This is a genomic window from Aeromonas dhakensis (genome assembly GCF_002285935.1).
Lineage (GTDB): Bacteria > Pseudomonadota > Gammaproteobacteria > Enterobacterales > Aeromonadaceae > Aeromonas > Aeromonas dhakensis.
Genome location: NZ_CP023141.1, coordinates 830,001 through 886,455, shown reverse-complemented (window position 1 = coordinate 886,455; position 56,455 = coordinate 830,001). Strand labels below are relative to the sequence as shown.

At 61.4% G+C, this 56,455-nt stretch carries 51 protein-coding genes, 1 tRNA gene and 2 rRNA genes (2 of these 54 only partly in view); 23 read left to right on the top strand and 31 right to left on the bottom strand.

Translation table 11 applies throughout. The annotated features are described in order from the left end of the window. Together glyQ and glyS are read left to right on the top strand one after the other, a co-directional pair. Positions 1–509: the 3' portion of a glycine--tRNA ligase subunit alpha gene (glyQ, locus tag CK627_RS04390; protein WP_005339464.1), read on the top strand. 415 nt of this gene lie to the left of the window's left edge; the window shows 509 of its 924 coding nt (coding positions 416–924); its start codon lies beyond the left edge, outside the window; the stop codon is at positions 507–509. A 9-nt stretch (positions 510–518) separates the two neighbouring features. Beyond that, entirely contained in the window at positions 519–2,588 is a 2,070-nt protein-coding gene (gene glyS / locus CK627_RS04385; RefSeq protein WP_095591763.1) for a glycine--tRNA ligase subunit beta, read from the top strand. A 163-nt stretch (positions 2,589–2,751) separates the two neighbouring features. On the opposite strand, the gene CK627_RS22475 is transcribed toward glyS, so the two are convergent. Then, positions 2,752–3,438 carry a hypothetical protein gene (locus CK627_RS22475; protein WP_021468820.1) on the bottom strand — a complete coding sequence of 229 codons (687 nt, stop codon included), beginning with the start codon at positions 3,436–3,438 and terminating at the stop codon, positions 2,752–2,754. Between the two features lie 549 nt (positions 3,439–3,987). After that, positions 3,988–4,494 (bottom strand): P-loop nucleotide/nucleoside kinase family protein, encoded by a 507-nt coding sequence (locus tag CK627_RS04375; protein WP_095591761.1) that lies wholly within the window; start codon positions 4,492–4,494, stop codon positions 3,988–3,990. Between the two features lie 571 nt (positions 4,495–5,065). Between CK627_RS04375 and CK627_RS04370 the strand changes: the two genes are divergently transcribed. The 3 genes from CK627_RS04370 (at position 5,066) to CK627_RS04360 (ending at position 6,717) form a co-directional block, all read left to right on the top strand. After that, positions 5,066–5,446: a hypothetical protein gene (locus CK627_RS04370; protein WP_095591760.1), complete on the top strand. Its 381-nt coding sequence runs from the start codon at positions 5,066–5,068 to the stop codon at positions 5,444–5,446. 272 nt (positions 5,447–5,718) lie between these two features. After that, entirely contained in the window at positions 5,719–6,126 is a 408-nt protein-coding gene (locus CK627_RS04365; protein ID WP_005307387.1) for a hypothetical protein, read from the top strand. Positions 6,127–6,237: 111 nt separating this feature from the next. Beyond that, positions 6,238–6,717 carry a DM13 domain-containing protein gene (locus tag CK627_RS04360; protein ID WP_017784671.1) on the top strand — a complete coding sequence of 160 codons (480 nt, stop codon included), beginning with the start codon at positions 6,238–6,240 and terminating at the stop codon, positions 6,715–6,717. Positions 6,718–6,812: 95 nt separating this feature from the next. Here the strand turns inward: CK627_RS04360 and CK627_RS04355 are convergent, their stop codons facing one another. Continuing rightward, positions 6,813–8,351, bottom strand: coding sequence for an AexT-like T3SS ADP-ribosyltransferase toxin (locus CK627_RS04355; protein ID WP_095591759.1), 1,539 nt, complete (start codon positions 8,349–8,351; stop codon positions 6,813–6,815). 198 nt (positions 8,352–8,549) lie between these two features. Here CK627_RS04355 and CK627_RS04350 point away from each other — a divergent pair, with 198 nt between their 5' ends. Then, positions 8,550–8,906, top strand: coding sequence for a CesT family type III secretion system chaperone (locus tag CK627_RS04350; RefSeq protein WP_095591758.1), 357 nt, complete (start codon positions 8,550–8,552; stop codon positions 8,904–8,906). A gap of 122 nt (positions 8,907–9,028) precedes the next feature. Here CK627_RS04350 and CK627_RS04345 read toward each other — a convergent pair whose 3' ends face one another. The 4 genes from CK627_RS04345 to CK627_RS04330 all read right to left on the bottom strand — a co-directional run bounded on the left by CK627_RS04345 (position 9,029) and on the right by CK627_RS04330 (position 13,185). Continuing rightward, complete coding sequence (locus CK627_RS04345) at positions 9,029–9,328, bottom strand: type II toxin-antitoxin system RelE/ParE family toxin (protein WP_005307369.1); 300 nt, start codon at positions 9,326–9,328, stop codon at positions 9,029–9,031. Between the two features lie 177 nt (positions 9,329–9,505). Beyond that, positions 9,506–10,726 (bottom strand): aromatic amino acid transporter, encoded by a 1,221-nt coding sequence (locus CK627_RS04340; RefSeq protein WP_005307366.1) that lies wholly within the window; start codon positions 10,724–10,726, stop codon positions 9,506–9,508. Positions 10,727–11,013: 287 nt separating this feature from the next. After that, positions 11,014–12,231, bottom strand: coding sequence for a 4Fe-4S binding protein (locus tag CK627_RS04335; RefSeq protein ID WP_095591757.1), 1,218 nt, complete (start codon positions 12,229–12,231; stop codon positions 11,014–11,016). 246 nt (positions 12,232–12,477) lie between these two features. Next, positions 12,478–13,185 carry a GntR family transcriptional regulator gene (locus tag CK627_RS04330; RefSeq protein ID WP_010635556.1) on the bottom strand — a complete coding sequence of 236 codons (708 nt, stop codon included), beginning with the start codon at positions 13,183–13,185 and terminating at the stop codon, positions 12,478–12,480. 284 nt (positions 13,186–13,469) lie between these two features. On the opposite strand from CK627_RS04330, the gene CK627_RS04325 reads away from it, so the two are divergent. Next, a complete protein-coding gene (locus tag CK627_RS04325; RefSeq protein ID WP_095591756.1) occupies positions 13,470–15,056 on the top strand; it encodes an alpha-glucoside-specific PTS transporter subunit IIBC in 1,587 nt (528 codons plus the stop codon). A 2-nt stretch (positions 15,057–15,058) separates the two neighbouring features. Beyond that, positions 15,059–16,378, top strand: a complete 1,320-nt coding sequence (locus tag CK627_RS04320; protein WP_024942235.1) for a 6-phospho-alpha-glucosidase — start codon at positions 15,059–15,061, stop codon at positions 16,376–16,378. Positions 16,379–16,447: 69 nt separating this feature from the next. Here CK627_RS04320 and CK627_RS04315 read toward each other — a convergent pair whose 3' ends face one another. Next, on the bottom strand, positions 16,448–17,452 hold the full coding sequence (locus CK627_RS04315) for a substrate-binding domain-containing protein (RefSeq protein WP_024942236.1): 1,005 nt from the start codon (positions 17,450–17,452) through the stop codon (positions 16,448–16,450). Positions 17,453–17,887: 435 nt separating this feature from the next. Between CK627_RS04315 and CK627_RS04310 the strand changes: the two genes are divergently transcribed. The 6 genes from CK627_RS04310 to CK627_RS04285 all read left to right on the top strand — a co-directional run bounded on the left by CK627_RS04310 (position 17,888) and on the right by CK627_RS04285 (position 23,767). Then, positions 17,888–19,009, top strand: coding sequence for a branched-chain amino acid ABC transporter substrate-binding protein (locus CK627_RS04310; RefSeq protein WP_167385268.1), 1,122 nt, complete (start codon positions 17,888–17,890; stop codon positions 19,007–19,009). A 64-nt stretch (positions 19,010–19,073) separates the two neighbouring features. Beyond that, a complete protein-coding gene (livH, locus tag CK627_RS04305) occupies positions 19,074–20,000 on the top strand; it encodes a high-affinity branched-chain amino acid ABC transporter permease LivH (RefSeq protein WP_005307331.1) in 927 nt (308 codons plus the stop codon). Next, a complete protein-coding gene (locus CK627_RS04300) occupies positions 20,000–21,268 on the top strand; it encodes a high-affinity branched-chain amino acid ABC transporter permease LivM (protein ID WP_010635560.1) in 1,269 nt (422 codons plus the stop codon). The genes livH and CK627_RS04300 overlap by 1 nt, the downstream gene beginning before the upstream one ends. 100 nt (positions 21,269–21,368) lie before the next feature. After that, positions 21,369–22,142, top strand: a complete 774-nt coding sequence (gene livG, locus CK627_RS04295; RefSeq protein WP_005307326.1) for a high-affinity branched-chain amino acid ABC transporter ATP-binding protein LivG — start codon at positions 21,369–21,371, stop codon at positions 22,140–22,142. A 10-nt stretch (positions 22,143–22,152) separates the two neighbouring features. Continuing rightward, entirely contained in the window at positions 22,153–22,854 is a 702-nt protein-coding gene (locus CK627_RS04290; RefSeq protein ID WP_005307325.1) for an ABC transporter ATP-binding protein, read from the top strand. A 79-nt stretch (positions 22,855–22,933) separates the two neighbouring features. Further along, entirely contained in the window at positions 22,934–23,767 is an 834-nt protein-coding gene (locus tag CK627_RS04285) for an AraC family transcriptional regulator (protein ID WP_095591755.1), read from the top strand. On the opposite strand, the gene CK627_RS04280 is transcribed toward CK627_RS04285, so the two are convergent. Then, entirely contained in the window at positions 23,764–24,351 is a 588-nt protein-coding gene (locus tag CK627_RS04280) for a LysE family translocator (protein WP_254425345.1), read from the bottom strand. The two genes, CK627_RS04285 and CK627_RS04280, sit on opposite strands and share 4 nt — an antisense overlap. 168 nt (positions 24,352–24,519) lie before the next feature. Here CK627_RS04280 and glpE point away from each other — a divergent pair, with 168 nt between their 5' ends. Beyond that, a complete protein-coding gene (glpE, locus tag CK627_RS04275; RefSeq protein ID WP_005307320.1) occupies positions 24,520–24,843 on the top strand; it encodes a thiosulfate sulfurtransferase GlpE in 324 nt (107 codons plus the stop codon). After that, positions 24,840–25,673, top strand: a complete 834-nt coding sequence (glpG, locus tag CK627_RS04270; RefSeq protein WP_095591753.1) for a rhomboid family intramembrane serine protease GlpG — start codon at positions 24,840–24,842, stop codon at positions 25,671–25,673. Before glpE ends, glpG begins: the two co-directional genes overlap by 4 nt. Before the next feature lie 117 nt (positions 25,674–25,790). Here glpG and CK627_RS04265 read toward each other — a convergent pair whose 3' ends face one another. Further along, the gene (locus CK627_RS04265; protein ID WP_095591752.1) at positions 25,791–28,208 is read right to left on the bottom strand and encodes a VolA/Pla-1 family phospholipase; all 2,418 of its coding nucleotides are present in this window, start codon (positions 28,206–28,208) and stop codon (positions 25,791–25,793) included. Between the two features lie 301 nt (positions 28,209–28,509). Here CK627_RS04265 and ubiK point away from each other — a divergent pair, with 301 nt between their 5' ends. After that, a complete protein-coding gene (gene ubiK / locus CK627_RS04260) occupies positions 28,510–28,767 on the top strand; it encodes a ubiquinone biosynthesis accessory factor UbiK (protein WP_005307315.1) in 258 nt (85 codons plus the stop codon). A gap of 124 nt (positions 28,768–28,891) precedes the next feature. On the opposite strand, the gene fre is transcribed toward ubiK, so the two are convergent. The 5 genes from fre to trxA all read right to left on the bottom strand — a co-directional run bounded on the left by fre (position 28,892) and on the right by trxA (position 34,185). Beyond that, positions 28,892–29,590 carry an NAD(P)H-flavin reductase gene (gene fre, locus CK627_RS04255; protein WP_095591751.1) on the bottom strand — a complete coding sequence of 233 codons (699 nt, stop codon included), beginning with the start codon at positions 29,588–29,590 and terminating at the stop codon, positions 28,892–28,894. 168 nt (positions 29,591–29,758) lie between these two features. Further along, entirely contained in the window at positions 29,759–31,228 is a 1,470-nt protein-coding gene (gene ubiD / locus CK627_RS04250; RefSeq protein ID WP_017788481.1) for a 4-hydroxy-3-polyprenylbenzoate decarboxylase, read from the bottom strand. 30 nt (positions 31,229–31,258) lie between these two features. After that, complete coding sequence (locus CK627_RS04245) at positions 31,259–32,278, bottom strand: hypothetical protein (protein WP_095591750.1); 1,020 nt, start codon at positions 32,276–32,278, stop codon at positions 31,259–31,261. A 107-nt stretch (positions 32,279–32,385) separates the two neighbouring features. Then, positions 32,386–33,651: a transcription termination factor Rho gene (gene rho, locus CK627_RS04240; protein ID WP_005307308.1), complete on the bottom strand. Its 1,266-nt coding sequence runs from the start codon at positions 33,649–33,651 to the stop codon at positions 32,386–32,388. A gap of 207 nt (positions 33,652–33,858) precedes the next feature. Beyond that, entirely contained in the window at positions 33,859–34,185 is a 327-nt protein-coding gene (gene trxA, locus CK627_RS04235; RefSeq protein ID WP_005307306.1) for a thioredoxin TrxA, read from the bottom strand. A gap of 113 nt (positions 34,186–34,298) precedes the next feature. On the opposite strand from trxA, the gene rhlB reads away from it, so the two are divergent. From rhlB to CK627_RS04215, 4 genes are all read left to right on the top strand, one after another. Further along, positions 34,299–35,588: an ATP-dependent RNA helicase RhlB gene (gene rhlB / locus CK627_RS04230; protein ID WP_005307299.1), complete on the top strand. Its 1,290-nt coding sequence runs from the start codon at positions 34,299–34,301 to the stop codon at positions 35,586–35,588. Positions 35,589–35,601: 13 nt separating this feature from the next. Continuing rightward, positions 35,602–37,092 (top strand): guanosine-5'-triphosphate,3'-diphosphate diphosphatase, encoded by a 1,491-nt coding sequence (gppA, locus tag CK627_RS04225; protein WP_095591749.1) that lies wholly within the window; start codon positions 35,602–35,604, stop codon positions 37,090–37,092. A 195-nt stretch (positions 37,093–37,287) separates the two neighbouring features. Beyond that, positions 37,288–38,277: a DUF4382 domain-containing protein gene (locus tag CK627_RS04220; RefSeq protein ID WP_167385267.1), complete on the top strand. Its 990-nt coding sequence runs from the start codon at positions 37,288–37,290 to the stop codon at positions 38,275–38,277. A 23-nt stretch (positions 38,278–38,300) separates the two neighbouring features. Then, the gene (locus tag CK627_RS04215; protein ID WP_095591747.1) at positions 38,301–38,564 is read left to right on the top strand and encodes a Rho-binding antiterminator; all 264 of its coding nucleotides are present in this window, start codon (positions 38,301–38,303) and stop codon (positions 38,562–38,564) included. Positions 38,565–38,633: 69 nt separating this feature from the next. Here the strand turns inward: CK627_RS04215 and CK627_RS04210 are convergent, their stop codons facing one another. Beyond that, entirely contained in the window at positions 38,634–39,380 is a 747-nt protein-coding gene (locus tag CK627_RS04210) for a class I SAM-dependent methyltransferase (protein WP_095593455.1), read from the bottom strand. A 76-nt stretch (positions 39,381–39,456) separates the two neighbouring features. Here CK627_RS04210 and CK627_RS04205 point away from each other — a divergent pair, with 76 nt between their 5' ends. Then, positions 39,457–40,197, top strand: coding sequence for a substrate-binding periplasmic protein (locus CK627_RS04205; RefSeq protein ID WP_017784653.1), 741 nt, complete (start codon positions 39,457–39,459; stop codon positions 40,195–40,197). A gap of 3 nt (positions 40,198–40,200) precedes the next feature. On the opposite strand, the gene CK627_RS04200 is transcribed toward CK627_RS04205, so the two are convergent. The 12 genes from CK627_RS04200 to CK627_RS04145 form a co-directional block, all read right to left on the bottom strand. Continuing rightward, positions 40,201–42,744, bottom strand: a complete 2,544-nt coding sequence (locus CK627_RS04200; protein WP_095591746.1) for a putative bifunctional diguanylate cyclase/phosphodiesterase — start codon at positions 42,742–42,744, stop codon at positions 40,201–40,203. A gap of 204 nt (positions 42,745–42,948) precedes the next feature. Continuing rightward, the gene (gene prlC / locus CK627_RS04195) at positions 42,949–44,991 is read right to left on the bottom strand and encodes an oligopeptidase A (protein ID WP_095591745.1); all 2,043 of its coding nucleotides are present in this window, start codon (positions 44,989–44,991) and stop codon (positions 42,949–42,951) included. A gap of 227 nt (positions 44,992–45,218) precedes the next feature. Continuing rightward, entirely contained in the window at positions 45,219–46,238 is a 1,020-nt protein-coding gene (gene hemB, locus CK627_RS04190) for a porphobilinogen synthase (protein WP_017766322.1), read from the bottom strand. A gap of 3 nt (positions 46,239–46,241) precedes the next feature. Then, entirely contained in the window at positions 46,242–47,027 is a 786-nt protein-coding gene (locus CK627_RS04185; RefSeq protein WP_095591744.1) for a TatD family hydrolase, read from the bottom strand. Between the two features lie 111 nt (positions 47,028–47,138). Next, positions 47,139–47,894, bottom strand: coding sequence for a twin-arginine translocase subunit TatC (gene tatC, locus CK627_RS04180; protein ID WP_005307280.1), 756 nt, complete (start codon positions 47,892–47,894; stop codon positions 47,139–47,141). After that, a complete protein-coding gene (tatB, locus tag CK627_RS04175; RefSeq protein ID WP_017783283.1) occupies positions 47,891–48,340 on the bottom strand; it encodes a Sec-independent protein translocase protein TatB in 450 nt (149 codons plus the stop codon). The genes tatC and tatB overlap by 4 nt, the downstream gene beginning before the upstream one ends. Before the next feature lie 3 nt (positions 48,341–48,343). Continuing rightward, on the bottom strand, positions 48,344–48,595 hold the full coding sequence (gene tatA, locus CK627_RS04170; protein ID WP_005307275.1) for a Sec-independent protein translocase subunit TatA: 252 nt from the start codon (positions 48,593–48,595) through the stop codon (positions 48,344–48,346). A gap of 41 nt (positions 48,596–48,636) precedes the next feature. Next, entirely contained in the window at positions 48,637–50,277 is a 1,641-nt protein-coding gene (gene ubiB, locus CK627_RS04165) for a ubiquinone biosynthesis regulatory protein kinase UbiB (protein ID WP_005307274.1), read from the bottom strand. Next, positions 50,277–50,885: a ubiquinone biosynthesis accessory factor UbiJ gene (locus CK627_RS04160; RefSeq protein WP_095591743.1), complete on the bottom strand. Its 609-nt coding sequence runs from the start codon at positions 50,883–50,885 to the stop codon at positions 50,277–50,279. Before CK627_RS04160 ends, ubiB begins: the two co-directional genes overlap by 1 nt. Before the next feature lie 8 nt (positions 50,886–50,893). Next, positions 50,894–51,646: a bifunctional demethylmenaquinone methyltransferase/2-methoxy-6-polyprenyl-1,4-benzoquinol methylase UbiE gene (ubiE, locus tag CK627_RS04155; RefSeq protein WP_010635575.1), complete on the bottom strand. Its 753-nt coding sequence runs from the start codon at positions 51,644–51,646 to the stop codon at positions 50,894–50,896. 65 nt (positions 51,647–51,711) lie between these two features. After that, positions 51,712–52,089, bottom strand: coding sequence for a fluoride efflux transporter CrcB (gene crcB / locus CK627_RS04150; RefSeq protein WP_005307266.1), 378 nt, complete (start codon positions 52,087–52,089; stop codon positions 51,712–51,714). An 85-nt stretch (positions 52,090–52,174) separates the two neighbouring features. Beyond that, positions 52,175–53,440 (bottom strand): cytosine deaminase, encoded by a 1,266-nt coding sequence (locus CK627_RS04145; RefSeq protein ID WP_095591742.1) that lies wholly within the window; start codon positions 53,438–53,440, stop codon positions 52,175–52,177. Positions 53,441–53,532: 92 nt separating this feature from the next. Here CK627_RS04145 and CK627_RS04140 point away from each other — a divergent pair, with 92 nt between their 5' ends. Continuing rightward, positions 53,533–53,787 carry a hypothetical protein gene (locus CK627_RS04140; RefSeq protein WP_010635577.1) on the top strand — a complete coding sequence of 85 codons (255 nt, stop codon included), beginning with the start codon at positions 53,533–53,535 and terminating at the stop codon, positions 53,785–53,787. Between the two features lie 48 nt (positions 53,788–53,835). Here the strand turns inward: CK627_RS04140 and CK627_RS04135 are convergent. From CK627_RS04135 to CK627_RS04125, 3 genes are all read right to left on the bottom strand, one after another. Then, positions 53,836–53,911 (bottom strand) — tRNA-Thr (locus CK627_RS04135). Between the two features lie 47 nt (positions 53,912–53,958). Continuing rightward, positions 53,959–54,073, bottom strand: a 5S ribosomal RNA gene (gene rrf / locus CK627_RS04130). 83 nt (positions 54,074–54,156) lie between these two features. Then, positions 54,157–56,455, bottom strand: a 23S ribosomal RNA gene (locus CK627_RS04125); it runs 589 nt beyond the window's last position.

Sequence of the window (56,455 nt, the reverse complement as noted above, 5' to 3'; positions counted from 1 at the left end):
GCATGGAAGTGACCCAGTTCACCTACTTCCAGCAGGTTGGCGGCCTCGAGTGCAAGCCGGTGACCGGCGAGATCACCTACGGTCTCGAGCGTCTGGCCATGTACATTCAGGGCGTGGACAGCGTCTACGATCTGGTCTGGTCTGACGGCCCCCTGGGCAAGACCACCTACGGCGACGTGTTCCACCAGAACGAGGTGGAGCAATCCACCTACAACTTCGAACACGCCGATGTGGAGTTCCTGTTCCACTGCTTCGAGCAGTACGAGAAGGAAGCCCAGAATCTGCTGGCACTGGAAAAACCGCTGCCGCTGCCTGCCTACGAGCGCATCCTCAAAGCCGCTCACTCCTTCAACCTGCTGGATGCCCGCAAGGCCATCTCGGTCACCGAGCGTCAGCGCTATATCCTGCGCATTCGCACCCTGACCAAGGCCGTGGCAGAGGCATACTACGCCTCCCGCGAAGCGCTGGGCTTCCCTATGTGTCAGCGCAGTGAGAACAAGCAAGGTTAAGGAACGGACATGGCACAACATACATTTCTGGTAGAGATCGGTACTGCTGAGCTGCCGCCCAAAGCCCTGCGCTCCCTGGCCGAAGCCTTTGCCGACAACTTCAAAGCCGAGCTGACCAAGGCCGATCTGGCCTTCGGCGACGTCGAGTGGTTTGCCTCACCGCGCCGTCTGGCGCTGAAGGTACACGCGCTGGCCGGCGAGCAGCCGAGCAAGAGCGTCGAGAAGCGCGGCCCGGCCGTGGCCCAGGCGTTCGATGCCGAAGGCAAGCCGACCAAGGCTGCCGAAGGCTGGGCCCGTGGCAACGGCATCACCGTTGAACAGGCCGAGCGTCTGGTCACCGACAAGGGTGAGTGGCTGGTCCACACCGCCAAGGTCGAAGGCCGTCCGGCCGTCGATCTGCTGGGCGAACTGGTCGCCTCCGCACTGGCCAAGCTGCCGATCCCGAAGATGATGCGCTGGGGCGACAAGACCATCCAGTTCGTGCGTCCGGTCTTCACCGTGACCCTGCTGCTGGATGGGGATCTGGTGCCCGCCCACATTCTGGGTATCGACTCTGCCCGCACCCTTCGCGGTCACCGCTTCATGGGCGAGAGCGAATTCACCATCGACAACGCCAGCCAGTACCCGCAGATCCTGCAGGAGCGCGGCATGGTGATTGCCGACTTCATGGCGCGCAAGGCCAAGATCAAGGCTGACGCCGAAGCGGCCGCTGCCGCCTTCGGTGGCGTGGCCGATCTGGACGACGACCTGCTGGAAGAGGTCACCGCTCTGGTCGAGTGGCCTGTGGTGCTGACCGCGAACTTCGAAGAGAAGTTCCTGGCCGTGCCGGCCGAGGCGCTGGTGCACACCATGAAGGGTGACCAGAAGTACTTCCCGGTCTACGACAAGAACGGCAAGCTGCTGCCGAAGTTCATCTTCGTCACCAACATCGAGTCCAAAGACCCGAGCCAGATCATCAGCGGCAACGAGAAGGTGGTTCGCCCCCGTCTCTCAGACGCCGAGTTCTTCTTCAAGACCGACCTCAAGCAGACTCTGGCCTCCCGCCTGCCGCGCCTGGAAACCGTGCTGTTCCAGCAACAGCTGGGCACCGTCAAGGCCAAGGTCGAGCGCATCGAGACCGTCGCCGGCTTTATCGCCGAGCGTATCGGCGCCGACGTGGCTCAGGCCAAGCGTGCCGGTCTGCTCTCCAAGTGTGACCTGATGACCAACATGGTCGGCGAGTTCACCGACACCCAGGGTGTCATGGGGATGCACTACGCCCGTCACGATGGCGAAGACGAAGCGGTCGCCGTGGCCCTCAACGAGCAGTACATGCCGCGTTTTGCCGGCGATGCCCTGCCGTCCGGTCTGGTAGCCTGCGCCGTCGCGCTGGCCGACAAGTTCGACACCCTGGCCGGTATCTTCGGCATCGGCATGCTGCCCAAGGGTGACAAGGACCCGTTCGCCTTGCGTCGCGCCGCCATCGGTGCCCTGCGCATCATGACCGAGAAACAGCTGGATCTGGATCTGGTTGAACTGGTTGAAGAAGCGGTACGCGTCTACGGCGACAAGCTGACCAACAAAACCGTCGTCACCGACGTGGTCGACTTTATGCTGGGCCGCTTCCGTGCCGCCTATCAGGACGAAGGCATCGGCGCCGACGTGGTGCTGGCCGTGCTGGCCCGCCGTCCGACCCGTCCGCTCGACTTCGATCGTCGCGTCAAGGCCGTCAGCCACTTCCGCACCCTGGATGCCGCACTGGCACTGGCTGCCGCCAACAAGCGCGTGAGCAACATTCTGGCCAAGGTCGAAGGCGAATTGCCGACTGCCGTCAAACCGGAACTGCTGGTCGATGCGGCCGAGAAGGCGCTGGCCACCCAGGTTGCTGAACTGCAAGCCGAACTGGCCCCGCTGTTCGCCGCCGGTGACTATCAGGCTGCCCTTACCCGTCTGGCCGCCCTGCGCGAGCCGGTCGATACCTTCTTCAACGAAGTGATGGTGATGGCCGACGACGAAGCCCTCAAAGCCAACCGTCTGGCACTGCTGAACAACCTGCGCAACCTGTTCCTGCAAGTGGCGGATATCTCCCTGCTGCAGTGATTACGGTTTGTTAGCAACATCTCAAAACGGCGCCTTAAGGCGCCGTTTTTATTGAGTCCTTACCAATATATTTAACATTCACTAATAAAACAGGAAGTGCGGTGGTTAATAAACAACCAACAGCTCTACCTAATAGGTCCGCCCATACGATGTAGAGTGCCAGTTAGTTGGTCTGAGTTGGAGTTTCCATGACCACTTCCATTGACTTTTTTTGAATCACTTTCAGGGGAATGAAATTCATAAAAAATCGTTTGAGGCATCCAAGGTCAACATAATCTCTAAGGGCTTTTGTAAACTCTTGTATCTCAGAAAACTTATTTTTAAGGTGCCTATCATATTCGAGCCTTAGCCCTGTTAATTCCCACTCCTGCTCACCTTGGGAGGCTTTTCTAATCTCTATATCGAGCCTAGCTCTTTGTTCTAGCATTGACGCTAGTTGCGCATGATGTGAGTTCAATGCTGTGGTTTGCATGCGGATTAAAAAAAACTCTGTAGGTCTAAATTTTGCGGGTGTATAAAGCAACGTATTTTCGTAGTCTTGTAGCAAAGCAAGACCATTCAATGTGAATTTTCCCCGAGAAGATAATCCATCAATCTCATTATCTAGAACACCTATATTAACTTTACATCGCATGATATTAGATTCTGTTAAATCATGAATTTGCATTCTTGCCGACTTGTTATAGCTTAATTTATTCAGAAAGCCAGAGAGAAACGACACAAAGATTGTAAGTAGTACTCCGACCACTGCACCTAATAAAGCTGCAAATATCGTGAGGTATAAGTCTGATGCTTTCAATTGCCCTGATAACTCAAAAATGAATTGCCTTATAAAATCTACAATATCCATAATTGCTACTCATATCCCTGAAAAATTTAATAAAAACACATTAACACAATTAAAAACTGTGACACCCACCTATTTTTCCCTCACCCGAGCAGCTCGTAGGTTGGATTAGCCGGAAGGCGTAATCGGACGTTTGTGTAAATCAACTCTCCCGCCATCACAGCCAGCCGAATTCCCCCTCCGGCTAGCCGCCCCTATTTTACGGCCACAACCACAATCAAAACCTCTCGTTCGTCCGATTACGCTGCGCTAATCGAACCTACAGAAAGCGGTGGCTTGCGGGGCATGCCGGTCTGTGCCGAACATCGAGAAGCCCAACATTGACCTTGGGTTGGCAAAACACCCCCTCATCCCCAACCCTTCTCCCACAAGGGGAGAAGGGGGCAACCCGTAGGTTCGATTAGCCGTCAGGCGTAATCGGACGTTCGCGTAAATCTATTCCCCCGCCATAACAGCCAGCCGAATTTCTCCCTCTGGCTGGCCACCCCGGTTTCACGACAACAGTTGCAGTCAAAGCCTCTCAATCGTTCGATTACGCTGCGCTAATCGAGCCTACGATTCCTGTGCCAATGCGGCGATAATCTTTTCCACGCTCTGGGTGACCGACAGAGTGGCGCTATCCAGTACCAGACGCTCACTGTCCCAGGGTTCATAATCACGAGTGATCACCGCCTGCCAATCCGGCAATGCCAGCCCCTCGATATCCACCGTCCGGTTTTCGACCCGCTCGCGGTGCAGGCTTGGGTTGGAGCAGACCACCTCGACATCGAGACAGGGCACCCCGACCGAGCGGGCGATATCGTGGTAAGCATCCCGGGTGAGCTGGATGGGGTTAACGGAATCCGTGATGACGGTCGAGCCAAGTACCAGGTTCTCTCTGGCCAGCCCATAGGCAACGAAATAACCGGCCGGCCCCATCTCGTGATCCGCCTGTTCCTCGGCACGAATGGCCTGCTCTATGGTATCGATGCGCAGGTAGACGGCGCCCAGCCGCCGGGCCAGGGCTCGCGCTATGGTGCTTTTTCCACTGCCCGGCAAACCACTGAAGATGATCAGCATGTTCCATTCCCGTGATAAAAGAAGAACCCGAGCCATAGGGTATCGGATTGCCATCGCGCCCACAGCGTCTTGTTCAAGGTTGCACGGGATATGCCCGTCAGCGGACTCCCTTGAGCGATAGCCGTTATCGAATACGCGCGCATATAAGCCAGCCTCTCTACCGATCATCAAAATGCATATGCAGGCTGGCTGCTGCCGATGGATAGCAATAGCCACAAAAATATTTTGTGCGCCCCATTTCTCGTTATTGTACCTCATCAATCAAGCCGTGATTTCTGCCAAAACATGGCTAAATATAAATAACAAAGCATTAAAAACGGATTGTTTTATATATCCAACCATCTTTAATACCATCGTGACAATGAAAAATAGTGACACCCACATTCAAAAACAAACCATTGAAAATCAATAAGTTATCACCCAATCAAAATAAGCAACCCAAACAATAAAATTGAAAAAAGATATATAGCATCAATATCAGATTTATCTGAATTAAATAGCCATGGCCTTTTCCACCTCTCCATTTTAATTTCCGCCATTCACCTGAAACACACAGATGGAGATGTGTAGAATGATCATAAAAAAGAAGTTCGTTATGTTGGCAGCCTTGTCCGCCCTGATGTGCTCTACCAGTGCCTTGGCCACTTACCGGGTCGATGTGCAGTGTCTTGATCAGGTCATGTTGACCGATGTCCATGCCGGTTATATCAAGTCGGCCAGTGGCGGCCCCGACGCGGGCAATGCGGTGGTCATCTCATGGGAAAAGAATTATGAGCAGGGCAACACGAGCTTCCATGTCTTCAAGAACCTGAATGATTACCCCGGCAGGGGCATGTTCGAGATGGCCTTGCTGGCGCTGGAACGCGGCCTGCCGGTCAGCGCCTGGGGCAATGATGCCCAGTGCTCCGGCGGTATTCATCAGCTGAAGATCACCCGCAGCTTCAACCCCTAATCCTGTCCGCGCACTGATTCGTGCGATAAAGGGAGTGAACACCAAGCCGGGCCAGTCAGCAGCGCCCGGCTTTAACAACCCGCGCGACCGTCGCTTGCCTTGCGCTGCAACATGCAAAGATAGCGTCGCCAGGTATCTCCCCCGTTCGCGCCACATCTACCCCATCGACACATCTGACCCGGCCGCCACCCGGATAGCCAGTCCGCCGATTTAGTCATATCTTGTCAGGGCGGCTCTGCCAGGGTGACAGGGCCCCTTCACGAGGTGCAACGATGAAACGAGCAATCCAGGCCGCCCTGCTGGCCGTCACCATGGCCGCCGCCGGTGCGCAGGCCGCCGACAAGATCACCACGGTCCCGGTGCAGTTTGCCAAGGGGGCCCACAGCGCCCAGCTCAAGGGCAGCTTCGCGGGCTACGACACCATCCACTACACGCTGGTGGCCAAGGCGGGCCAGACCATGACGGTCAAGATTGGCGGCAGCAGCAACGCCAACTTCAACGTCTTCGCCCCCGGTGCCCAGCCCGGTCAGGCCGAAGCTCTGGGCCGCAACGATGGCGATGGCCAGTGGCAAGGCGCCCTGCCCGCCTCCGGCAAGTACCTGATCCAGGTCTATCAGATGCGCGCCTCCGCCCGCCGCGGCGAGCAGGTGCCCCACACCCTGTCGGTCAGCATCCAGTAAGCCCCACCAACGCGATGCCCGTGCAACCACCGTTATGCCCCCTCCTGGGCTGGGCATGACGGCGGCCTGCTGGTAGGGTGGAGCCATCAATTAATCAACGACCGAGGTTTTATGCAACGCAAGACCCTGGCCCTGCTGCTGGCCAGCCATCTGCTGGTGGGCGCCGCCGGCTTTGCGGCCGGCATCTATGCCCTGCCGATCCTAATCGCCCCGCCCGCCCCCGCCAACGAGCAGGTTGCCGCCCGGCAGGCCCAGGCCAGCTTTCATGGCTCCTTTCGCCGGGATCTGCAAGACAGCGACCGGCTGCACTGGGGTGAGGGGCAGGTCAGCATAGGGCCCGATGCCATCAGCCTGATGGGCAAGCTGGCGCCGGGCCCCGACTACCAGCTCTACCTGTCGCCCACCTTCGTCGAGACCGAGGCCGACTTTGCCCGCCTGAAGGAGAAGATGGTGAAGATCGGGTCGGTGAAGACTTTCGACAACTTTATCGTCCCCCTGCCTGCCGATGTGAATCCTGCCGATTACGACAGCGTGATCATCTGGTGCGAGACCTTCGGCCAGTTCATCACCGCCGCCCGCTACCGGCCGTAACTTTACAACCGGCTCATTCTCCATAAAAAAACGGACACCAGAAGGTGTCCGTTTTAACGCCATGACTCTTGCCTTACGGGTAACGAGCAAGCTTGTTACAGATAGTCGGCCCCGACACCGATATGGGCCAGAGCCGCCAGCTCCAGCGGAGTCAGCTGGCTGACGGAGTCGATCATGGTCGGCTCACCGCGTGCTGACTCGGGCAGCTGAAGGCGTGCCTTGAGTTCGTCGGTCAGACTGCCCACCAGATTGCCCATACGGGTCAAGCGGGAGACCAATACGGCTTCCGGGCTGCTCTCGCTGTCGGCAAAGGTAGAGACCTGTGCCACCGCGAAATCACAGACAGCCTTGGCTCGATCACCAAAATCCCTCTCCAGCTGTTGCAGTACCTGCCGAGCCGCACTGTCATCAAGGCGGGCCAGTTCAGCCTTCATGTGACCGGTGTCAAAGCGCAGTCGCGCCCCTGCATCGAGTCGATCTTCCGGCTTGCCGGCGGTCTGGTCTGCCCATGCCTGGTCGGTCTGACCTGCAAACTGCATCAGACCGCCCAGCACCAACCGCTGGTTGGGACGCGCCGAGGCAAGACTGTCGAGTGCATTGCCCAGAGAAGCACCATTGGCATCGCTGCCGCTCGCAAGAGAGAGCGCCAATGTACGCAGGATCTGCAGATCACCTCGGGTTTGCAGCTTGGCCATATGGGAGCCATTGATGGAGCCATCGGCAATGTGCTGGTGTAAGGCATTGAGATCATCACTGCTCAGGGTAACCTCGGTCGAAGTCTGATCCCGCAGCAGATAGCTGGCCTGGTAGCTGATGAGCTCCAGCGCCTGCTTGTAACCGGTGACCTCGGTCTGGCGCGCCATGGCGACGGTTTCACGGGCGGCAGGCTTGACCTCACCATGTGGGGCCGCCACAACCTCGGCACTGGTGGCAGCTGGCAATGGTTCACCGGCAACCTCGGCCTTGACCGCGCGTTGCAGGTCGGCCACTTCCGCCATCACTGCGTGCAGCTGGCTCATTGCCTCTTGTAACTGCTCCGGAGTCGCGTTGGCGATCAACTCCGTCACCTTGCCACCCACAGTCCCCCATTGCTGGAGCGGGATGCCGGCGATGGGACGTTCAAGCAACCCGGCCGCCAAGGTTTGGCTCTCCTGCCGCATGGAGCCATCCTTGATCCCGTTCAGTGAGGTTGCCAGCGAGCGCAGAGCGCCATTGCCGGTCGCCAGCCGGGCATGTTCCTGCCCCAACTGCTGTGCATCTATGTTATTGAGTTCGTTCGCCTTATCGAGGCCGCCCAGGGTAAAGGGCAATGCCTTTTGCAGCAGCAGACGCTTTTGATCGGCCAGGGAGAGGCTGTCTGCCGGTGGGGCAGAGTGGGCGGGCGCTTCGGTACGGGCCCCCAGCAGATTGCCGATCCACTCTTTCAGCGCCACAAACGGACGGGCCAACTGGGCCCCCAAACGGGACAGCAGCCCCTGTCCTTTTTGCGGTTCACTGCGGTTGCCCAGCTGAAGGGCATCCTGACTGGTAGCAACCTGACGAGCCTCCAACTGGCCCAGTCGGCCAACCTCCGCTGTAGCGTCATTGTGCTGGGCGACGGCCTGCAAGCCGCTGGTATGTGTTTGAATCTGCATGGCGTTTATCTTCTCGTGATGTGTCGTGGCCAGTCTAGGAGAGGCAGTGGGTGCGGACTATCGCGAGTGGTCGGGATTTTTGCACTGAACGCGGCACACCACCCCGCCAGCCGGAAAGCTAAAAAAACAGAGCCACCATTAACAGTGTCGTCACCGGTGAGCTGCTCTAATTGCCCCATCACCAACTTGGAGCCCTCGATGAACCCTCTTTATCACGCAGCCCTCCATCAGCTGTTTCTTTCCCTCTCTCTCCCCATGCCAGCACAGGAAGATAGCGTCACCAGCCTGCAGATCGGCGAGCATACCTACCACCTGACCGAACACCCGGCCAACTACCTGCTGATGTTTACCCGCCTGGAAGCCGCCACCAGCGCACAAGCCGCAGCCCAGAACCTGTTTAGCCAGGACCCTTGCAAACCGGTTCTGGCATTCGATCCGGATAGCCTGACCCCGGTACTCTGGAGTCGTCAGCCACTACAACAACTCGATCGCGGCCAGATCCATCATCAGCTGGAGCAGTTGGTACATGCCGCCCGCGAGATTGGCCAGATCTGACTCTCCCACAGCAATGCCGCACGACCCACTGCTGACCACGCCACCCACAGCCCGGCTGTGCGGCGGCTGAAAGCCAATAAAAAAGGCGCCATCAGGCGCCTTTTTGCACTCAACCAGACCACTCAGCCCGGCGGAAAATGGCCACCAATGCTGATTACGCTGACCTGCTGCAGGGTGCTGTTGATGGTAAAGGCGACCCTGTGCTCCTGACTGAGGCGGATCGTGTAGATCCCCTTATGCTTGCCGCCCAGTTGTTCGTAGTGCATGTCGCCCACCTTGTCGGCGGCATTCTTGGGGTCCGTGCCTCGCACTATCTCCCGTCGCCACTCGTGGTACTTGCTCATGGCCGACGCCGTCACGGCTACGTGCTTGTCCTTGTTGTAGAGGATGCGAGGTTGGGAATCATCGATAGTCCATGCCATAGACAGCTCCTATTTTTGGCTCCAAAAAGAACCAAACTATAGTGCACACCAGCCAGCCGGCCAGCCCGCCCAACCCCAACCTGTCTGTCTGAGTCACAATCTGGCATGCAAAACGGCGCCATCAGGCGCCGTTTTTTGTCGCAGCCTGCCGCAGCAGACCGGAGGGATTCAGCCCCTTCAGCCGGTATAGACCGGCAGCAGGCCCGCCATGTTGAGCAGGTGGAAGGCGGCGGTCAGCACCCCGAACAGGAAGACGCCGACGATCATCGGCATGCCGCCCGGTGCGCGGAAACCCTCGTCCTTGCCCTCCTGCTTGCCGGCGCGCACCTTCCAGGCCAGCAGGGCCGGGATGATACAGGTCCACAGGGTGGCCACGGCGCCCGCGTAGCCGATGGCCATCAGGAAGCCGAACGGGAACAGCAGGGAGAGCAGCAGCGGCGGCAGGAAGGTGGCGGCCCACGACTTGGCGCGGCCCTGGCGGCTGTTGTCGAACTTGAACAGATCCGCCAGATAGTCGAACACCCCCAGCCCCACTCCGATGAAGGAGGAGAGGATGGCGGCCATGGAGAAGGCGTTGAGGGCGCTGGCGACCGCCTCGGATTCAATCACCGAAGCCAGCGCCTTGAGCAGCACGTCGACGTTGCCGCCCTGCGCCACCACGGGCCCGAACTCGCTGCGCGGCAGGTTGCCGAACACGCTCACCAGCCAGATGAGGTAGAACAGCAGCGCGATGGCGGTGCCGCCGAGGATGGCGTAGCGGGCACGGCGCTCTTCACCGTAGTAGGCGCGCATGGAAGAGACAGAGTGGTGATAGCCGAACGAGGTGAGCGCCACCGGCAGCATGGCCAGCGCATAGGGGGCATAGCTGGCGTGCTGGCTCAGGGTGTCGAACAGCAGGGTCGGCTTGATGTTGATGGACAGCCCCGAGATGCCGAACACGAAGCTCAACCCCATGGCGATGACCAGCACCACGGAGATGCGATCCACCGCCCGGGTGGAGTGCCACACCAGGCCGGAGAAGCCCAGGGTAAACAGGATGGAAGCCCACTGGCTGCCGATGCCGGTCATGCCGTCTATGATGAGGCCGGCCGAGGTGATGTAGGCGTAGAGCAGGATGCCGCCGACGAAATAGACAGTGAGGTTGTTGAAGGCGTTGACCTTCTCCCCCAGCAGCTCACGGGTGACGGTGTCGAACGACACGCGCAGCGGATAACCCTGATAGGACTCCAGCAGCATCCAGCCGGATACTGTCATCACTATCATGGTCAGGGTGATGGCCAGTACCGACCAGAGGGTCCAGGCACCCGCCCCCGCACTCGGCAAACCCAGCATGCCAGCCCCGACACAGACGCCGGCAATGATGCATGCCCCGCCTACCAACGATGGTTTCTGTCCCATTTACTTCTCCAAAGACGATTGTGGATCTGATCGCGACCGCGGACCGTTGCATTTGCTACGCCGGTTGTCATGGTAGATCGCGCTCATCTAGGTGCCGGCGCCCGGCGCTGGCTGCTTCGAAGGGGAAGCGAGGTGCGCTCAGGGCTGACTGCCGGTCCGGCACGGCTGCAGAGCCGCCATGTCGGGGAAGGGACTTTACCCTGCTCCCCCTCAGGTATCAAATTTGGGTGCATTTTCAGGCAGCCCGGCCCCTTTGGGCAGACCGCCTTTGACCGGCGTGTCGGTATTCAATGGGTCAGCTGCGGCAGCAGTTGCAGCAGCTGGGCCCGCACCTCGAGCGGCGTCTGGCTGACCCAGATCCCCAGCAGGCCATAACAAAGCAGTGGCAACACCAGCAGCAACAGACAGAGCAGCCCCAGCAAACGTGGAGGGCTGAGCCGGCGCCCCCGCGTGCCCAAGTGCAGCGCATCGGCCCGCTTGGGGCAGGCGGCCACGCAACTCAGGCAGCTGGTGCACTCGAGGCTGCGCATCGCGATCAGCTGGTGTACCTGGATGCGCGACGGGCAGGCCCGGCTGCACTTGTCGCAGTCGTGGCCCTGGCTTCGCAGGCAGCGGGCCGGGTCGCGGCGGATGCGCAGTGGGGTCAGCAGGCCGAGCAGGGCGAGCCAGGCGCCATAGGGGCAGAGGTAGCGGCAAAACCCTTGCCGGAAGGTGGCGGTGAGCAGCAGCACCCAGCCAAGGCAGAGGCCCGAGATCAGGGCCAGGTTGAAGAAGAAGGCCCCCATCTTCATGTCCGCCGCCTGATGGTAGGGGCTGGTGAAGTAGCCGGGCAGGGCGGCGCTTGGCACCGCGATCAGCACGATAAACAGCAGGAACGCGAGCACCAGAAACTTCTGGCAGCGCAGCACGACATCGAGCCAGCCCGGCGGCGTCCACTCCCCCGGCAACAGGCGACTGCGCAGGCCGTGCAGCCACTCCCCCACCAGCCCGAGCGGGCAGAACCAGGCACAGAACGCCCGCCCCAGCAGCAGAGCCGACAGCGAGAGCACCAGCACGGTGACGGTGGCCGCCGGATGGTGCGGATCCACCAGCCCCTGCCCGAGCCAGGCCCGCAGCCCGAGCCCGCCGGCGATGGGCAGGAAACCGTCCACCACGTCAGGGCGCACCAGCCAGGGGCTCATCCCCTGCCCCAGCTGCCAGACATGCAGGCCGTACTGCAGCGTCACCAGCCCCCAGCAGAGCAACAGCAGCTGGCGCGTGCGCGCTCGCAGCCACTGGCTGTCGAGCGCCTCGAGGGAGGGCAGCGGCCGCCGCTGGTGCCAGAGGGCAAGCGCACCGGCCACCAACCCGACGCCGAGCCAGAGCAGGCTGTCAGCCGCCAGCAACCAGAGCATGAGCAGCAGGCCGAGGGCAAGACGCCACTGCCAGCCCGATCGCGCCTGCCACGCCAGCAGCACCAGATAGGCCAAGCCGGCGACCATGGTCACGGCTTCGATCACGCTCATGTTTCCCTCACTGCCTCATCCACCACTGGCGGCAAGGATAACGGACATCTGAATTGATTATTTTGATCTGCATGGGCAGAGGGGGACATTTGCGCCCAATGCCCCTCCCCATGGTTGAACCCTATGCCTTGCGGCTGTTGAACAACGGCAGGTCCGACTCGAACTGATGTGCCAACCCCAGACCCATCAAACAAAAACCCCCTCGCTGGCGAGGGGGTTTGCATACACAGCAAGATGGGGGGCAGGCTAACCGCGGGCGCGGCGCAGGTGGTAGTCGACGTGATAGTCGTTGGCATTGCGGAACATGATGGAGTAGTTGAGAAACTCGCCGTTCTCACCGTATGAGAGCGAAGTGAGTCGCAGGATGGGCGCCCCCTGCTCGATGTGCAGCAGCTCGGCCATGCGCCGGTCGGCCAGCACGGCGCTGAAGCTCTCGTAGTTGCCGGCGATGGGGAGCTGGCACTCGTTCTCGATGTAGGCGAACTTGGATCCCTCCAGATGGGCCACCGAGAGGGTACGAAACAGCCTCACCGGCATGTAGCTCTCCTCCACCAGCAGGGCCCGGCCATCCACCGAGCGCACCCGGTTGGAGAAGTAGACCGGCTCGTTCACCTTGATCCTGAGCTGGCTGGCGATGGCGGGCGGGGCCGGCATGGTGCGAAACTCCAGCACCTCGCTGGTCAGGCTGCGGCCCTGTTCACGCATCAACTCGGTGAAACCGCTCAACCCCTTGGTCTCGTGCTGCACGTCCTTCTTGGTCACGTAGGTGCCGCTGCCGTGGCGCCGCTCCACCAGCCCCCACTCGATCAGCATGTCCACCGCCTTGCGCACCGTCATCCGCGATACCCCGAACTGACTCGCCAGGGTTTTCTCGCTCGGCAGCACATCCCCCACCCGGCAATCCGCCCCGTTGACCCGGATACGTAATCGATCCGCCACCGATTTGTAGATCACTGCTAGACCTCTCTTTACCCAGCCGGGGTGGCGACCCATTTGATCGCCTTTATTTCAACCAGCTGAAAATAAACAATTTTAAATTCAAATAACCCGATAAAAACGTCACAAAAACAAGACGTACAACAATATCGCAAAATTTAGATCTCTTTGTCTAAATAAGAGCATGCGCCGGATCACATAACCACCACATATTTCATGAGGGCCTGATCGCTTGTTGTTAGGTTCAATTCAGCAACACGACAACAGCAGTCAGACAATTCTCTAATAAAAAGGGACGCTATATGCTCAGTCAAATTCAACGTTTTGGCGGGGCAATGTTTACGCCTGTATTACTGTTTCCATTCGCAGGTATGGTGGTAGGCATTGCAATCATGCTGAAAAATCCCATGTTCGTGGGAGAAACGCTGGCCAATCCTCAGGGACTGTTTTTTCAAATAGTTCATATTATTGAAGAGGGTGGCTGGACGGTATTTCGAAATATGCCGCTGATATTTGCCATCGGCCTGCCGATCGGGCTGGCAAACAAGGCTCAGGCCCGCGCCTGCCTCTCCGTGCTGGTCAGCTTCATGACCTGGAACTACTTCATCAATGCCATGGGGATGACCTGGGGCGACTATTTCGGGGTCGACTTCAACCAGGCGGTGGGTGGCGAGAGCGGGCTGGCCATGGTGGCCGGCATCAAGACCCTGGACACCAGCATCATAGGTGCCATCGCCATCTCCGGCATCGTCACCGCTCTGCACAACCGGCTGTTCGACCGACAGTTGCCGGTCTTTCTCGGCATCTTCCAGGGCAGCTCGTTCGTCACCATAGTCGCCTTCTTCGTGATGATCCCCTGCGCCTGGCTGACCCTGCTGGGCTGGCCCAAGGTGCAGATGGGCATCGCCTCCCTGCAGGAGTTCATGCTGGTCTCCGGCCCGCTCGGCGTCTGGGTTTACACCTTCCTTGAGCGGATCCTGATCCCGACCGGCCTGCACCACTTCATCTACGGCCCCTTCATCTTCGGCCCGGCCGCGGTGGAAGGCGGCATCCAGCTCTACTGGGCCCAGCACATGCTGGAGTTCAGCCAGAGCACCCGGCCGCTGATCGAGCTGTTCCCCCAGGGCGGCTTCGCCCTGCACGGCAACGCCAAGATCTTCGGGGCCATGGGGATTGCACTCGCCATCTACGCCACCGCCGCCAGGGAGAACAAGGCCAAGGTGGCCGGCCTGCTGATCCCGGCCACCCTGACCGCCATGCTGGTGGGGATCACCGAGCCGCTCGAGTTCACCTTCCTCTTCATCTCGCCCCTGCTGTTCGCCATCCATGCCCTGCTGGCTGCCACCATGGCGACCGTGATGTACCTGTTCGGGGTCGTCGGCAACATGGGCGGCGGTCTGCTCGACCAGTTCCTGCCGCAGAACTGGATCCCCATGTTCCACAATCACGCCGGCATGATGTTTACCCAGATTGCCATCGGCCTGACCTTTACCGGGATCTGGTTCCTGATATTCCGCACGCTCATTCTGAAATTCAATTTGAAAACCCCTGGGCGGGATGAAAGTGAAATAAGACTTTATTCCAAGGCCGATTATCAGGCCGCCAAAAAACAGCGTGGCCATGATATTGCCGGCCATATTCTGGTGGCGCTCGGTGGCGCGGAAAATATCAACAGCCTGAACAACTGTGCCACTCGGCTGCGCATATCGCTGCGCGATGCAGGCCTGGTGGCACCAGATGATGCTTTCAAACAATTGGGTGCCCACGGCGTGGTCCGCCACGGTGACAGCATCCAGATCATTATCGGTCTGCATGTACCCCAGCTGAGGGAAAACATGGAGAGCCTGATGAACACCCCCTCCTCCTCTTCTTTCGTAACGGAGTCATGATCATGAAAAAATTCTCTGTCGTCATTGCCGGCGGTGGCAGCACCTTTACCCCGGGCATCGTTCTCATGCTGCTGGAGAACCAGCACCGCTTCCCGCTGCACGAGATCAAGTTCTACGACAACGATGGTGCCCGCCAGGAGGTGATCGCCGAGGCCTGCCGCGTCCTGCTCAAAGAGAGAGCCCCGGACATCGCCTTCAGCTATGGCACCGACCCCAAGGCGGCCTTCAGCGGGGTGGACTTCGTGATGGCCCACATCCGGGTCGGCAAGTACCCCATGCGCGAGCTGGACGAGAAGATCCCGCTGCGCCATGGCGTGGTCGGCCAGGAGACCTGCGGCCCAGGCGGCATTGCCTACGGCATGCGCTCCATCGGCGGCGTGCTGGAGCTGGTCGACTACATGGAGCAGTACTCGCCGGATGCCTGGATGCTGAACTACTCCAACCCGGCCGCCATCGTGGCCGAGGCGACCCGTCGCCTGCGTCCCCACGCCAGGATCCTCAACATCTGCGACATGCCCATCGGCATCGAGGGACGGATGGCCCAGATCGCCGGCCTGCCGTCACGCAAGGAGATGCGGGTACGCTACTACGGCCTCAACCACTTCGGCTGGTGGACCCGCATCGAGGACCTGGCGGGCAACGACCTGATGCCGGCCATCAAGGCCCACGTGGCCAAGCACGGCTATGTGCCCAAGCAGGCCGGCCACGCCGAGGCCAGCTGGAACGACACCTTCGCCAAGGCCAGGGACGTGTGGGCCCTTGATCCGGACACCCTGCCCAACACCTATCTGAAGTACTACCTCTACCCGGACTATGTGGTGGCCCACTCCAATCCGGAGCACACCCGCGCCAACGAGGTGATGGAGCACCGCGAGAAGCAGGTGTTCAGCGCCTGCCGCGCCATCGTGGCAGCCGGCAACGCGGCGGCCGGCGAGCTGGAGATCGACGAGCATGCCTCCTACATAGTGGATCTGGCCACCGCCATCGCCTTCAACACCCAGGAGCGGATGCTGCTGATCGTGCCGAACCGGGGCGCCATCCCCAACTTCGACCCGGAGGCCATGGTCGAGATCCCCTGCCTGGTGGGCAGCAGCGGCCCTGAACCGCTTCAGGTGGGCAACATCCCGCTGTTCCAGCAGGGCATGATGGGCCAGCAGGTGGCCGTCGAGAAGCTGGTGGTGGAGGCGTGGATCGAACGCTCCTATCAGAAGCTGTGGCAGGCGATCACCCTCTCCAAGACGGTGCCGAGCGCCTCGGTGGCCAAAGCCATCCTGGACGACCTGATCGCCGCCAACCAGGAGTACTGGCCGCCGCTGCAATAAACGCGGGCCAAACAAAAACCCCCTCGCTGGCGAGGGGGTTTTCTTGTTGCTGGCTCTGCCGTGGCGCGATCAGCGCAGGGACTTGACCGAGCGGCGGACGATCAGCTCGGGCTGCACCGTCATCGACTCGACCTCCAGCTCCTTGTTGCGGATCCGGCTCACCAGCTGCTGCACCGCCAGCAGGCCGAGCTCGGCCTTGGGGTGGCGGATGGTGGTGAGCGGCGGGCTGGAGAAGCGCGCCATCTCCACGTCGTCATAACCGATCATGGAGATATCGTCCGGCACCTTGACCCCGGCTTCCCAGGCGGCGCAGATGGCGCCGATGGCCATGGGATCGTCGAAGGCGAACACCGCGGTCGGCCGCGGCTTGAGGGCCAGGATCCGCTGCATGGCATCGAAGCCGCTCTGGCTCTCGTAATCCCCTTCGAAGATCTGCTCGTCTTTCAGGGTCAGACCCTGCTCGGCCAGGGCATCGCGCACCCCGTCCAGCCGCTGCTGGGTGGTCGGCTTGGCCAGCTGACCCGTGATGCAGACGATGTCGCGGTGACCCTGCTCCAGCAAATGACGCACGGCCAGGCGTGCCCCGATGCGGGCGTTGTCATTGATGACGTTGGCAAAATCGCACTCGGTACCCCAGTCCAGCACCACTTGCGGCACGTTCTTGTGGATGCGAAGCATGTCGCGCAGCGGGGTATCGATGTCGGTTCCCAACACCAGCAGACCGTCGACCCGCTTCTCCATCAACATGCGCAGGTAGTGCTGCTGACGGGGCGGCTGGTTCTCGGTGTTGCAGAGGATCAGGCTGTAGCCCTGCTCGAAGCAGTACGCCTCCACCCCCTGCACCACTTCCGCAAAGAAGGGGTTGGCACTGGTGGTCACCAGCATGCCGATGGTCTTGGTCGAGTTTATCTTGAGGCTGCGCGCTACCGAGTTGGGCGCGTAGTTGAGTTCTGCCACCGCCTCAAGCACTTTTTGGGTTGCGTCTTCGCTGACCCGACGGGTGTGATTGAGTACATGTGAGACGGTGGAGATGGATACGCCTGCGCGGGAGGCGACATCCTTGATAGTGGCCATCTCTGTCTCCTGAAGATCAAAGGCGGAACATTAGCAGATTTCCCGAATAAAGGCTTGGTTTTAACGAGTGCTGCCAATGAATTGTCAATGCTGGCTAATCTAGGTGGTCATTTCTATTTGCGCAAACGGATTTTGGTCAAAATGGGAGCAGCGTCAGAGTAAAATATCGTCAGTTTTTTCATCTATCATTTATCGAAAGTGCGCCTTGTTGAGAAGATGTTAATTGCCATCATCAGCATCAACTTCTAAATAGATAACTATAATTAGATATTTGTTTCAAAAAAGCACTATTACCCCCTCTCTGGTTAGTATCTTTAACAGCTTGTTATTGCCCAGCGAGGAATGATAGAACCATACCTATTGCCGGACTGGCGGGATCACGGTTCGGAATGGCACACGGAAAATGAAACAATCCACTGATTAAGGGACGAATCGATGAATAAGTTGAGCAAAATGGCAGTCAGGGCAGCGGTTTCTATGGCCCTGTTCGGATCGGTCTCACTGGTCCACGCGGCGGATACCATCAAGATCGGCATCGCCGGTCCGGTCACTGGCCCGGTCGCCCAGTACGGCGACATGCAGTTCACCGGCGGCAAGATGGCGGTCGAGCAGATCAACAAGGCCGGCGGCATCAAGGGCAAGCAGATCGAAGCCGTCATCTATGACGATGCCTGTGACCCGAAACAGGCCGTGGCGGTCGCCAACAAGGTGATCAACGACGGCGTCAAGTTCGTGGTCGGCCATCTCTGCTCCGACAACACCCTGCCCGCCTCCGACATCTATGAAGATGAAGGCGTGCTGATGGTCACCCCGGCCTCCACCAACCCCAAGATCACCGAGCGCGGCTATCAGCTGGTACTGCGTACCATCGGCCTGGACAGCGACCAGGGTCCGACTGCCGCCAAATACATCATCGAGCAGATCAAACCCCAGCGCGTGGCCGTCATCCACGACAAGAAACAGTACGGAGAAGGCATCGCCTCCAGCGTGAAAGCGGCGCTGGACAAGGCCGGCGTCAAGGTGGTGGCGTTTGAAGGCATCACCGCCGGCGACAAGGACTTCTCCGCCCTGATCGCCAAGCTGCAGAAAGAGAACGTCGATTTCGTCTACTACGGCGGCTACCACCCGGAGCTGGGTCTGATCCTGCGTCAGGCCGGCGAGAAGGGCCTCAAGGCCAAGTTCATGGGTCCGGAAGGGGTGGGTAACAAGGACATCTCCGCCATCGGCGGCCCGGCTTCCGAAGGCCTGCTGGTCACCCTGCCGAACAAGTACGACCTGGTGCCGGCCAACGCCCCGCTGGTTGCCGCGTTCAAGGCCAAGGGTCAGGACTCCTCCGGTCCGTTCGTGTGGACCACCTATGCCGCGGTGCAAACCCTGGCTGCCGGTATCGCCAAGGCGGGTGAGGATGACCCGGCTGCCGTTGCCGCCGCCATCAAGGCCGCGCCGGTCGATACCGTGATGGGCCCCCTCAGCTGGGCTCCCAACGGCGACCTGAAAGGGTTTGAATTCGGTGTGTTCCAGTGGCACGCCGACGGTACCTCTACCCAACTCAAGTAATCTGCCGGTCGGGGTGACGTGAGTCACCCCTCCTTTCTTTGCGGGCAAGTACAGGGAACGCAGTATGTCCGAACACTTCCTTTACCTGGTTCAGCAGTTGCTGAACGGGTTAACCATAGGCAGCACCTATGCGTTGATCGCCATCGGCTACACCATGGTCTATGGCATCATCGGCATGATCAACTTCGCCCACGGCGAGGTCTACATGATCGGCTCCTATGTCGCTTTCATGGTGATGGCGGGGCTCATGATGATGGGCATCGACAGCACCTTTCTGCTGCTGGGGGGCGCCTTCCTGGTCAGCATCATCATCACCGGCAGCTATGGCTGGACCATAGAGCGGGTCGCCTATCGCCCGCTGCGGGGCGGCAACCGGCTGATCCCCCTCATCTCCGCCATCGGCATGTCGATCTTCCTGCAGAACATGATGCGGATGGCCCAGGGCTCGCGCGACATCGCCATGCCCACCCTGATCTCCGGCGGCTGGACCCTGGGTGAGGCCGACGGCTTCCAGGCCAGCCTCTCTTGGATGCAGCTCATCATCTTCGTGGTGACCTTCATCACCATGCTGGCGCTGACCCAGTTCATCGGCCGCTCCCGCATGGGCCGCGCCTGCCGCGCCTGCTCGGAAGACATCAAGATGGCCAACCTGCTGGGGATAGACACCCACGTGGTCATCTCCATCACCTTCGTGCTGGGGGCCACCCTGGCCGCCGTCGCCGGCGTGCTGCTCGGCATGTATTACGGTGTCATCAACCCCTATCTCGGCTTTATGGCCGGCTTGAAGGCCTTTACGGCGGCGGTCTTGGGCGGCATCGGCAGCATTCCCGGCGCCGTGCTGGGCGGCCTGCTGCTCGGCGTGGTGGAGGCGCTCACCGCCGGCTACCTCAGCACCGAATACAAGGATGTGATGGCGTTCGCCCTGCTCATCTTCGTACTGCTCTTTATGCCCACTGGCATCCTGGGCCGCCCGGAAGTGGAGAAAGTATGATGAAACGCCAATTCATTCATGCCTGCATCGCCAGCTTGGTACTGCTGGTGCTCTCCTTCTGGCTGCTCGGCTTCAAGCTGGAGACCGACGGCACCCGCCTGCTGGTGGTGAGCCGGCTCGACGTGTCGCTGGCCTGGCTGCTGGGCGGCGCCACCCTGGTGTTCTGGTTCCAGATGCTGCGCGGCCAGATAAGCCGCCTGTTCCAGGCCTCCATCAGCGGCTTCTCGGTCGGCTTCACCAAGCTGGTGCTGCCAAGCCCGGAAGAGGCGCCCAAGCTCTATAACCTGACCGCCGTGCTGGTGCTGCTGTTTGCGGTGAGCTGGCCCTTCATGGCCTCCCGCGGCGCCATCGATCTGGCCACCCTCACCCTGATTTACATCATGCTGGGACTGGGCCTGAACGTGGTGGTGGGCCTCGCCGGCCTGCTCGATCTCGGCTACGTCGGCTTCTACGCGGTCGGCGCCTACAGCTATGCCCTGCTCAACAGCTATTTCGGGCTCAGCTTCTGGGAGTGCCTGCCCATCGCCGGCCTGATGGCGGCCACCTTCGGCTTTTTGCTCGGCTTCCCGGTGCTGCGGCTGCGGGGGGATTACCTGGCCATCGTCACCCTGGGCTTTGGCGAGATCATCCGCATCCTGCTCAACAACATGACCAGCCTGACCGGCGGCCCGAACGGCATCTCCGGCATTCCCAAACCGACCCTGGGGGGGCTGGAGTTCAACCGCACCGTCAAGGATGGCGGCTTCGAGACCTTCCACGAATTCTTCGGCATCGCCTACAACGCCAACCACAAGGTGATCTTCCTCTACCTGATGGCGCTGGTGCTGGTGGTGGCGACCCTGTTCGTCATCAACCGCCTGCTGCGCATGCCGCTCGGCCGCGCCTGGGAGGCGTTGCGGGAAGACGAGATCGCCTGCAAGTCGCTGGGGCTCAACCCCACCATCATCAAGCTGACCGCCTTCACCATAGGCGCCTGTTTCGCGGGCTTCGCCGGCAGCTTCTTCGCCTCGCGCCAGGGCTTCATCAGCCCGGAATCCTTCGTCTTCATCGAGTCGGCCATCGTGCTGGCCATCGTGGTGCTGGGCGGCATGGGCTCCCAGATTGGGGTGGTGCTAGCGGCCATCGTGATGACAGTGCTGCCGGAGCTGGCGCGCGAGTTCAACGAGTATCGCATGCTGATGTTCGGCCTCTTGATGGTGTTCATGATGGTCTGGCGGCCACAGGGCTTGCTGCCGATGACCCGTCCGCATCTGGAGTTGAAGAAATGAGTACGCATCAGAAGTTGTTGGACGTCTCTGAGCTGTCGATGCGCTATCTGGCCGGATTGCTGGCGGTGACTTGCTCCACCCTGGACTGGGAGCTGAAAAAATGAGTACTCATCAGAAGTTAATGGAAGTCTCTGATTTGTCGATGCGTTTCGGCGGCCTGCTCGCCGTCAACGGGGTCAAGCTGGATGTGGAAAAGGGGGAGGTGATCTCCATCATAGGTCCCAACGGGGCCGGCAAAACCACCATCTTCAACTGCCTGACCGGCTTCTACCGCCCGAGCGGCGGCATCATCCGCTACAAGGGTGAGGAGATCCAGGGACTGCCCGGCCACCTCATCGCCCGCAAGGGAATCGTGCGCACCTTTCAGCACGTGCGGCTGTTCAAGGACATGACGGCGGTGGAAAACCTGCTGGTGGCCCAGCACAGGCACCTCAACACCGGTTTTCTGGCCGGGCTGTTCAAGACCCCGGCCTTTCGCCGCGCCGAGCGGGAGGGGCTGGAGCAGTCCGCCTTCTGGCTGGAGAAGGTGGGGCTAAAGGATCTCGCCAACCGCGCCGCCGGCAACCTGGCCTATGGCCAGCAACGCCGGCTCGAGATCGCCCGCTGCATGGCGACCCGGCCCGAGCTGCTGATGCTGGACGAGCCGGCCGCCGGCCTCAACCCCCACGAGACCGACGAGCTGAACGAGCTTATCTCCAACCTGCGGGACGAGTTCGGGGTCTCGGTGCTGCTGATCGAGCACGACATGAAGCTGGTGATGGAGATCTCCAACCGCATCTTCGTGGTCAACCAGGGTACCCCGCTGGCCCACGGCAAGCCGGATGAAATCCGCAGCAATCCGGCAGTGATCAAGGCCTATCTGGGCGAGTCGTAAGGAAAACAAGATGTTAGAACTTCGCAACGTATCGACCCACTACGGCAAAATTCAGGCGCTGCACGACGTCAGCGTCGAGGTAAAAGAGGGGGAAATCGTCACCCTGATCGGCGCCAACGGCGCCGGCAAGACCACCCTGCTGATGACCCTGTGCGGCGAGCCCAAGCCCAGCAGCGGCTCCATCTGGTTCGAGGGGGAGCAGATAGACTCGCTCTCCACCGCCCGCATCATGCGCAAGGACATCGCCGTGGTGCCGGAGGGGCGCCGCATCTTCGCTCGCCTCACCGTGGAGGAGAACCTGCTGATGGGGGCCTTCTTCGTCGACAAGGCCGAGCAGCGCGGCCTGCTGGATCAGATTTTCACCCTGTTCCCGCGGCTGCACGAGCGACTGGAGCAGCGCGCCGGCACCATGTCCGGCGGCGAGCAGCAGATGCTGGCCATCGGCCGCGCCCTGATGAGCAAGCCGCGCCTGCTGCTGCTGGATGAACCCTCGCTGGGGCTGGCCCCCATCGTCATCCAGCAGATCTTCGACACCATAGAGCAGCTGCGCCGCGACGGCATGACAATCTTCCTGGTGGAGCAGAACGCCAACCAGGCGCTCAAGCTGGCCGATCGCGGCTACGTGCTGGAGAACGGCCACGTGGTGCTGCAGGACACGGGGGCCGCCCTCTTGGCCAACCCGGCCGTCCGCCAGGCCTATCTCGGCGGCTAAGCGTGCATTGCCACCCCACTTCCCCCGACCGTGCCCACCCGGCGCGGCCGGGGGAGACTCCCACCCGGAGGCTCACCCCTTGAGCCGGTCGAGGGAGAGACAGGATCACCACCACTTCTGGCACGACCCCGCCCTGCCCTTCATCGAGGCGCGTGCGGTACAGGACGGTCGCCGCGTCTGCTACGACAAGCACAGCCACCCCCACTTCTCCATCGGCGCCATCACCGGCGGCCACAGCCACTACCTCAACCAGCGCAGCCGGCAGGAGGTCGGCCGCGGCCACCTGGTGCTGATGAACCCGGAAGAGGTGCACGCCTGCAACCCGGTAGCCGATGAACCCTGGTCCTATCTGATGTTCTACCTCGACACCGGCTGGCTGCAGCGCCAGCAGGAGGAGGCAGGGCTGGGCCACGAATTTCGCCCCTTCGACATGACCGCCAGCCGGGATCCCCTGCTCTATCAGGGGCTGTGCCGGCTCCATCGGCAGCTGTGGCAGGAGCCGGAGCCGCTGGCGCGCGAGGTGGCCTGCCACCAGTTCAGCCGTCAGCTGCTGGCCAGACTCACTCCGGCCAGCTGGGACGATCGGCCGCCGCAGCACCTGCAGCGGGCCGCCGAGCTGATGCAGGACGACTGCAGCAGCGCCCTCACCCTCGCGCAATTGAGCGCGGTGGCCGGGCTCACCCCCTCCCACTTCGTGCGCAGCTTCAGCCGCCACTACGGCATGACGCCCCACGCCTACCTGCTCGATCAGCGCATCCGCCACGCCCGCACCCTGCTCAGGCGGGGAGAGCCGCTGGCAGAGGTGGCGCTGGCCAGCGGTTTTGCCGATCAGGCCCACTTCCAGCGCCAGTTCAAACGGCGGGTGGCCGCCACCCCGGGCCACTACCGCAACCAGCTGACCCGGCCGGGCTAACGCACCAGATAGGCGGCGCAGAGCAGCAGCAACATCGCCATCGCCCGGTTGAACCAGCGCAGCCGCTGCGGTACCAGCAGCAACCCCTGCAGGCGACTGCCGGCATAGGCCCAGCAGGCGATGGAGCACAGACAGATGACCAGGTAGAGGCCGCTGAACAGGGCCACCTGCCCCGCCCCGCCCGCACTGCCATAGGCCCCCATCCCCATGCTGGCGGCGAGCCAGGCCTTGGGATTGAGCCACTGCATCAGCGCCCCGTACCAGAAGGAGGGCGCCACCCCGTCGACCCCTTCCACCCGGCCGCTGTCCACCAGCAATTGCCAGGCCATCCAGCCGAGGAAGATCACCCCGCCCCAGCGCAGCAGCTCAGCCGCCGCCGGCCATTGCAACAGGGTGGCGCCCAGCCCCAATCCCATCAGCAACAACAGCAGGACAAACCCCAGGGTGGCCCCGACCACGTGGCGCAGGCTGGCCGCAAAGCCGTGCCTGGCACCGCTGCCGAGGGCGACCAGGTTGACCGGCCCCGGGGTGATGGACATGGCCAGGGCAAACCCGGCCATGGATAACAGCAGACTCGTCTCCATGGATAACGCTCGTATCGGTAAAAGGAGCCCCAGCCTAGCTATCGCCCCGCCCCGGGTATTGAAGGAAATTGCGATCGGTCACGGCAATAACCGGACACATTGCGGGCTTAGCGCCGGCCCCCGCTTGCGGTAAACTGGCCCTCAATCACCTATTCGCAGGACATGTTAATGGACCAGTTTGCCCATATCAGTGCCCATGATGCCCACCAGAAGCTCAGCGCCGGTGAAGCCCGCCTGGTGGATATTCGCGACCCCCAGTCGTTCGAGACAGCCCACGCGGTCGGCGCCTTCCACCTCACCAACGGCACCCTGGTGCGTTTCATGAACGAGGTGGACTTCGACACCCCGGTGATCGTGATGTGCTACCACGGCAACAGCAGCCAGGGCGCAGCCCAGTACCTGCTGCAACAGGGGTACGATGAGGTCTACAGCCTGGACGGCGGCTTCGAGGCGTGGCGCAGGGAGTTCCCGATCCAGGCGGGCGACGCATGATCCAGCTGCTGGTGCTCGACAACGCCCGCATGGCCCAGGCGCTGGTGGACTATCTCTCCACCCTCGGCATCTCGTGCGAGCTGACCCAGTCGGAGTTGGGGGTCACCATCTGGCTGGCGGACGAGCAGCGCCTCGCCCAGGCCCAGCAGGAGGTGAAGCGCTTCCTGGCCGAGCCGAGCCACCCCCGCTACATGGAAGCCTCCTGGCAGTCCGGCCGGGCCGATGCCCGCATCGACTACAGCAAGGGGATGAGCGACCCGGTCACCGACTTCCTCCATCAGGCGGGGCCGCTGACCCTGGCGGTGATCATCGCCTGTCTGGCCATCTACGGACTCGATGCCATCGGCCTGCCGATCTTCGACGAGCTGGCCTTTCACCCGACCCTGGCCCAGTTCACCGACTGGCAGGCGTGGCGCTACTTCACCCCGGCCTTCATCCACTTCTCGGTGTTGCACCTGGTGTTCAATCTGCTGTGGTGGTGGTATCTGGGGGGCCAGATCGAACAGCGACTCGGCAGCGGCAAGCTGCTGATCCTGCTGCTGGTAGGCGCCGCTCTGCCCAACCTGGCCGAGTTTTTCGCCAGCGGCCCGCTGTTTGGCGGCCTCTCCGGGGTGGTCTATGCCCTGCTCGGCTACTGCTGGCTGCGCAGCAAGTTGCAGCCGGCCTGCGGCCTCACCCTGCCACCGGCGCTGATGGGCTTCATGCTGTTCTGGCTGGCACTCGGTTTCTTCGATCTGCTCGGCACCCGTACCGCCAACATGGCCCACCTGGCGGGCCTGCTGGTCGGCCTGTTGCAGGGCTGGCTGGACAGACACCACCAGCCTGCCTGAGTTGCTGCGATCGGCTCGGCAGCCAACACGTCTGCTGATCTGGCCCACCCGGCTACGAGTGCTATACACGAAAAAAAACGCCGCCCCTCGGGGCGGCGTTTTTATTGGCCGACTGGCTTACTGCTTGAGCAGGGTGGGATCGGTCACCTTGACCGCAGTGCCGCCGCTCATGAAGAAGCTGGCGAACTCGGACTGCATCTCGGTGGTCACGTCGCCGCTCGGATCGAAGTTCTCGTCCGGTGCCAGCAGCGAGCTGTGGCCACCGGCCACGAAGCGGGCCGCGTTGTGGCTGGCCGCACCGGTGGCGGTCAGCGGTTGCAGCGCCAGCACCTTGAACAGCGGCTCGGTGCCGCCCAGCGGGGCGGAGGCGATGCTGTTCGGGATCACCTGATCCGACAGGCTCAACGCGCCATCGCCGACGATCTCGGTGGCGAACAGCGGGAAGTCGCTCTTGATGCCGCTGCCGAGGTTGATCGGGTCAGCCGAATCCAGCACCGACTGGGCCGCGAAGCTGTAGCTCTGCAGGGTGCTGGCCGCAGCGGCCTGCTGGGTGGCGCTCAGGCTCGGCAGGAACTCGTTGACGAAGCAGGTCGGCACCTCGGTCTTGCAGCTGGGGGCGTAGGCGGTAAAGCCCGCTTTCAGCTCGGCACTGCCGCTGGTCAGCACGCCCATCTTGATGGTCGGACCGAAGGTCGGCGAGTTCAGCAACAGCGGCGCTATGCCGCCACCCGGCATGGCCAGGCCACCGGTATCGAACTTGAACAGGGCATCCGCCTGGGCATTGCCGATGGACTGGTTGGCGACCGCCAGCAGGTTGGTGCCGGAGATGGCGCCCAGGGAGTGGCCCAGGAAGTGCACCTTGAGGCTGCCGGCGCTGCCGATGACGCCCTTGCCATTGGCCAGACCGACCGCCAGACGCAGGCCCAGCAGATCCGCCACGCTCTGTTTCAGGTTGTCGCGGGCCACGGTCAGGTAGCTCAGGTTCAGGTAGGGGGTCGGATTGTCGGAGGTGGTGACTGTGTCCATGCTGCCGCTCAGGGCGAAGCCGCGCTCACCGTGCAGCGGGTGATCGATCACCACCAGCGCCACCTTCTTGCCTGCCTGCATACCGGCATAGATCTGACCCAGCGCCAGCGCATAGGCGTTCTCTTTCACCGAGGTGACACCATGCTGGTAGATGATCACGTCGGTGATGGTGTTGAGGGCATCCTTGGCGAAGACGCGCATCGGCACCGACTGCACCTCTTCCAGCTTGGGCAGCGGGTTGAAGCGGCCGATGTTCTGCTCGGCATCCAGCGGCTTGCCGCCGGAGGTGAGGGTCACCCCGATCAGCTTGCTCGCCTCGGCCAGCAACTCGTTCTGGCGGGTCGGGTCGGCAATCAGCGTCGCCAGCAGGGCCGGGTCCACGCCCGCGCCCACCAGCCCGGCGATCACTTCGCTGTCAGAGGCTTTCAGGGCATTGGCGATGGCGTACAAGCTGGGGATGGCGCCGTGCCAGGACTGGGTCTTGGCCTTGTCCCAGGAGCCGGCGGTGGCCGGCGAGGAGAGGAAGTAGGGCAGCTTGACGGTACCGGTATAGACAGTGGTCAGCTGGGCCAGCCCGTTGAGCGGGGCGCCAGGGCCGAAGGCGGTGGCCAGCGCATCTTTCTGCTCCTGTGGCAGGAACGCCTCGGCGTCCAGCTGGGTCAGGAAGGGGTTGCTGCCGGTCACGGCCAGGGTGTAGGTACCCGGCAGGCTGGTGTTGCCCTTGGCATCCTGCTTCCACAGGGCGGCCGCATCCAGGGTCGGGCTCTTCAGCACGGATGCCGCCGCCCCTTTCACCGCCACCAGCACGTCGGCACCGGACTGGGTACCGAACCAGTCGGAGAAGATGACGTGATCGGTGGAGACGCCGGTGGCGGCCTTGAACAGGCCCTCCTGCAGGGCGATCAGACCGTTGATGGTCTGCTCCTGGGCATTGCTGCCGACGTTGTTCTTGTAGTTGCCGTAGTCGCTGCCGGCCTTGACCGCGTTGCCGTTGCTGTCCTTGAGGGAGTCGGTGGCCACGATCATGTAGTAGGAGGAGGGGTTCAGCGGCTTGAGCGGTACCAGGTTCAACTTGCCGGCCGAGGCAGCCACCACGAAGTCCGTCCCGTAGGTCAGCACCTTCTTCACGCCGCTCGGGCGCAGGGCTGTACTGTCAAAGCTCAGCTCCAGCAGGTAGAGCGGGGCCACCGAGGCGGCAAACTCGGCCGCAGCCGGTGCCTGGACAGTGATGCCGGACGAGGTGACGGGCACGATCTGGATGGCCTGGGTCGTGGACCAGCCATCCAGGGTCGACATGGCCGACACCGGGTTGGAGAGATCCGCCGTTTCGGTGGAGAATTTCAGGGTGCCATCGCTGGCCCGGGCCGCCAGGGCACTGGGGCGCACTGCGTTGGAACCGGTCAACAGATAGTCGAGATAGCTGGAGGTGTCGCCTTTGTTATCGTCACTGCCACCACAGCCGGCCAGCATAGCACTGACGACTGCGGCATAAATTAGCTTCTTTTTCATATCCTTATCTCTTTTTAGTTGTTATCCATGAAATGCTGACGGCGTTGGGTAAAAACCCGACCGGTACATCTTAACAGCAACGCAACAATTATTAAGTAGCTGGTCGGTCATCTGATCTGCTTTTTTTGTGTACAGCATCAAGGAATTGGAATAGAAACGGGACTCGATAGGTTAACAGCTTCATCCCGGATACCAGACCCGACCAGCGGTCACTTGTACGCCAGATGGCAAAAAGCGACCCCCGATCTCGGCAAAGCGGATCAATTGCCGGTAGAATGGCGCATTGCTTAAGGAGAACCACATGATCGACCCGAAGAAACTGGAAGAGATCGCCAAACAGGTGCACAACTCCCTGCCGCCCGGCATTCGCAGCATGGGTGAAGAGGTGGAGAAGAAGATCCGTCAGGTGCTGCAGTCCCAGCTCGGCAAGCTGGATCTGGTCAGTCGCGAAGAGTTTGACGTGCAGACCAAGGTGCTGCTGCGCACCCGCGAGAAGCTGACCGCCCTCGAGGCCAAGCTGGCCCAGCTCGAGCAGCAGCTCGGCGCCAAGGGCGAATAACACTGCCCCCATAAAGCAAACCCCAGCCAGGCTGGGGTTTGTTGTTTCTGGCCTGCCGCAAAGCAAGTTGCGGCGGCAAATGCAGCGAGGCATTTCTGGTTACGTGACCGGCCTCATGCCGAACTCAGATAAACTCGTAGGCGTCGCCGAAGATGCGCTCCGGCTCGGCTCCCAGGATCTTGAACTCTTCCCGCGCCGCACCCGCCATCTCGAAGCGGCCGGCCACATAGATGTCGTAGTCATGCAGGCTGACGAAGTCATCCATGATGGCCTTGTGCACCAGCCCGGTCTTGCCGGCCCAGTCGCTCTCCGGCTCCTGCACCACAGGGATGTAGGTAAGCGGGGCGTAGTCGCGCTCCCACTGCTGCATCTGCTCCTGCTCGTAGAGCCAGTGCGCCTGGCGCACGCCCCAGTAGAAGAACACCGGGCGCTTGCTGCCGCTGTCGATCAGGTATTCCAGAATGGCGCGGGCGTAGGAGAAACCGGTGCCGCCTGCCATCAGGATCAGCGGCCGGGGTGACTCTTCCCGCAGGAAGGCCTTGCCCGCCGCCAGCTCAATCTCGATCTCCCCCTGCTCGCGCATGCGGGCCAGCACCTGGCCGGCATAGGCGTTCTCCGGGGTGGCGCCGATCTGCAGCTCCAGCACGCCAGGACGGGTCGGCGAGTTGGCGATGGAGAAGGGACGCTTGTCCGAATCGCTCATCACCACCAGCAGATACTGGCCCGGCTTGAAGCTGACGGCTTGCAGCGGCGTCAGGGCCACGTGCCAGATGGTGTCGACATATTCGCGCAGTTCCTCTACGCGGCACTTGATACGTTGCATTCTTATCCTTGTGACGGGCTCGTTCGGCCCGCTTTCGCTCTTGATTCACTGTGGACTGGCGACCAGCAGAGTGGTCAGGTCAGTCGAGCATACCCAATTCAGCTCAAATGGCATCAATCTTTTGCATCCCGGCCAGGCGGCACGGCCCGCCGGGCCGGCCGCCGCTCATCAACCGAGAATGTTCAGCTCGTCCCAGAGGGCATCGATCTTCTGCTTCACCGCCTCGTCCTGGACGATGGGCTGGCCCCACTCGCGATTGGTCTCTCCCGGCCACTTGTTGGTGGCGTCCAGCCCCATCTTGGAGCCGAGCCCGGAGACCGGCGAGGCGAAGTCCAGGTAGTCGATCGGGGTGTGCTCGATCAGGGTGGTGTCGCGGGCCGGATCCATCCGGGTGGTGATGGCCCAGATCACGTCCTTCCAGTCGCGAGCGTTGATGTCGTCGTCGCAGACGATCACGAACTTGGTGTACATGAACTGGCGCAGGAAGGACCAGACCCCCAGCATCACCCGCTTGGCGTGGCCAGGGTAACGCTTCTTGATGGTCACCACCGCCATCCGGTAGGAGCACCCCTCCGGCGGCAGGTAGAAGTCCACGATCTCGGGGAACTGCTTCTGCAACAGCGGCACGAATACCTCGTTGAGCGCCACCCCCAGCACCGCCGGCTCATCGGGCGGACGGCCGGTGTAGGTGCTGTGGTAGATGGCATCCTTGCGCATCGTCATGTGGGTGATGGTGAAGACTGGGAACTCGTCCACCTCGTTGTAGTAGCCGGTGTGATCGCCATAGGGCCCCTCGGGAGCCAGCTCGCCCGGCTCCAGATAGCCTTCCAGCACGATCTCGGCGCTGGCGGGCACCTCCAGATCGCAGCTGATGGCCTTCACCACCTCGGTACGGCTGCCGCGCAGCAAACCGGCAAAGGCGTATTCGGAGAGGGTATCCGGCACCGGCGTCACCGCGCCGAGGATGGTTGCCGGATCGGCACCCAGCGCCACCGCCACCGGGAAGCGCTCACCCGGGTGTGCCTCCTGCCACTCGCGAAAATCGATGGCACCGCCGCGGTGATCCAGCCAGCGCATGATCAGCTTGTTCTTGCCGATCTTCTGCTGGCGATAGATGCCGAGGTTCTGCCGTTTCTTGTAGGGGCCGCGGGTGATGGTGAGCCCCCAGGTGACCAGCGGCGCCACGTCGCCCGGCCAGCAGTGCTGAATGGGGATCTGGTCCAGATCGACCGCCTCTCCCTCCAGCACCCGCTGCTGACAGGGGGCGGACGAGAGACGCTTGGTCGGCATGTTGAGCACCTGCTTGAAGATCGGCAGCTTCTCCATCAGCTCCTTGAAGCCACGGGGCGGTTCAGGCTCCTTCAGGTAGGAGAGCCAGGTCCCCACCTGGCGCAAGGCGGCCACGTTGGGCTGGCCCATGCCCATGGCGACCCGGTCCGGCGTGCCGAACAGATTGGTCAGCACCGGCATGGTGTAACCCTTGGGATTTTCGAACAGCAGGGCCGGCCCACCCGCACGCAGGGTGCGGTCGCTGATCTCGGTCATCTCCAGATAGGGGTCTATCTCGCGCGTGATGCGCTTGAGTTGTCCGCTTTGTTCCAGCTGCGCGATGAAATCACGCAAATCCTTGTATTTCATGCAGGTACCCTGTGTGCAGGCGATGCCGCATTATAACTCCGGGGAGCCGGCGGGTGTACCCGGTTCGGGTTGCACCATCGGACTTGCATGGCGCTTTTCCTGCCGGGTCAGCCGATCGGCAAGCTGGGCCAGCAACCTCGGCTCGTCCACCTGCAACAGCAGGCTGGCCACCTGACCGCTGTACTGGCGGTTGCCCAGCTCAGCCAGCAGGAACTGCTGGGCCGTGTCGGGCAGCGGCGAAAGCTGACTGAGCTGGTGCAGGGCGGGCTGTTTGAGGGAGGCGTTGTGGCTGGCGGCGATCAGCAGATCGCTCGCCGTCTGACCCTGATGAAAGCGCCCCACGCTGGCCAGGGCCGCCACGCTGTCGTGATCCGCCGGTTGGCGCCACAGCTTCTGATAGAGGGCGCGGTCGCCGGTACGCTCGGCCAGCAGCCGCAGCAAGCGGTTGTCGGGCAGGAAGATGTTCAGGCCGGCCAGCTTGTGTGCCTCGCGCTGCAGCACAGTGACAGGCTGCCCGGCGAGTGCGTTCAGCAGCGCCTGCTGTTGCTGGGCCAGATCCGGGTTGCGGCTGTTGTAAATCTGCTTGAACTCGAAGCGGTTCGCCTCCAGCAGCTGGCGGTAGTTGTCCTGCCAGGCCTGCCGCTGCCAGCGGCTCAGCACCTGCCGCGCCGCAGCGGCAAAGTCGTAGGCGGGTTGCTGCACCAGAAAGCCGTCCACCTCTTTTTCCACCAGCCAGCTGGGGGCCTTGAACGACTGGGCGCGCACCCAGGCCAGCAGTTGCGGGCTGGCAGCCCTGGGCTGGTCATCGAGGGTGGCGAGCAGCTGGCACAGCAGATACTCCCGCTGCCCCACGGCCAGGGAGTCCAGCAGGGAATCGATGGCGGCAAACTGTCCCTGCTGCAAGCGGCCGGTCAGGTAGTCGAGGTGGCCCTGCAGTCCCTCGTCGGCCACCAGCGCGACGCGGGGCGCCGTCCCGGCGGACGGAGTCTGGCCCGCCAAAGCCGGCGGCACCAGCAGCCAGCTCAGCATTATCAGGAGTACATGCTTCATGACGTCCCTATCCTTGTGACATCGAGGTTTCATACTACTCAGGCGACCGCAAAATAGATAAACAAAAACCGCGACCTGGGCCGCGGTTTCATCATTTTTCGAGTCGGTTACTTCTGCTGGCGCCGCATGGCGTCGAAGAACTCGTCGTTGGTCTTGGTCATCGCCAGCTTGTCGATGAGGAACTCGATGCCGTCGATCTCACCCATCGGGTGGACAATCTTGCGCAGGATCCACATCTTCTGCAGCTCGTCACCGGTGGTCAGCAGCTCTTCCTTGCGGGTACCGGAGCGGGTGATGTCGATGGCCGGGTAGACGCGCTTCTCGGCGATCTTGCGCGAGAGGTGCAGTTCCATGTTGCCGGTGCCCTTGAACTCTTCGTAGATGACTTCGTCCATCTTGGAGCCGGTATCGATCAGCGCGGTGGCGATGATGGTCAGGCTGCCGCCCTCTTCTACATTGCGCGCGGCACCGAAGAAGCGCTTCGGACGGTGCAGTGCGTTGGCGTCCACACCACCGGTCAGTACCTTGCCGGATGACGGGATGACGGTGTTGTAGGCACGGGCCAGACGGGTGATGGAGTCCAGCAGGATCACCACGTCCTTCTTGTGCTCGACCAGACGCTTGGCCTTCTCGATCACCATTTCGGCGACCTGGACGTGACGGGAAGCCGGCTCGTCGAAGGTGGAGGCGATCACTTCGCCCTTCACCATCCGCTGCATCTCGGTCACTTCTTCCGGACGTTCGTCGATCAGCAGGACGATCAGTTCACAATCCGGGTGGTTGTAGGCGATGCTCTGGGCGATGTTCTGCAGCAGCATGGTCTTACCGGCCTTGGGCGGTGCGACGATGAGGCCGCGCTGGCCTTTACCGATCGGGGATGCCAGATCCAGTACGCGGGCGGTGATGTCTTCGGTGGAACCGTTGCCACGCTCCATGCGCAGACGCTCGTTGGCGTGCAGCGGAGTGAGGTTTTCAAACAGGATCTTGTTGCGGGAGTTTTCCGGACGGTCGTAGTTGACCTCGTTGACCTTGAGCAGCGCGAAGTAGCGTTCGCCCTCTTTCGGCGGCCGGATCTTGCCGGAGATGGTATCGCCGGTGCGCAGGTTGAAGCGGCGGATCTGGCTCGGGGAGACGTAGATGTCGTCCGGGCCGGCCAGGTAGGAGCCGTCTGCACTACGCAGGAAGCCGAAACCATCGGTCAGGATTTCCAGCACACCGTCGCCGAAGATATCCTCGCCACCCTTGGCGTGCGCCTTGAGGATCGCGAAAATAATGTCTTTCTTGTGCGCCCGAGCCAGATTTTCCAACCCCATGGATTCGCCAAGCTGTACCAGCTCGGACACAGGAGTGTTCTTTAATTCAGTCAGATTCATAGTGGTGAAAGTCTGTAAGCAAGGATTGAAATGAGGAGACAGTCTGCTGGATTGATGCTGATCGGATTTGATTTGCCAGGCTGATGTGTGAGCAAAGAGTCAGGCAAAAAGGTTAGCAAACGAGCGATAAATTAGCACCAATCGGGGTGAGCGTCTAGGTGATAAAACAGAAGGAGCGCATTATTGCAATGCGCTCCTCGATGATTATTACAGGTTGCCGTCCAGGAACTCTTTCAGCTGAGTCTTGGACAGGGCACCGACCTTGGTCGCTGCCACTTCGCCATTCTTGAACAGCAAGAGGGTCGGAATACCACGAATGCCATATTTGGGCGGAGTGTCGGCGTTATGGTCGATGTTCAATTTCGCCACGGTCACACGACCGGCATACTCTTGGGCGACTTCGTTCAGGATCGGGGCAATCATCTTGCACGGACCACACCATTCGGCCCAGAAGTCGACCAGAACGGCGCCATCGGCTTTGATTACATCTGCCTCGAAGCTGGCATCGCTCAGCTGAACAATCTTGTCACTCATCTCCAACTCCAGTCAGTAATTAAGGCTTTATTGACGTATCAACAAAGGCAATAGTTGCCCTATTTGAAATGATCCTGTTTATTATTGCAAGCCTAACCTGATAACCTACCGCCATGAGCAAAACACACTTAACGACCGACAAATTCGCCCAAATGGGCCTCGAACCCGAAGTTCTGGCTGGTCTGGAATCAAAGGGATTTCACTATTGCACCCCCATCCAGGCACTCTCTCTGCCGCTGCTGGTAGAAGGCCATGACCTCGCCGGCCAAGCCCAGACGGGTACCGGCAAAACCATCGCCTTCCTGGCTGCCACCTTCAACTATCTGCTGACCCACCCGCTGACCAAGCCGCGCCTCATCAATCAGCCGCGTGCCATCATCATGGCCCCGACCCGGGAACTGGCAGTACAGATTTACAACGATGCCGACAGCATGGCCGCCTCGACCGGCCTCAAGCTCGGCCTCGCCTACGGCGGTGAAGGGTACGACAAGCAGCTGGCCGTGCTGGAGCAGGGTGTCGACATCCTGATCGGCACCACAGGCCGCATCATCGACTACTTCAAGTCCAAGGTCATCGATCTGAGCAACATCCAGGTCGTGGTGCTGGACGAAGCGGATCGCATGTTCGATCTCGGCTTCATCAAAGACATCCGTTTCTTGTTCCGCCGCATGCCGCCCGCCACCGAGCGCTTGAGCATGCTGTTCTCCGCCACCCTCTCCCTGCGGGTGCAGGAGCTGGCCTACGAGCACATGAACCACCCGGAACATGTGCAGGTCGAGCCGGAGCAGATGACCGGCGTACGAATCAAAGAAGAGCTCTTCTACCCTTCCAACGAAGACAAGATGTTGCTGCTGCTCTCCCTGATGGAAGAGGAGTGGCCGGAAAAAGCCATCGTCTTCGCCAACACCAAGCACGTCTGTGAAGACGTTCACGCCTGGCTGGAAAACGACGGCCACCGCGTCGGTCTGCTGACCGGCGACGTGCCGCAGAAGAAGCGGATGAAGATCCTGGAGGACTTCACCAAGGGTGCGGTAGACATTCTGGTTGCCACCGACGTGGCCGCCCGTGGTCTGCACATCCCTGACGTGACCCACGTCTTCAACTACGACCTGCCCGACGACGCCGAGGACTACGTACACCGCATCGGTCGTACCGGTCGTGCCGGCAAGAGCGGTCACTCCATCAGCCTGGCCTGTGAAGACTATGCCTTCAACCTGCCGGCCATCGAGGAGTACATCCACCACCCGATCCCGGTCAGCAAATATGACCGCGAGGCCCTGCTGGATGACGTGACCGCGCCGAAACGGGTGTTCCGCAACCGTCAGCCGGTGAACCGCAACATGCGCGATCGCCAGGGCGGTGGCAACAGCAACAACCGTCGTCGTCCTCCCCGCAAAAGCTGAAGGATAGGCCCAGTTGCACAACTCGCCTCTCTATGCCGCCATCGACCTCGGCTCCAACAGCTTTCACATGCTGGTGGTGCGCGAGGTCGCCGGTGCCCTGCGCACCGTCACCAAGGTCAAGCGCAAGGTGCGCCTCGCCGCCGGTCTGGATCCCGATTTTCGTCTCAGTCGTGCCGCCATGGAGCGGGGCTGGGACTGCCTGCGCCTCTTCTCCGAGCAGCTGCAGGACATTCCGGCCGACAACATCCGGGTAGTCGGCACCGCGACCCTGCGCCTGGCCACCAACGTCGACGAGTTTCTGCGTGAAGCGGAACGGGTGCTCAACCACAACATCGAGATCATCTCGGGTGAGGAAGAGGCCAAGACCATCTATGAAGGGGTCTCCTGGACCTCGGCGGGGGAAGGCAACCGGCTGGTGATCGACATCGGCGGTGCCAGTACCGAGCTGGTGATCGGCGAACAGAGCGAGGCCAAGCTGCTCAACAGCCTGCACATGGGCTGCGTCACCTGGCTCAACAACCACTTCGGTGACGGCGAGCTGAGTGAAGCGCGCTTCAAGCAGGCCATTGCCGCCGCCAAAACGGTGCTGGAGAAGGTGTCGGACGATTACCGCGTGCTCGGCTGGCGCACCTGCGTCGGCGCCTCCGGTACGGTGCAGGCGCTGCAGGAGATCATGCTGGCCCAGGGCAAGAGCGAGCGGGTCACCCTGCCGAAGCTGCAGGAGCTGATGGGTCAGGCCATCGCCTGCGGCAAGCTCGACCAGCTGCAACTGGAAGGGCTGGCGGCCGAGCGGCTGACCGTGTTCCCCTCCGGCCTCGCCATCCTGATCGCCATCTTCGAAACCCTCGGCATCGAGAGCATGACGCTGGCCGGCGGCGCCCTGCGCGAAGGCTTAATCTACGGCCTGCTCGGCAACAATCACGACTGTGATGCCCGCGATCGTACCGCCGACAGCCTGATCAGCCGCTACCAGCTGGACAAGGAGCACGCCGAGCGGGTACGCGATACCGCCATCGAGGCGTTCACCCAGCTGCAGCCGGCCTGGCGTCTCTCCAAGCGCTACGGTCGCCCGATCCTGCGTTACGCGGCCCTGCTGCACGAAATCGGTCTGTGCATCGAGTACAAGAAGGCGCCGCAACACGCCGCCTACATCATCGACAACATCGACATGCCGGGTTTCACCCCCGCGCAGAAGAAGCTGCTGTCGGCCCTGCTGTTCAACCAGCGGGACGAATTCAAGCTGGAACCGCTGGAGAAGCAGGGTGCCGTCACGGCTCGCCAGGCGATCCGGCTGGCCCGCATCCTGCGCATCGCGCTGATCCTCTGCATGCGCCGCACCCAGGGCACTGTGCCGATCTTTACCCTGCAGGCGGATGACGAGGCTCTGACGCTGACCCTGCCCAAGGGGTGGCTGGACGAGCACTACCTGCGCGCCAGCGAGCTGCGCCTCGAAGTGGAGCGCCAGCAGAAGATGGGCTGGCCCACCCGGCTGCTGGAAGCCTGATTGGGCCCAGCCCAATCAGTGCCCCAAGGTTCCGACAATCTCTTTCGCAGCCAGCACTGGCGCCACTCAGGCCTGCCCCTTGATTTTATTGGGCTGACGGGCTGATCCCGCCCTTGCGTCTGGGCTCTGCCTCCCCCTCATGGCCTACGTTCGACTAGAGTAGGGTTGTCTTCACAACCAACCGGAATGGACGCCATGAAACCTTTGACCCTGATCGGACTGACCGCCCTGCTCACCGCCTGCGGCGGCGGGGGCGGCGACAACAGCAGCCAGCCACCACAGGCCCAGCTCTCGCTGGCCTTCTCCGACGCCCCGGTAGATGCCGTCAGCAAGGTCTGCATCGCCGTCTCCAACATCAGCATCCACCCCGTCGCCGGCACCGAGCAGAGCTGGACCACCGCCAGCTTCCTCACCTCGACCCAGGACGATGGCTGTACCCCGAGCGGCGAGACCATTCCGCTCGACAGCGCAGGGAGGCCGCTATTTACCTACATCGATCTGCTGAGTTATCAGGGGTCCGCCAGTCGCCCCCTGCTGGCCAGCCAGAGCGTTGTGCCCGGCAACTACAGCCAGATGCGGCTGCGGGTGCTGGACGGGCGGGAGGTCGCCAACCAGTTTCTGGACGGCACCCCCTACTCCTACGTCAAGCAGGATGATGGGGTGATCAAGCCGCTCGAGGTGCCCAGCAGCGAGCTCAAGCTGGACGCCTTCACCATCGCCGCCAACGGCCTCAGTGCCTTCACCACCGAATTCGATCTGCGCCAGTCCATGGTGCTGCCAGGCCACGAGCAGTACTACAAGCTCAAGCCGAGAGGCGTACGGCTGGTGAACAACACTCAGGTCGCCACCGTCAAGGGTACGGTGGCAGCCGGGCTGTGCGGTGGCCAGCTGACCGACAAGGCCTTCGTCTACTTCTATGACGAGCTGCGCCCGGTGGGTGACGACGCCTATCCCGACATGGCCGACAGCGACAACGGCTTCTACGCTAGCGCCCCCGTACTGCCGCAGACCGGAGGCGGCTTTGGCTACGAGCTGGGATTTGTCAATCTCGGCAGCTACGATCTGGTACTGGTCTGCAACGGCGACGAGGATGATCCGGCAGTGGCCGGCGACCCGCTGCAACTGGAACAGGTGCAGAAGGCCCAGACGGTGGTGGCACCCACCACCAGCATCAACTTCCAGTAACGGGCGACAAGGGGGACGACCGCATGAGCAGATACCAACCCATCAGTTGCGATCTCTACGACTGGCTGGAGATCGCCGCCAGCTGGCAGCTGCCGGTCATCCTCACCTGTAAGGATGGCCGCCAGTGGGTGGACAAGATCCGCACCATAGAGGCCAGAGAAGGGGTCGAGTACCTGCTGCTGCACGGTGGCGAACGCCTCAGCCTGGCGGAGCTGGCGACCATGGCGCTCAACTGGCAGGGGGAGGAGAAGCTGGTCCGCTTTGCCCCGCCAACCGACAGCCAGTAGATGGCAAGAGGGCCAACCCCATCGGGTTGGCCCTCTTCTTTGATTGCTCGGCAGGCATCGTCGTGGCCGTTACCCCGCCAGCGCCGCCATCACGTAGACATCGAAGCGGTTGCTCTTGGTCTCGATGGCCATGCTCGGCTTCTGCTCGTTGAGCCAGCCTGCGTAGTCCGGCCGCTTCACCACTACCCGCCGATCCGCCATGGTGAGCGCCGCAGGCAGCAGGGCATCGGCGTCGAGATCCGCTCCCACCAGCGACTGGAACACCCGCATCTCTTTTTTCACCAGAGCAGACTTCTGCTTGTGGGGGAACATGGGGTCGAGGTAGATGACATCCGGCCGCTCGGCCAATCCCAGCAGGGTCTCCACCGCAGGGCCGTGCAGCAGTTGCATCCGCTCGCGCACCCAGGGGCCGATCTCGGGATCCTGCGCGGCGCGCGTCAGCCCGTCCTGCAGCAGGGCGGCTACCACGGGGCTGCGCTCAATCATGGTCACCTTGCAACCGAGGGAGGCGAGCACGAAGGCATCCCGCCCCAACCCGGCGGTGGCATCCACCACGGTCGGCATGGCGCCCGCCTTGAGCCCCACCGCCTTGGCGATGGACTGGCCACGGCCACCGCCGAACTTGCGGCGATGAGCCACCGCCCCTTCGACGAAATCCACGTAGACGGCGCCCAGCTTGGGTTCGTCCAGCTTGCGCAGCTCCAGCCGCTCCGGGGTGAACACCAGGGCAAACTGGGGCAGGTCGATCTGGTCAAGCTGGCTGCTCAGGGCTGCTGCCTGGGCCGCCTTGGCGGGGTCTTCGAGGAGGATTTGCATGGGCTCTGGATGCATTCTAAGTTCAGTGAACCGAGTGTATCACAGCCCCTTTGCGTCGCTGTAGGGAGGAAACCCCATGCACCTGCTTATCGCCCTGCTGCTTGTCGCCCAGAGCGGCGGCCAGCTCAAGGTCTGCGGCGTTGACTGGCCCCCCTTCTCCTACGCCGAACAGGGCAAGCTGATGGAGGGCATATCGGTCGAGATCCATCAGGAGGTGGCACACCGCCTCGGCATGCAGCTCACCCTGCTCGAACTGCCGTGGGGACGCTGCGAACAGTACGTCAACACCGAGCTGGCGGACGGCATTCTCGACAACGCGCCCCTCCCCGGCTGCTACCACTCCGATCTTGCCACCGCCTTCTACCCGCTGGCCGCCTATGTGCGCAGCGACAGCCCGCTGCAAACCTTCTCGTGGGAGATGGCCAAGGGGCTGAAAGTAGGGATGGTCAGGGGCTATGACTACACCGACAGGATCAAGCACTTCACCGGTTGGGTGCCCATCAAGGCCCACTCCGACAAGCAGCTGCTGCTGATGCTGGAGAAGAGCCGGGTCGACCTGATAGTGCTGGATTACTTCTCGGCCCCCATTCTCTCCAGAGAGCAGGACGTCAAGATCCGCGCGCTCACTCCCTTTCTCGACTCGACTCCGCTCTACCTCTGCTTCGGCAAGCAGAAGGCAGACCTGCTGCCCGCCTACAACAAGGCGCTGCAGCAGATGCTGGACGAAGGGGTGCTGGATCGCATCTATCTGCGCTATCTCGGGGAGGATTACCGGACACTGAAGGAGAAACAGGAGAGGATGAAAGCGGCGCAGTAAGGGTCAGCTGGTCTGCAAGAACATGCTCTTGTCGTTGAGCTGCAAATACTCGGTGAGGTCGTCGTAGGCGAGCGGCCGGCTCAGCAGATAACCCTGGGTGAAGGCGCACCCCTTCTGGCAGAGGAAGTTGAGCTGCTCGCGGGTCTCCACCCCCTCGATCACCACCTGCATGCCAAGGTTGTGCACTATGTTGATGATGCCGTCCAGCAGCAGCCGGTCCTGCTCGTTGAACGGGATGTGGCGCACGAAGGCCCGGTCGATCTTCACCAGGTCCACCGGGAAGTTGCGCAGATAGTTGAGCGCCGAGTAGCCGGTGCCAAAGTCGTCGATGGCCAGCTTGCAGCCCGCCTCGCGCAGGGCATCGATCCGCACCCTGTGCTGATCGCTGGTCTCCATCAGCAGGGATTCGGTGATCTCGATGACGATGTCCGCCGGGTCCAGCCCGAAGTGGTGGATCACCTTGAGCCACTCGCTCGCCTCCGGATCTATGGTCTGGAACTCCAGGGTGGAGCGGTTGATGGACATCTGCAGATCCGGGAAGCCGGATTGCTGCAGCCGCGCCAGATCCCGGCACGACTGCCACAGCACCAGCGCCCCCAACCCCTGGATGAGCCCCGCCTCCTCCGCCAGCGGAATGAAGTCCGCCGGCGACACCTGACCCCAGTGCGGGTGATACCAGCGCACCAGCGCCTCCAACTTGGCGACCCGGCCGCTGCGGTTGTCCCAGATCGGCTGGTAGGCCATGGTCAGCTGCTCGAGCTTGATCGCCTCCGCCAGATCCTGCTGCATCTGGTGACGCTGGCGCACCTCTTCGCGCATGGAGGCGCAGTAGCTGCCGAGCAGCCGTCCCTGCCGCTTGGCGGCAAACAGCGCCTGCTCGGCGTTGCGCAGCAGCTCGTCGCTCTCCAGCCCGTCGCCCGGGCAGAGGGTGATGCCGATGGTGGCCGTCACGTAGAGGTGCTGGTTGGCCAGCATGAAGGGGCGGGCGAAGCCGCCGACCACCTGCTTGGCAAACACCTCGGCCTGGCGGCGGTTGACGATGCCGGGCACCAGGAAGGCGAACTCGTCGCCACCGATGCGGGCCACCAGATCTTCGGTGCGCACCCGGCTCACCAGCCGATCCGACACCTCCCGCAGCAGGGCGTCACCGGCGTGGTGATCCATGCTGTTGTTGACCGCCTTGAAGTTGTTGAGGTCGAGCACCATCAGCGCGAAGCGCTCGCCCCGCTCGCAGAAGCGGCTGAGGCAGCGGCCGAACAGCCAGCGGTTGGGCAGACCGGTAAGGTTGTCGTAGTTGGCCTGGGCAGCGATCTTCTGCTCCGCCAGCTTGGTCTGGGAGAGATCGCTGAAGATGGCGATGTACTGGCTGATCCGCCCCCCTTCCCGCAGGGTGCTGATCATCAGCTGCTGGGGGTAGAGCTTGCCGTTCTTGCGCTTGTTCCACACCTCGCCGCGCCACACCCCCACCCGCTCCAACGCGTGGTACATGTCGGCGTAGAAGGCCTGATCGTGCAAACCGGACTTGAGCAGGTTGGGGCGCAGGCCGCACACCTCCTCCTCGCTGTAGCCGGTGATCTGTTCGAACGCCGGGTTGACCGAGATGATGCGACTGTCGGCGTCGCACACCAGGATAGCCTCTGAGAGGTTGTCATAGACCCGGTGGGAGAGCTTGAGCTGCTCGGCGTGACGTTTGAGGGGGTCTATGTTCTCCAGCACCACCATCAGGTAGTCGGGCTGCAATTGATCGTCCCGCACCAGGGTGACGGTAACCCGCCCCCACAGCAACTGGCCGTCACGGTGCAGGTAACGCTTCTCCTGGGTGAAGGCGGTACGCTCGCCGCGCCTGAGCTCTTCATAGCAGGCGACGCTGCGCAGCCAGTCTTCCGGATGATTGAGCTCGGCGGCGTTGCGATGAACCAGCTCCTCCTGGCTGTAGCCCAACATCTTTTCGATGGCCGGATTGGTCCAGAGGATCTTGCCGTCCAGATCGAGCTTGCCGATCCCCACCGGGGCGTGGGACATCATGGTGTGCAGAAAATCGTGGTACTCGGGCTGGGGCGGCGCCTGCTGCTGCAGCATCAGCGCCAGTTCGCGCCCGGCCAGCGGAGCCAGCAGGCGCAGCAGCCCCATCACCTTGTCCATGTTGGTGAGCGGCCGCTTGAACAGCAGGCTGCAGATGCCCACCGTCTCCCCCTGCGCGCTCTTGAGGGCGATGCCGGCATAGGCCTGGATCTGCCAGGCCTGCAACACGGCGGCGTGGGGGAACAGCTGCTGTACCCGATCGCTGAACCAGGCCTCGCCCTCCTGCAGGGTGATCTCCCCCAGGGTGGCGCTGACCGGAAAACTGAAGCGGGTCGTATCGAGAGAGGCGGGATAGGTTGCATGCACCTTGCAGGAGAGCCCCGCTTGATCCCTACCCGAAATCAGGACGAAGTCGGCCCCGACCGCTGCTGCGATTTCACTCACAAAGGTATCGAAATATCCCTGACCACTCGAATGAGACAGACTTGAGATGATTTGATAGACAGACTCGAGTGCTCGCCTCATGGCAAGGTTCTTTCTCTCCTTGGAAGGTAGACCCCGACTCTACTGAAGAGGCGGGAACAGTGCAAACATGCTATCCGCAAGATATTAAAATGCCTTGAGAAAAGGGACCAAAAGGTCCCTTTTTATCTCAAAAATCACGCGGTGATCGCACTCTGTGGCAGAGGTGTACCTGCTTGAAGCTCACGCCTGGCGGGGCCTGCAGCCTCATGCGGCAATCCCGCTGTGGCGCAACAAGGCATCCACCTGAGGCTCACGGCCACGGAAGGCGCGGAACAGCTCCATCGGCTCCTTGGAACCGCCCTTCTCCAGGATGTTCTTCAGGAAGGAGTGGCCGGTCACCGGGTTGAAGATCCCCTCCTCCTCGAAGCGGGAGAAGGCGTCGGCGGAGAGCACTTCCGCCCACTTGTAGCTGTAGTAGCCCGCCGCATAACCGCCGGCGAAGATGTGGGAGAAGCTGTGCTGGAAGCGGTTGAAGGCCGGCGGCGTCATCACCGCCACCTCGCGACGCACCTCGTCCAGCAGCGCCGGGATCTGATCCGCATTGGCCGGGTCAAACTCCTGGTGGAGACGGAAGTCGAACAGGGCGAACTCCAGCTGGCGCAGCATCTGCATGGCCGCCTGGAAGTTGCGGGCGGTCAGCATCTTCTCCAGCAGATCGGCAGGCAGCGGCTCGCCGGTCTCGTGATGGCCGGAGATGAAGGCCAGTGCCTCGGACTCCCAGCACCAGTTCTCGAGGAACTGGCTCGGCAGCTCCACCGCATCCCAGGCCACGCCGTTGATGCCGGCCACGCCGGCCACGTCGATCCGGGTCAGCATGTGGTGAATGCCGTGGCCGAACTCGTGGAACAGAGTGACCACTTCGTTGTGGGTGAACAGGGCCGGTTTGCCGTCCACCGGGCCGTTGAAGTTGCAGGTCAGGTAGGCCACCGGTTTTTGCAGCGAACCGTCCTGACGGTAGCGACGACCCAGGCAGACATCCATCCAGGCACCGCCCTGCTTGTGCTCGCGGGCATAGAGGTCGAGGTAGAAGCTGCCGCGCAGCTCGTCCTCGGCATCGAAGATGTCGTAGAAGCGCACGTCCGGGTGCCAGGTGTCGATGCCGAGGCGCTCGCGCACCTTCATGCCGAACACCCGCTTGACCACCTCGAACAGCCCTTTCACCACCTTGCTGGCGGGGAAGTAGGGGCGCAGCTGCTCGTCGGAGATGGAGAACTTGTGCTGCTTGAGCTTCTCGGCGTAATAGGGAATATCCCAGGCCGCCAGCTCGCTCTGGCCGTGCTGTTCGCTGGCGAAGGCGCGGATCTCTTCCAGCTCGGCCTTGCCCTGCGACAGGGAGCGGCGCGCCAGATCGGTGAGGAAGTTCACCACCTGCTCCGGCTTGTCCGCCATCTTGGTGGCAAGGGAGAGCTCGGCGTAGTTGGCAAAGCCCAGCAGCTGGGCCAGCTCGCGGCGCAGGGTGAGCAGCTCGGTCATGATGGCGGAGTTGTCCCACTTGCCGGCATTGGGGCCCTGGTCGGAGGCGCGGGTGGTGAAGGCCTCGTACAGCTCGGCGCGCAGGGCGCGGTTGTCGGCATACATCATCACCGGCAGGTAGGAGGGGATGTCCAGAGTGAACAGCCAGCCTTCCTTGCCCTTCAGCTCGGCCAGCTGGCGAGCGGCGGCCTGTGCACTCGCAGGCAGCCCGGCCAGCTCGGCCTCGTCGATCACCAGCTTGCTCCAACCCTGGGTCGCGTCCAGCACGTTGTTGCTGAAACGGGAGGCCAGCTCGGAGAGGCGGGCCTGGATCTCGCCGTAGCGCTGCTGCGCCTCGGCGGGCAGGCCGATACCGGACAGGCGAAAATCGCGCAGGGTATTCTGGATCTCCTTGCGCTGGGCGGCGCTCAGCAGGGGGAAATCGTCGCTCTCGGAGAGGGCCAGGTAGGCTTGATAGAGCCCTTCGTGCTGGCCGACGTAGGTCTGGAATTCGGACAGCAGCGGCAGGCAGGCGTCGTGGGCCTCGCGCAGCGCCTCGCTGTTGAGCACGGAGTTGAGGTGGCTGACCGGCGACCAGATCCGGGACAGACGGTCATTTACCTCTTCCAGCGGGGCGATCAGGCTGTCCCAGGTATGGGGCTCGCGCTGGGCCAGCACATCGCTGATCTTCTGTTTGCAATCGGCAATGGCCTGCGTCACGGCAGGCTGTACTTGGTCGGGCTGGATCTGGCTGAACGGGGGCAGCGAGTCCATTGTCAGCAAAGGGTTAGTCATCCGGCAATACCTCTAAATTCTCTACAGCCCCTGCCGTCCAGAAGCTTGCTTGGACTACCTAAGATGTAGGCAGAAACCCCATTAATCAAGCCTTTGCCATCGAGAGCGAGGGCCGCTGCCCACATTTGGTCAAAAGCTGAGCGCAAAACGACCAGATAGCCTCCCAGAAACGACAATGCCGGCCCCGGGGCCGGCATTGTCTGCATTGCATAGAAGGCGTCCTGCCATCAGGCCCGGGCATCTTCCTTCAGCCACTGCGCCACGCGCTTGGCGAAGTAGGTGAGGATGCCGTCGGCCCCGGCCCGCTTGAAGCAGAGCAGGGACTCCATGATGCTCTCTTTCTCCTTCAGCCAGCCGTTCTGGATCGCCGCCATGTGCATGGCGTACTCGCCGCTCACCTGGTAGGCAAAAGTCGGCACGCCGAACTGATCCTTCACCTGGCGGATCACGTCCAGATAGGGCATGCCCGGCTTGACCATCACGCTGTCGGCCCCTTCCTGGATATCCAGCGCCACCTCGTGCAGGGCTTCGTTGCTGTTGGCCGGATCCATCTGATAGGTGGCCTTGTTGCTCTTGCCGAGGTTGCCGGCCGAGCCGACCGCGTCGCGGAACGGGCCGTAGTAGCAGGAAGCGTACTTGGCGGAGTAGGCCATGATCTGGGTGTTGATGAAGCCGTTCTCTTCCAGCGCCGCGCGAATGGCACCGATACGGCCATCCATCATGTCGGACGGCGCCACGATATCGACCCCGGCGGCAGCGTGGGAGAGCGCCTGTTTCACCAAGATCTCGGTGGTGATGTCGTTCAGCACATAGCCTTCATCATCGATGATGCCGTCCTGACCGTGGGTGGTAAACGGGTCGAGCGCCACGTCGGTGATGACCCCCAGCTCCGGGAAGCGGGCCTTCAAGGCACGCACGGTGCGCTGGGCCAGCCCGTCCGGGTTGTAGGCTTCTTCCGCCAGCAGGCTCTTCTGCTCGAGTGGAGTGACCGGGAACAGGGCGATGGCCGGCACGCCAAGCGCCACCAGTTCGGCAGCCTCCTCCAGCAACAGATCGATGGAGAGACGCTCCACCCCAGGCATGGAGGGGACGGCTTCACGGCGGTTTTCCCCCTCCAGCACGAACACGGGGTAGATGAGATCATTGGCGGTCAGTACGTTCTCGCGCACCAGACGACGGCTGAAATCATGTTTGCGCACCCGGCGCAGGCGGCGGCCCGGAAAGGCGCCTGGAAGAGTTGTAGCCATGAGTCACTCCAAAAGAGGAAGTTGGAAAAACGCGGCGGAGGTGGCCCGGGTATGGGCCAGCAAGGCCTCGGGCGCTTCACCACGGCAGGCCGCCACCACCTGGGCGATGTGCGGCAAAAAAGCGGGTTCGTTGCGTTTGGGTCTGGGTTTCAGATCCCGCGGCACCAGGTAGGGGGCGTCCGTCTCTATCATCAGCCGGCCGGCCGGAATGCGGGCCACCTGTTCACGCAGCTGCTGACCGCGGCGTTCGTCGCAGAGCCAGCCGGTCACCCCGATATGCAGCCCCAGCGCCAGACACTGGTCCAGCTCCTCATCGGAGCCGGTGAAGCAGTGCAGCACGGCCCCCGGCAGCTTGGGCAGCCAGGGGCGCAGGATCTCGATGAAACGGGCGTGGGCATCGCGGCAATGGAGAAACACCGGCATCCCGAGCTCGGCGGCCAGCGCCAGCTGAGCGTCGAACACCGCGTCCTGCACCGGACGGGGCGAGAAGTCGCGATTGTAGTCGAGACCGCACTCGCCGATGGCCACCACCTGGGGCAGTGCCGCCAGCGTGCGCAGGGCCGGCCAGGTGTGGTCATCCACGCTCTTGGCGTCGTGGGGGTGCACCCCGGCGGTGGAGAAGCAGTAGCCCGGCCAGCGGGCGGCCAGGGTAGCGCTCTCGTGACTGCCGACCAGATCGGTGCCGGTCAGGATCAGCGCCTCCACCCCGGCGGCGCGGGCGCGGGCCACCAGATCGGCCTGTTCATCGGCGAACTGGCTGCTGGTCAGGTTTACACCTATGTCGATCATGGGGTCAGCGGGTCCGAACAAAAGGAAGACATATCAGGTATTTGAAAACCATCTACTCGATGGGGCCTTACCATACGCCTCGAACGGGAGCATGAAAAGAGGAAGGGAGCCTCAGCTCCCCTCTTCCGTTGATTCCTGTTGCTCCTCGTCCTCTTTCTTCACGTAGAAGCGGGCGAAGAACAGACCTATCTCCCACAAAGCCCACATGGGGATCGCGAGCAAGGTCTGGGAAAAGACATCCGGCGGCGTCAACAGCATGCCGACCACGAACACCCCGACGACGACGTAGGGACGTTTCTCCTTCAGGCTCTTGGGGGTGGTCACCCCGGTCCAGCACAGCAGTATGGTGGCTACCGGAATTTCGAACGCCACCCCGAACGCGAAGAACAGGGTCAGCACGAAGTCCAGATAGCTGGCAATGTCGGTCGCCACCGTTACTCCGGCGGGCGCGGTGCTGGTGAAGAAACCGAACACCAGCGGGAACACCACGTAGTAGGCAAACGCCATGCCGGCGTAGAACAACACGGCACTGGAGGCGACCAGCGGCATGATGAGACGCCGTTCATGCTGGTACAGACCGGGGGCGATGAAGGCCCAGGCCTGGTAGAGCAGATAGGGGATCGCCACGAAGAAGGAGACCACCAGGGTCAGCTTGATCGGCGTCAGGAAGGGCGTCGCCACGTCCGTCGCTATCATGCTGGTCCCTTCCGGCAGCTGGCTGAGCAGCGGCTGGGCCACGAAGTCGTAGATGTTGTTGGAGAAGTAGATCAGCGCGATGAACACCAGCAGGATGGCGGTGATGGAACGCAGCAGGCGCGTTCTCAGCTCTACCAGGTGGCTGATCAGAGGTTGCTCGGCCTGACTCATGGCTGCTTCACCTCCCCTTGTTCGGTACGTGACTGGGCACCGGAGCGCTCATCCACGATCGCAGTCTGTTCCGGCGCGGCCGCCGCCGCGGCTGGCGGCACCGGCTCCTCCTTCACCTCGGCCGACGCCGGTGCGGGATGGATAGTGTTTTGCTGTTCGTATGGACGGGTCACCGATTGTGCGGCCGCTTTCAGCTGCTCGATAGACTCCTGCAGCTCGGGGCTCAGGTTGTTCATCTGCAGCTGTTCGGCCTTCTTCAGGTCGTTGTGCAGATCCTGCAACTTGAGCTCCTGCTCCAGCTCGGCCTTGACCGAGTTGGCGGTGCTGCGGATCAGTCTAATCCAGTGGCTGGCGGTACGGATCGCCACGGGCAGCCGCTCGGGACCGAGCACCACCAGGGCGACGACACCAATGACAACCAGCTCCCAGAAACCGATATCGAACATGGCTTAGGCCTGATCTTTATCTTTCTGCTTGGCGGCATCGCTAGGCTGGCCGGCCGCTTCGTTCAGCTGCTTCGGCGGAAACTCGGCATCCTTCTGCTCGGACTTGGCATCGCTCGGCTCGTCAGAGAGCGCCTTCTTGAAACCCTTGACCGCGGCGCCCAGATCACCACCGATGCCACGCAGCTTCTTGGTACCAAACAGCAGCACGACGATGACTGCGATGATCAACAATTGCCAAATACTGATACCACCCATGATTTTTATCTCCAGGACAGGCGCCCGCTGGCGCGGTTTATTTAATGAGAACGGGTCCGCAACCAACCCAGCAGCCAGCATAACCCGGCGCCGGCGAGGCTGATTTGTCCCCACTCAATGTGTTGTTTTTGGGTCAGCAAGAATACACCGGCCAATAGCAGGCTGGCTCCAACCCCTAAGAGGTAGCGAGCCTGACCCTGCCGACGACTGTGACGGCGGAACTCGGCGAACATCTGGTCGAAATGGTGCTGTTGATGGCGAGTCTGGCGCAGGGTCTCGTAGACCAGCTCCGGCAGTTCCGGCAGCTTCTCCGCCCAGAATGGCGCCTTCTCCTTGATGGCTGTCCACACCGCCTTGGGCCCCACCTGCTGGTACATCCAGTTTTCCAGATAGGGTTTGGCAGTCTGCCACAGATCCAGCTGGGGATAGAGTTGACGACCCAGCCCTTCCACATAGAGCAGGGTTTTCTGCAGCAACACCAACTGCGGCTGCACCTGCATGTTGAAGCGACGGGCGGTGTTGAACAGGTTGAGCAGCACGTGGCCGAACGAGATCTCGGACAGCGGCTTCTCGAAGATGGGTTCAAGCACGGTGCGGATGGCGAACTCGAACTCGTCCACCTTGGTATCAGGCGGCACCCAGCCGGACTCCACGTGCAGCTCGGCCACCCGGCGGTAGTCGCGGTTGAAGAAGGCGAGGAAGTTCTCCGCCAGGTAGCGCTTGTCTTCCCGGTTGAGGGTGCCGACGATGCCGCAGTCGATGCCGATCCAGAGTGGATTCTCCGGATGTTCATAGGAGACGAAGATGTTGCCCGGGTGCATGTCGGCGTGGAAGAAGCTGTCGCGGAACACCTGGGTGAAGAACACCTCCACCCCGCGCTCGGCCAGCAGCTTCATGTTGGTGCCGTTGGCCTCCAGCGCCGCGATGTCGGAGACCGGAATGCCGTAGATCCGCTCCATCACCAGCACCTGCTCGCGGCAGTGCTCGGTGAACACCTCGGGCACGTAGAGCGCCTCTGAGCCGGTGAAGTTGCGGCGCAGCTGGATGGCGTTGGCCGCCTCCCGCATCAGGTTGAGCTCGTCGAGGATGGTCTTGCGATACTCCTCCACCACCTCGATGGGGCGCAGTCGTCCGCTCTGGGGCACGAAACGGGCCACCAGACGGGCCAGCGCCTGCATCAGCCGCAGGTCGGCCTCGATGACCGGCTCGATATCGGGGCGGATCACCTTGATGACGATCTCGCGGCCGTTCTCCTTCAGCCTGGCGGTATGCACCTGGGCGATGGAGGCGGACGCCAGCGGCGTCTCGTCGAAATCGTCGAACAGGGTCTCTATGGTGCAGCCCAGGCTCGCCTCGATCTGGCGACGGGCGGCCTGACCGCAGAAGGGGGGCACCCTGTCCTGCAGCAAGGCCAGCTCCTCGGCGATGTCAGGCGGCAGCAGATCGCGCCGGGTCGAGAGCATCTGACCGAACTTGATGAAGATGGGGCCGAGCGCCTCGAAGGCGAGCCGGATGCGGGCACCACGGCTCAGCTCCTGGTGTTTGTTCTTGAGCCAGAACAGGCTGCGGCGGGCCAGCCGGCCGGGCCAGGGCTGATAACGGGCGGGCACCAGCTCGTCGATGCCCTGCTCCAGCAGGATGCTGATGATGCGATAGAGGCGCTTGAACTCCTTCGGTGTCATCAGGCTACCCGCTGTTCGAAGCGGGCCAGCCGCAGCTCGACCGCTTTCATCTGTTGCGCCAGCAGCTCGACATCGTCGTTGAAGCTGGCCACTTCCAGCGGACCCGGCGCAAGCCGGATCTCTTCGGTCAGATACTCGGCCAGCTGACGCTGGCTGCGGCACAGTTCACGGCCCAGCAAGCGACGCGCCTGACGGGCGCCACGCAGCAGGGTGTGGGCCAGCACGTCGCCGGTGTAGCGGGACAGCTCCTCTTCCCAGTCGATGTCGAGCTCGCCCAGCAGCACGCTGAACGCCTGCACCAGCTGGGGGTCGCCGCTCAGATCAAGCTTCTCCTCGCGGATGTAACGCGTCAGAGAGGAGGGTTCCTTGAGCAGGCCGAGGGCGGTCAGGGAGAGGCTCAGCACCGCATCGGCCTCCCCTTCAAACTTGGCCAGCACATCCAGCCGGCGCCCGGAGAAGACAAACCAGAGCGGCTTGAGCTCGCGCAGCTCCAGCTTGAGTACCTTGCCCGCCAGCTTGCGCAACCGCTCGGGGCTCTGCTTGTCCAGTTCCAGCAGCCGGTTGAGGCTGGTTTCGATCACCGCGGTGACCATGGCATCCATCGGCATAGGCGACCTTAAAACTTGTAACCGCGGTGCAGGGCGACCACGCCCTGGGTCAGGTTGTAGAACTCCACCTGCTCGAAACCGACATTTTCCATCATGCCGGCCAGGGTCTGCTGATCCGGGTGCATGCGGATGGATTCCGCCAGATATTTGTAACTTTCGCTGTCGTTCGCGACGATTTCGCCCATTTTCGGCAGCAATTTGAAGGAGTAGAGATCATAAAGCTTGGCGATCACTTCGCTCACCGGCTTGGAGAACTCCAGCACCAGCAGACGGCCGCCCGGCTTCAGTACCCGGAACATGGAGGCGAGCGCCTTGTCCTTGTCGGTAACGTTGCGCAGGCCGAAGCCGATGGTGATGACGTCGAAATGGTTGTCCGGGAAGGGGAGCGCCTCGGCGTTGGCCTGAACGTAGGAGACGTTGTTGGCCACCCCCAGGTTGCGCAGCTTGTCGCGACCCACCTTGAGCATGGAGTCGTTGATGTCGGCCAGCACCACCTGACCGGTTTCACCGACGATGCGGGAGAACTTGGCGGTCAGATCGCCGGTACCACCGGCCAGATCCAGCACCTTCTGGCCCTTGCGCACACCGGAGCAGTCGATGGTGAAGCGCTTCCACAGGCGGTGGATGCCGAACGACATCAGATCGTTCATCAGATCATACTTGGCTGCCACCGAATGGAAGACGCCGGCGACCAGTGTTTCCTTCTCGGTCGCGGCCACGGTTTTAAAGCCAAAATGCGTTGTCGTAGTCTGTTCTGACATCCCTTAAACACCCATAGAGCAAAGAATGGCCGCCAGTTTACCAGAGCCAATGGCGTGCGGACACCTTAAACCCGGCTGGCGACCAACTGCATCCCCAGCACCACCATGGCCAGACAGAGAAACAGGTTGAGGCCGATGTTGAGCAGCGCCTTGAGATAAGCGCCGTGCTGGGCCAGCGCTACCGTGTCCAGCGCAAAAGAGGAGAAGGTGGTGAGGGCACCGAGGATCCCCACCATCAGCAGCGGCTTCATCGGGTGTTCGGCTATGTGGCCGTGCAGGATGAGGGCGTAGGCTACCCCCATGATGAAGGAGCCGATCAGATTGACCATCAGGGTGCCGTAGGGGAAGTGGCGCCCCAGCAGCAGCGCCATCAGCTCGGCGATACCAAAACGCAGGCAGGCACCGATGGCCCCACCGGCAGCAACAAATAACCAGGTTTGCATGGAAGCAGACTCCACAGTATCAGGCCGACATTATGCAAAATGTCGACCCGGGGGGACAGCAGGGCAATTAATCGACGCCCTCGGCTCAACGGCGAAAATCGACCGGTTCGCTCTGCGCCAGGTGCAGCGTAGTTTGGGCCGGCCTGGTGTCGGCAATCAGTTTGCCATGGCGAATGGAGTAGCGCACCGGCACCTGGCGGCGCACCGCATCGAAGCCGTTTTCGGCAGGCAGGATCAGCAGATTGGCCGGTTTGCCCAGCTCGATGCCGTAGCGATCCTGCACGTTCAGGGTGCGGGCGCTGTGACTGCCGATCAGCTTGAGGCTGTCGTTGATCTCTTCGTACCCCATGATCTGGCAGACATGCAGCCCCATGTGCAGCACCTGCAGCATGTTGGCCGTCCCCATGGGATACCAGGGGTCGAACACGTCGTCGTGACCGAAGCAGACGTTGATGTTCGCCGCCAGCATCTCCTTCACCCGGGTGATGCCGCGGCGTTTTGGATAGCTGTCGAAGCGCCCCTGCAGGTGGATATTCACCAGCGGATTGGCGACGAAGTTGATATCCGCCAGCTTCAACAGCCGGAACAGGCGCGACGCATAGGCCCCGTTGTAGGAGTGCATGGCGGTGGTGTGGCTGGCGGTCACCCGCTGGCCCATGCCGCGCTCGTAGGCCAGGGTCGCCAGCGTCTCGATGAAGCGGGACTGCTCGTCGTCGATCTCGTCGCAGTGCACATCGACCAGAACCTGATACTTCTCGGCAAGATCGAACACGTAGTGCAGACTTTCGACCCCGTATTCCCGGGTAAACTCGAAATGGGGGATGGCACCGATCACGTCGGCACCCAGCTTGATGGCCTCTTCCAGCAACGCCTTGCCGTTCGGGTAGGAGAGAATCCCCTCCTGCGGGAAGGCGACGATCTGCAGCTCCACCCACTCCTTCATCTCTTCCCGCACCTCCAGCATTGCCTTGAGTGCGACCAGATTGGGATCGGAGACATCGACGTGGGTACGAACGAACTGGATACCGTTGGCGATCTGCCACTTCAGCGTCTGGATGGCGCGCCGTTTCACATCCTCGTGGGTCAACAGTGTCTTGCGCTCGGCCCAGCGTTCTATCCCCTCGAACAGGGTGCCGGAGAGGTTCCAGCTCGGCTCGCCCGCCGTCTGGGTGGTATCGAGATGGATGTGGGGTTCGATAAAGGGGGCAATGGCGAGCCCCTCCTCCCCATCCAGCTCATGGGTGGAGAGCAGATGAGTGCTCATGGGCTCGATGGCACGGATCAGGCCATCCTGGCAGAGGATCTGCCAGGTCCCCTCCCTGCCGGCCAGGCGCAGGTTCTTTATCAGCATGTTTTTCTTCCTTTTTTCAGCCGCCAATTGCTTTTTCAAGCCACAACTTAGCTTGGATCAATTTGATAGAAAAGCGTTCATATTGAATACATATGAGACTGTTACTATTGATAGACAGCAACAATAAAAGGGAGTTGATTGGGATGAAAGCAGGATTGACCGAGATCGGCAGCGCAGGCTTGTTTCACGAGTATCTGCAGACGCTGGGCATCAGCAAGCCGCCGTTGACCTCGATAGAGAAGCAGTGGGAATACAAGCGCGATGAACGACTGGTGGCCGCCATCCAGATAGAAGCGTCGGGGCAGCCCCGTTTCTATCTCGATGCCAGACAGATATCGATGAATTGAAAAAGCAGAAACAAAAAAGCCTCCCTATTGGGAGGCTTTAATATTTAATGGTGCTGATACCCAGAATCGAACTGGGGACCTCATCCTTACCAAGGATGCGCTCTACCGACTGAGCCATATCAGCACACTAACCGGTAAAGACCACGCTCACCGCGTAATCTAAAATTGGGTGCCTGGCAGTGTCCTACTCTCGCATGGCGAATGCCACACTACCATCGGCGCTACAGCGTTTCACTTCTGAGTTCGGCATGGGGTCAGGTGGTTCCACTGCGCTATTGCCGCCAGGCAAAATCTTCAATCTGAAAAAGCTGATTTAATTCTTCGTTCTCGGTATCTGCTACAAGCCTTCGAACACTTCTTGGGTGTTGTATGGTTAAGCCTCACGGGTAATTAGTATGGGTTAGCTCAACACGTCGCCGCGCTTACACACCCCACCTATCAACGTTGTGGTCTCCAACGGCCCTTTAGGACCCTCAAGGGGTCAGGGATGACTCATCTCAGGGCTCGCTTCCCGCTTAGATGCTTTCAGCGGTTATCGATTCCGAACTTAGCTACCGGGCAGTGCCACTGGCGTGACAACCCGAACACCAGAGGTTCGTTCACTCCGGTCCTCTCGTACTAGGAGCAACTCCCTTCAATCATCCAACGCCCACGGCAGATAGGGACCGAACTGTCTCACGACGTTCTGAACCCAGCTCGCGTACCACTTTAAATGGCGAACAGCCATACCCTTGGGACCGACTTCAGCCCCAGGATGTGATGAGCCGACATCGAGGTGCCAAACACCGCCGTCGATATGAACTCTTGGGCGGTATCAGCCTGTTATCCCCGGAGTACCTTTTATCCGTTGAGCGATGGCCCTTCCATTCAGAACCACCGGATCACTATGACCTACTTTCGTACCTGCTCGACCTGTCCGTCTCGCAGTTAAGCTGGCTTATGCCATTGCACTAACCTCCTGATGTCCGACCAGGATTAGCCAACCTTCGTGCTCCTCCGTTACTCTTTGGGAGGAGACCGCCCCAGTCAAACTACCCACCAGGCACTGTCCGCGAGCCCGATTCAGGGCCCTGCGTTAGAACATCAAACATACAAGGGTGGTATTTCAAGGACGGCTCCAGCGCAACTGGCGTCACGCCTTCAAAGCCTCCCACCTATCCTACACATGTAGGTTCAATGTTCAGTGCCAAGCTGTAGTAAAGGTTCACGGGGTCTTTCCGTCTAGCCGCGGGTACACCGCATCTTCACGGCGAATTCGATTTCACTGAGTCTCGGGTGGAGACAGCATGGCCATGGTTACACCATTCGTGCAGGTCGGAACTTACCCGACAAGGAATTTCGCTACCTTAGGACCGTTATAGTTACGGCCGCCGTTTACCGGGGCTTCGATCAAGAGCTTCGCTTGCGCTAACCCCATCAATTAACCTTCCGGCACCGGGCAGGTGTCACACCCTATACGTCCACTTTCGTGTTTGCAGAGTGCTGTGTTTTTGATAAACAGTCCCAGCCATCTGGTCACTGCGACTCCCGTCAGCTCCATCCGCAAGGGACTTCACCAACAAGAGCGTACCTTCTCCCGAAGTTACGGTACTATTTTGCCTAGTTCCTTCACCCGAGTTCTCTCAAGCGCCTTGGTATTCTCTACCCGACCACCTGTGTCGGTTTGGGGTACGATGACTTGTAATCTGAAGCTTAGAGGCTTTTCCTGGAAGCAGGGCATCAATGGCTTCCGCACCGTGGTGCGTTCGTCTCGTGTCTCAGTGTTGTGTCTCCGGATTTGCCTAGAAACACCACCTACGCACTTTCACCAGGACAACCGTCGCCTGGCCCACCTAGCCTTCTCCGTCCCCCATCGCAATTACAAGTCGTGCAGGAATATTAACCTGCTTCCCATCGACTACGCCTTTCGGCCTCGCCTTAGGGGTCGACTCACCCTGCCCCGATTAACGTTGGACAGGAACCCTTGGTCTTCCGGCGAGGAGGCTTTTCACCCCCTTTATCGTTACTTACGTCAGCATTCGCACTTCTGATATCTCCAGCATACCTCTCGATACACCTTCGCAGACTTACAGAACGCTCCCCTACCACTCACACTTAGTGTGAATCCGCGGCTTCGGTGCCTGGTTTGAGCCCCGTTACATCTTCCGCGCAGGCCGACTCGACTAGTGAGCTATTACGCTTTCTTTAAATGATGGCTGCTTCTAAGCCAACATCCTAGCTGTCTGAGCCTTCCCACATCGTTTCCCACTTAACCAGAACTTTGGGACCTTAGCCGGCGGTCTGGGTTGTTTCCCTCTTCACGACGGACGTTAGCACCCGCCGTGTGTCTCCCGGATATTACTTACTGGTATTCGGAGTTTGCATGGGGTTGGTAAGTCGGGATGACCCCCTAGCCCAAACAGTGCTCTACCCCCAGTAGTATTCGTCCGAGGCGCTACCTAAATAGCTTTCGGGGAGAACCAGCTATCTCCGAGTTTGATTGGCCTTTCACCCCCAGCCACAGGTCATCCCCTAACTTTGCAACGTTAGTGGGTTCGGTCCTCCAGTTGATGTTACTCAACCTTCAACCTGCCCATGGCTAGATCACCCGGTTTCGGGTCTACACCTTGCAACTAGACGCCCAGTTAAGACTCGGTTTCCCTACGGCTCCCCTATACGGTTAACCTCG

Excerpts from the sequence above, each read along its gene's own strand:
- glyS (WP_095591763.1), top strand. The coding sequence starts at position 519 with ATGGCACAACATACATTTCTGGTAGAGATCGGTACTGCTGAGCTGCCG.
- CK627_RS22475 (WP_021468820.1), bottom strand. The coding sequence starts at position 3,438 with ATGGATATTGTAGATTTTATAAGGCAATTCATTTTTGAGTTATCAGGG.
- CK627_RS04375 (WP_095591761.1), bottom strand. The coding sequence starts at position 4,494 with ATGCTGATCATCTTCAGTGGTTTGCCGGGCAGTGGAAAAAGCACCATA.
- CK627_RS04370 (WP_095591760.1), top strand. The coding sequence starts at position 5,066 with ATGATCATAAAAAAGAAGTTCGTTATGTTGGCAGCCTTGTCCGCCCTG.
- CK627_RS04365 (WP_005307387.1), top strand. The coding sequence starts at position 5,719 with ATGAAACGAGCAATCCAGGCCGCCCTGCTGGCCGTCACCATGGCCGCC.
- CK627_RS04360 (WP_017784671.1), top strand. The coding sequence starts at position 6,238 with ATGCAACGCAAGACCCTGGCCCTGCTGCTGGCCAGCCATCTGCTGGTG.
- CK627_RS04355 (WP_095591759.1), bottom strand. The coding sequence starts at position 8,351 with ATGCAGATTCAAACACATACCAGCGGCTTGCAGGCCGTCGCCCAGCAC.
- CK627_RS04350 (WP_095591758.1), top strand. The coding sequence starts at position 8,550 with ATGAACCCTCTTTATCACGCAGCCCTCCATCAGCTGTTTCTTTCCCTC.
- CK627_RS04345 (WP_005307369.1), bottom strand. The coding sequence starts at position 9,328 with ATGGCATGGACTATCGATGATTCCCAACCTCGCATCCTCTACAACAAG.
- CK627_RS04340 (WP_005307366.1), bottom strand. The coding sequence starts at position 10,726 with ATGGGACAGAAACCATCGTTGGTAGGCGGGGCATGCATCATTGCCGGC.
- CK627_RS04335 (WP_095591757.1), bottom strand. The coding sequence starts at position 12,231 with ATGAGCGTGATCGAAGCCGTGACCATGGTCGCCGGCTTGGCCTATCTG.
- CK627_RS04325 (WP_095591756.1), top strand. The coding sequence starts at position 13,470 with ATGCTCAGTCAAATTCAACGTTTTGGCGGGGCAATGTTTACGCCTGTA.
- CK627_RS04320 (WP_024942235.1), top strand. The coding sequence starts at position 15,059 with ATGAAAAAATTCTCTGTCGTCATTGCCGGCGGTGGCAGCACCTTTACC.
- CK627_RS04315 (WP_024942236.1), bottom strand. The coding sequence starts at position 17,452 with ATGGCCACTATCAAGGATGTCGCCTCCCGCGCAGGCGTATCCATCTCC.
- CK627_RS04310 (WP_167385268.1), top strand. The coding sequence starts at position 17,888 with ATGAATAAGTTGAGCAAAATGGCAGTCAGGGCAGCGGTTTCTATGGCC.
- livH (WP_005307331.1), top strand. The coding sequence starts at position 19,074 with ATGTCCGAACACTTCCTTTACCTGGTTCAGCAGTTGCTGAACGGGTTA.
- CK627_RS04300 (WP_010635560.1), top strand. The coding sequence starts at position 20,000 with ATGAAACGCCAATTCATTCATGCCTGCATCGCCAGCTTGGTACTGCTG.
- livG (WP_005307326.1), top strand. The coding sequence starts at position 21,369 with ATGAGTACTCATCAGAAGTTAATGGAAGTCTCTGATTTGTCGATGCGT.
- CK627_RS04290 (WP_005307325.1), top strand. The coding sequence starts at position 22,153 with ATGTTAGAACTTCGCAACGTATCGACCCACTACGGCAAAATTCAGGCG.
- CK627_RS04280 (WP_254425345.1), bottom strand. The coding sequence starts at position 24,351 with ATGGAGACGAGTCTGCTGTTATCCATGGCCGGGTTTGCCCTGGCCATG.
- glpE (WP_005307320.1), top strand. The coding sequence starts at position 24,520 with ATGGACCAGTTTGCCCATATCAGTGCCCATGATGCCCACCAGAAGCTC.
- glpG (WP_095591753.1), top strand. The coding sequence starts at position 24,840 with ATGATCCAGCTGCTGGTGCTCGACAACGCCCGCATGGCCCAGGCGCTG.
- CK627_RS04265 (WP_095591752.1), bottom strand. The coding sequence starts at position 28,208 with ATGAAAAAGAAGCTAATTTATGCCGCAGTCGTCAGTGCTATGCTGGCC.
- ubiK (WP_005307315.1), top strand. The coding sequence starts at position 28,510 with ATGATCGACCCGAAGAAACTGGAAGAGATCGCCAAACAGGTGCACAAC.
- fre (WP_095591751.1), bottom strand. The coding sequence starts at position 29,590 with ATGCAACGTATCAAGTGCCGCGTAGAGGAACTGCGCGAATATGTCGAC.
- ubiD (WP_017788481.1), bottom strand. The coding sequence starts at position 31,228 with ATGAAATACAAGGATTTGCGTGATTTCATCGCGCAGCTGGAACAAAGC.
- CK627_RS04245 (WP_095591750.1), bottom strand. The coding sequence starts at position 32,278 with ATGAAGCATGTACTCCTGATAATGCTGAGCTGGCTGCTGGTGCCGCCG.
- rho (WP_005307308.1), bottom strand. The coding sequence starts at position 33,651 with ATGAATCTGACTGAATTAAAGAACACTCCTGTGTCCGAGCTGGTACAG.
- trxA (WP_005307306.1), bottom strand. The coding sequence starts at position 34,185 with ATGAGTGACAAGATTGTTCAGCTGAGCGATGCCAGCTTCGAGGCAGAT.
- rhlB (WP_005307299.1), top strand. The coding sequence starts at position 34,299 with ATGAGCAAAACACACTTAACGACCGACAAATTCGCCCAAATGGGCCTC.
- CK627_RS04220 (WP_167385267.1), top strand. The coding sequence starts at position 37,288 with ATGAAACCTTTGACCCTGATCGGACTGACCGCCCTGCTCACCGCCTGC.
- CK627_RS04215 (WP_095591747.1), top strand. The coding sequence starts at position 38,301 with ATGAGCAGATACCAACCCATCAGTTGCGATCTCTACGACTGGCTGGAG.
- CK627_RS04210 (WP_095593455.1), bottom strand. The coding sequence starts at position 39,380 with ATGCAAATCCTCCTCGAAGACCCCGCCAAGGCGGCCCAGGCAGCAGCC.
- CK627_RS04205 (WP_017784653.1), top strand. The coding sequence starts at position 39,457 with ATGCACCTGCTTATCGCCCTGCTGCTTGTCGCCCAGAGCGGCGGCCAG.
- CK627_RS04200 (WP_095591746.1), bottom strand. The coding sequence starts at position 42,744 with ATGAGGCGAGCACTCGAGTCTGTCTATCAAATCATCTCAAGTCTGTCT.
- prlC (WP_095591745.1), bottom strand. The coding sequence starts at position 44,991 with ATGACTAACCCTTTGCTGACAATGGACTCGCTGCCCCCGTTCAGCCAG.
- hemB (WP_017766322.1), bottom strand. The coding sequence starts at position 46,238 with ATGGCTACAACTCTTCCAGGCGCCTTTCCGGGCCGCCGCCTGCGCCGG.
- CK627_RS04185 (WP_095591744.1), bottom strand. The coding sequence starts at position 47,027 with ATGATCGACATAGGTGTAAACCTGACCAGCAGCCAGTTCGCCGATGAA.
- tatC (WP_005307280.1), bottom strand. The coding sequence starts at position 47,894 with ATGAGTCAGGCCGAGCAACCTCTGATCAGCCACCTGGTAGAGCTGAGA.
- tatB (WP_017783283.1), bottom strand. The coding sequence starts at position 48,340 with ATGTTCGATATCGGTTTCTGGGAGCTGGTTGTCATTGGTGTCGTCGCC.
- tatA (WP_005307275.1), bottom strand. The coding sequence starts at position 48,595 with ATGGGTGGTATCAGTATTTGGCAATTGTTGATCATCGCAGTCATCGTC.
- ubiB (WP_005307274.1), bottom strand. The coding sequence starts at position 50,277 with ATGACACCGAAGGAGTTCAAGCGCCTCTATCGCATCATCAGCATCCTG.
- CK627_RS04160 (WP_095591743.1), bottom strand. The coding sequence starts at position 50,885 with ATGCCGATGGATGCCATGGTCACCGCGGTGATCGAAACCAGCCTCAAC.
- ubiE (WP_010635575.1), bottom strand. The coding sequence starts at position 51,646 with ATGTCAGAACAGACTACGACAACGCATTTTGGCTTTAAAACCGTGGCC.
- crcB (WP_005307266.1), bottom strand. The coding sequence starts at position 52,089 with ATGCAAACCTGGTTATTTGTTGCTGCCGGTGGGGCCATCGGTGCCTGC.
- CK627_RS04145 (WP_095591742.1), bottom strand. The coding sequence starts at position 53,440 with ATGCTGATAAAGAACCTGCGCCTGGCCGGCAGGGAGGGGACCTGGCAG.
- CK627_RS04140 (WP_010635577.1), top strand. The coding sequence starts at position 53,533 with ATGAGACTGTTACTATTGATAGACAGCAACAATAAAAGGGAGTTGATT.